The 57671-nt window shown below is 59.2% G+C and carries 51 protein-coding genes and 1 pseudogene (1 of these 52 running past the window's edge); 18 read left to right on the forward strand and 34 right to left on the reverse strand.

What is annotated here, in order from left to right; all coding sequences use genetic code 11:
* Nucleotides 1-109 precede the first annotated feature (109 nt).
* The 9 genes from K6U75_09955 to K6U75_09995 all read right to left on the reverse strand — a co-directional run bounded on the left by K6U75_09955 (nucleotide 110) and on the right by K6U75_09995 (nucleotide 10604).
* Nucleotides 110-787 (reverse strand): glycosyltransferase family 2 protein, encoded by a 678-nt coding sequence (locus K6U75_09955; GenBank protein ID MCL6475360.1) that lies wholly within the window; start codon nucleotides 785-787, stop codon nucleotides 110-112.
* A complete protein-coding gene (locus tag K6U75_09960; protein ID MCL6475361.1) occupies nucleotides 784-1560 on the reverse strand; it encodes a M48 family metalloprotease in 777 nt (258 codons plus the stop codon). Before K6U75_09960 ends, K6U75_09955 begins: the two co-directional genes overlap by 4 nt.
* The gene (locus K6U75_09965) at nucleotides 1557-1925 is read right to left on the reverse strand and encodes a hypothetical protein (GenBank protein MCL6475362.1); all 369 of its coding nucleotides are present in this window, start codon (nucleotides 1923-1925) and stop codon (nucleotides 1557-1559) included. Before K6U75_09965 ends, K6U75_09960 begins: the two co-directional genes overlap by 4 nt.
* Nucleotides 1926-2924, reverse strand: a complete 999-nt coding sequence (locus K6U75_09970) for a GNAT family N-acetyltransferase (protein MCL6475363.1) — start codon at nucleotides 2922-2924, stop codon at nucleotides 1926-1928.
* 174 nt (nucleotides 2925-3098) lie between these two features.
* The gene (locus K6U75_09975) at nucleotides 3099-3377 is read right to left on the reverse strand and encodes a hypothetical protein (protein MCL6475364.1); all 279 of its coding nucleotides are present in this window, start codon (nucleotides 3375-3377) and stop codon (nucleotides 3099-3101) included.
* Nucleotides 3378-3387: 10 nt separating this feature from the next.
* Complete coding sequence (locus K6U75_09980) at nucleotides 3388-4194, reverse strand: sugar phosphate isomerase/epimerase (protein MCL6475365.1); 807 nt, start codon at nucleotides 4192-4194, stop codon at nucleotides 3388-3390.
* Nucleotides 4195-4263: 69 nt separating this feature from the next.
* Nucleotides 4264-6159: a hypothetical protein gene (locus K6U75_09985; protein ID MCL6475366.1), complete on the reverse strand. Its 1896-nt coding sequence runs from the start codon at nucleotides 6157-6159 to the stop codon at nucleotides 4264-4266.
* A gap of 219 nt (nucleotides 6160-6378) precedes the next feature.
* Nucleotides 6379-9492, reverse strand: coding sequence for a hypothetical protein (locus tag K6U75_09990; GenBank protein MCL6475367.1), 3114 nt, complete (start codon nucleotides 9490-9492; stop codon nucleotides 6379-6381).
* A gap of 14 nt (nucleotides 9493-9506) precedes the next feature.
* Nucleotides 9507-10604, reverse strand: a complete 1098-nt coding sequence (locus K6U75_09995; protein ID MCL6475368.1) for a hypothetical protein — start codon at nucleotides 10602-10604, stop codon at nucleotides 9507-9509.
* A gap of 423 nt (nucleotides 10605-11027) precedes the next feature.
* Between K6U75_09995 and K6U75_10000 the strand changes: the two genes are divergently transcribed.
* Nucleotides 11028-11810: a hypothetical protein gene (locus tag K6U75_10000; protein MCL6475369.1), complete on the forward strand. Its 783-nt coding sequence runs from the start codon at nucleotides 11028-11030 to the stop codon at nucleotides 11808-11810.
* Between the two features lie 83 nt (nucleotides 11811-11893).
* Here K6U75_10000 and K6U75_10005 read toward each other — a convergent pair whose 3' ends face one another.
* Entirely contained in the window at nucleotides 11894-13195 is a 1302-nt protein-coding gene (locus K6U75_10005; GenBank protein ID MCL6475370.1) for an alpha-glucosidase/alpha-galactosidase, read from the reverse strand.
* 127 nt (nucleotides 13196-13322) lie between these two features.
* Between K6U75_10005 and K6U75_10010 the strand changes: the two genes are divergently transcribed.
* The 3 genes and pseudogenes from K6U75_10010 (at nucleotide 13323) to K6U75_10020 (ending at nucleotide 14889) form a co-directional block, all read left to right on the forward strand.
* On the forward strand, nucleotides 13323-14312 hold the full coding sequence (locus tag K6U75_10010) for a family 20 glycosylhydrolase (protein MCL6475371.1): 990 nt from the start codon (nucleotides 13323-13325) through the stop codon (nucleotides 14310-14312).
* 57 nt (nucleotides 14313-14369) lie between these two features.
* Entirely contained in the window at nucleotides 14370-14615 is a 246-nt protein-coding gene (locus K6U75_10015) for a UPF0175 family protein (GenBank protein ID MCL6475372.1), read from the forward strand.
* A pseudogene (locus K6U75_10020) lies at nucleotides 14612-14889 on the forward strand (DUF3368 domain-containing protein). Before K6U75_10015 ends, K6U75_10020 begins: the two are co-directional and overlap by 4 nt.
* Before the next feature lie 105 nt (nucleotides 14890-14994).
* On the opposite strand, the gene K6U75_10025 reads toward K6U75_10020, so the two are convergent.
* The 5 genes from K6U75_10025 to K6U75_10045 form a co-directional block, all read right to left on the reverse strand.
* Nucleotides 14995-16602, reverse strand: coding sequence for a DUF4038 domain-containing protein (locus K6U75_10025; GenBank protein MCL6475373.1), 1608 nt, complete (start codon nucleotides 16600-16602; stop codon nucleotides 14995-14997).
* Nucleotides 16603-16848: 246 nt separating this feature from the next.
* Nucleotides 16849-17595 carry a hypothetical protein gene (locus K6U75_10030; protein ID MCL6475374.1) on the reverse strand — a complete coding sequence of 249 codons (747 nt, stop codon included), beginning with the start codon at nucleotides 17593-17595 and terminating at the stop codon, nucleotides 16849-16851.
* 115 nt (nucleotides 17596-17710) lie between these two features.
* The gene (serC, locus tag K6U75_10035) at nucleotides 17711-18805 is read right to left on the reverse strand and encodes a 3-phosphoserine/phosphohydroxythreonine transaminase (GenBank protein ID MCL6475375.1); all 1095 of its coding nucleotides are present in this window, start codon (nucleotides 18803-18805) and stop codon (nucleotides 17711-17713) included.
* A 62-nt stretch (nucleotides 18806-18867) separates the two neighbouring features.
* The gene (locus K6U75_10040; protein ID MCL6475376.1) at nucleotides 18868-19872 is read right to left on the reverse strand and encodes a carbohydrate-binding family 9-like protein; all 1005 of its coding nucleotides are present in this window, start codon (nucleotides 19870-19872) and stop codon (nucleotides 18868-18870) included.
* A 15-nt stretch (nucleotides 19873-19887) separates the two neighbouring features.
* On the reverse strand, nucleotides 19888-21177 hold the full coding sequence (locus K6U75_10045) for an endo-1,4-beta-xylanase (GenBank protein MCL6475377.1): 1290 nt from the start codon (nucleotides 21175-21177) through the stop codon (nucleotides 19888-19890).
* Between the two features lie 114 nt (nucleotides 21178-21291).
* Between K6U75_10045 and K6U75_10050 the strand changes: the two genes are divergently transcribed.
* Nucleotides 21292-22176, forward strand: coding sequence for an ATP-dependent Clp protease proteolytic subunit (locus K6U75_10050; GenBank protein ID MCL6475378.1), 885 nt, complete (start codon nucleotides 21292-21294; stop codon nucleotides 22174-22176).
* A 50-nt stretch (nucleotides 22177-22226) separates the two neighbouring features.
* Here the strand turns inward: K6U75_10050 and K6U75_10055 are convergent, their stop codons facing one another.
* The 10 genes from K6U75_10055 to nusA all read right to left on the reverse strand — a co-directional run bounded on the left by K6U75_10055 (nucleotide 22227) and on the right by nusA (nucleotide 33967).
* Nucleotides 22227-24260, reverse strand: a complete 2034-nt coding sequence (locus tag K6U75_10055; protein MCL6475379.1) for a hypothetical protein — start codon at nucleotides 24258-24260, stop codon at nucleotides 22227-22229.
* 219 nt (nucleotides 24261-24479) lie between these two features.
* Entirely contained in the window at nucleotides 24480-26996 is a 2517-nt protein-coding gene (locus K6U75_10060; protein ID MCL6475380.1) for a tetratricopeptide repeat protein, read from the reverse strand.
* Between the two features lie 65 nt (nucleotides 26997-27061).
* Nucleotides 27062-27982 (reverse strand): bifunctional riboflavin kinase/FAD synthetase, encoded by a 921-nt coding sequence (locus K6U75_10065; GenBank protein MCL6475381.1) that lies wholly within the window; start codon nucleotides 27980-27982, stop codon nucleotides 27062-27064.
* Nucleotides 27979-28917, reverse strand: coding sequence for a tRNA pseudouridine(55) synthase TruB (truB, locus tag K6U75_10070; GenBank protein MCL6475382.1), 939 nt, complete (start codon nucleotides 28915-28917; stop codon nucleotides 27979-27981). Before truB ends, K6U75_10065 begins: the two co-directional genes overlap by 4 nt.
* The gene (locus K6U75_10075) at nucleotides 28878-29873 is read right to left on the reverse strand and encodes a bifunctional oligoribonuclease/PAP phosphatase NrnA (GenBank protein MCL6475383.1); all 996 of its coding nucleotides are present in this window, start codon (nucleotides 29871-29873) and stop codon (nucleotides 28878-28880) included. Before K6U75_10075 ends, truB begins: the two co-directional genes overlap by 40 nt.
* Nucleotides 29870-30214, reverse strand: coding sequence for a 30S ribosome-binding factor RbfA (gene rbfA, locus K6U75_10080; GenBank protein ID MCL6475384.1), 345 nt, complete (start codon nucleotides 30212-30214; stop codon nucleotides 29870-29872). The genes K6U75_10075 and rbfA overlap by 4 nt, the downstream gene beginning before the upstream one ends.
* A 1-nt stretch (nucleotide 30215) precedes the next feature.
* Complete coding sequence (locus K6U75_10085) at nucleotides 30216-30497, reverse strand: DUF503 domain-containing protein (GenBank protein MCL6475385.1); 282 nt, start codon at nucleotides 30495-30497, stop codon at nucleotides 30216-30218.
* A gap of 109 nt (nucleotides 30498-30606) precedes the next feature.
* A complete protein-coding gene (gene infB, locus K6U75_10090) occupies nucleotides 30607-32571 on the reverse strand; it encodes a translation initiation factor IF-2 (GenBank protein MCL6475386.1) in 1965 nt (654 codons plus the stop codon).
* A complete protein-coding gene (locus tag K6U75_10095; GenBank protein MCL6475387.1) occupies nucleotides 32568-32861 on the reverse strand; it encodes a YlxR family protein in 294 nt (97 codons plus the stop codon). Before K6U75_10095 ends, infB begins: the two co-directional genes overlap by 4 nt.
* Nucleotides 32862-32887: 26 nt before the next feature.
* A complete protein-coding gene (gene nusA / locus K6U75_10100; GenBank protein MCL6475388.1) occupies nucleotides 32888-33967 on the reverse strand; it encodes a transcription termination factor NusA in 1080 nt (359 codons plus the stop codon).
* Nucleotides 33968-34213: 246 nt separating this feature from the next.
* Here nusA and K6U75_10105 point away from each other — a divergent pair, with 246 nt between their 5' ends.
* On the forward strand, nucleotides 34214-34408 hold the full coding sequence (locus K6U75_10105; protein ID MCL6475389.1) for a CDGSH iron-sulfur domain-containing protein: 195 nt from the start codon (nucleotides 34214-34216) through the stop codon (nucleotides 34406-34408).
* A gap of 41 nt (nucleotides 34409-34449) precedes the next feature.
* On the opposite strand, the gene K6U75_10110 is transcribed toward K6U75_10105, so the two are convergent.
* Together K6U75_10110 and K6U75_10115 are read right to left on the reverse strand one after the other, a co-directional pair.
* Nucleotides 34450-35484 (reverse strand): hypothetical protein, encoded by a 1035-nt coding sequence (locus K6U75_10110; GenBank protein MCL6475390.1) that lies wholly within the window; start codon nucleotides 35482-35484, stop codon nucleotides 34450-34452.
* A gap of 129 nt (nucleotides 35485-35613) precedes the next feature.
* The gene (locus tag K6U75_10115; GenBank protein MCL6475391.1) at nucleotides 35614-37632 is read right to left on the reverse strand and encodes a S9 family peptidase; all 2019 of its coding nucleotides are present in this window, start codon (nucleotides 37630-37632) and stop codon (nucleotides 35614-35616) included.
* Nucleotides 37633-37939: 307 nt separating this feature from the next.
* On the opposite strand from K6U75_10115, the gene K6U75_10120 reads away from it, so the two are divergent.
* The 4 genes from K6U75_10120 to K6U75_10135 are packed head-to-tail and all read left to right on the forward strand — an operon-like array spanning nucleotide 37940 to nucleotide 40653.
* Nucleotides 37940-38866: a hypothetical protein gene (locus K6U75_10120; GenBank protein MCL6475392.1), complete on the forward strand. Its 927-nt coding sequence runs from the start codon at nucleotides 37940-37942 to the stop codon at nucleotides 38864-38866.
* A gap of 55 nt (nucleotides 38867-38921) precedes the next feature.
* A complete protein-coding gene (locus K6U75_10125) occupies nucleotides 38922-39569 on the forward strand; it encodes a sigma-70 family RNA polymerase sigma factor (protein MCL6475393.1) in 648 nt (215 codons plus the stop codon).
* A gap of 2 nt (nucleotides 39570-39571) precedes the next feature.
* Nucleotides 39572-39973, forward strand: a complete 402-nt coding sequence (locus K6U75_10130; protein ID MCL6475394.1) for a zf-HC2 domain-containing protein — start codon at nucleotides 39572-39574, stop codon at nucleotides 39971-39973.
* 5 nt (nucleotides 39974-39978) lie between these two features.
* Nucleotides 39979-40653 carry a hypothetical protein gene (locus tag K6U75_10135; protein MCL6475395.1) on the forward strand — a complete coding sequence of 225 codons (675 nt, stop codon included), beginning with the start codon at nucleotides 39979-39981 and terminating at the stop codon, nucleotides 40651-40653.
* Nucleotides 40654-40663: 10 nt separating this feature from the next.
* Here the strand turns inward: K6U75_10135 and K6U75_10140 are convergent, their stop codons facing one another.
* The 5 genes from K6U75_10140 to dnaK form a co-directional block, all read right to left on the reverse strand.
* Nucleotides 40664-41494, reverse strand: coding sequence for a helical backbone metal receptor (locus K6U75_10140; GenBank protein ID MCL6475396.1), 831 nt, complete (start codon nucleotides 41492-41494; stop codon nucleotides 40664-40666).
* Between the two features lie 140 nt (nucleotides 41495-41634).
* Nucleotides 41635-42012, reverse strand: coding sequence for a MerR family transcriptional regulator (locus K6U75_10145; GenBank protein MCL6475397.1), 378 nt, complete (start codon nucleotides 42010-42012; stop codon nucleotides 41635-41637).
* Nucleotides 42013-42034: 22 nt separating this feature from the next.
* Nucleotides 42035-43072, reverse strand: coding sequence for a DnaJ domain-containing protein (locus K6U75_10150; protein ID MCL6475398.1), 1038 nt, complete (start codon nucleotides 43070-43072; stop codon nucleotides 42035-42037).
* Nucleotides 43073-43182: 110 nt separating this feature from the next.
* Entirely contained in the window at nucleotides 43183-43638 is a 456-nt protein-coding gene (locus K6U75_10155; protein ID MCL6475399.1) for an Hsp20/alpha crystallin family protein, read from the reverse strand.
* An 83-nt stretch (nucleotides 43639-43721) separates the two neighbouring features.
* Complete coding sequence (gene dnaK / locus K6U75_10160) at nucleotides 43722-45551, reverse strand: molecular chaperone DnaK (protein ID MCL6475400.1); 1830 nt, start codon at nucleotides 45549-45551, stop codon at nucleotides 43722-43724.
* A 209-nt stretch (nucleotides 45552-45760) separates the two neighbouring features.
* Here dnaK and K6U75_10165 point away from each other — a divergent pair, with 209 nt between their 5' ends.
* From K6U75_10165 to K6U75_10180, 4 genes are all read left to right on the forward strand, one after another.
* A complete protein-coding gene (locus tag K6U75_10165) occupies nucleotides 45761-47116 on the forward strand; it encodes an NAD(P)/FAD-dependent oxidoreductase (GenBank protein MCL6475401.1) in 1356 nt (451 codons plus the stop codon).
* 68 nt (nucleotides 47117-47184) lie between these two features.
* The gene (locus K6U75_10170; protein ID MCL6475402.1) at nucleotides 47185-47562 is read left to right on the forward strand and encodes a hypothetical protein; all 378 of its coding nucleotides are present in this window, start codon (nucleotides 47185-47187) and stop codon (nucleotides 47560-47562) included.
* A 58-nt stretch (nucleotides 47563-47620) separates the two neighbouring features.
* Entirely contained in the window at nucleotides 47621-49288 is a 1668-nt protein-coding gene (locus tag K6U75_10175) for a formate--tetrahydrofolate ligase (protein ID MCL6475403.1), read from the forward strand.
* A gap of 56 nt (nucleotides 49289-49344) precedes the next feature.
* Nucleotides 49345-49725 (forward strand): bacteriohemerythrin, encoded by a 381-nt coding sequence (locus K6U75_10180; GenBank protein MCL6475404.1) that lies wholly within the window; start codon nucleotides 49345-49347, stop codon nucleotides 49723-49725.
* Nucleotides 49726-50044: 319 nt separating this feature from the next.
* Here the strand turns inward: K6U75_10180 and K6U75_10185 are convergent, their stop codons facing one another.
* Both K6U75_10185 and K6U75_10190 read right to left on the reverse strand, forming a co-directional pair.
* Complete coding sequence (locus tag K6U75_10185; protein ID MCL6475405.1) at nucleotides 50045-50899, reverse strand: ParB/RepB/Spo0J family partition protein; 855 nt, start codon at nucleotides 50897-50899, stop codon at nucleotides 50045-50047.
* Nucleotides 50877-51653 (reverse strand): AAA family ATPase, encoded by a 777-nt coding sequence (locus K6U75_10190; GenBank protein ID MCL6475406.1) that lies wholly within the window; start codon nucleotides 51651-51653, stop codon nucleotides 50877-50879. Before K6U75_10190 ends, K6U75_10185 begins: the two co-directional genes overlap by 23 nt.
* A gap of 122 nt (nucleotides 51654-51775) precedes the next feature.
* Between K6U75_10190 and K6U75_10195 the strand changes: the two genes are divergently transcribed.
* From K6U75_10195 to K6U75_10210, 4 genes are all read left to right on the forward strand, one after another.
* Nucleotides 51776-53983, forward strand: coding sequence for a polysaccharide biosynthesis tyrosine autokinase (locus K6U75_10195; GenBank protein ID MCL6475407.1), 2208 nt, complete (start codon nucleotides 51776-51778; stop codon nucleotides 53981-53983).
* Nucleotides 53980-55044 (forward strand): glucose-1-phosphate thymidylyltransferase, encoded by a 1065-nt coding sequence (locus tag K6U75_10200; GenBank protein MCL6475408.1) that lies wholly within the window; start codon nucleotides 53980-53982, stop codon nucleotides 55042-55044. Before K6U75_10195 ends, K6U75_10200 begins: the two co-directional genes overlap by 4 nt.
* A complete protein-coding gene (locus K6U75_10205) occupies nucleotides 55041-56240 on the forward strand; it encodes an oligosaccharide flippase family protein (GenBank protein ID MCL6475409.1) in 1200 nt (399 codons plus the stop codon). The genes K6U75_10200 and K6U75_10205 overlap by 4 nt, the downstream gene beginning before the upstream one ends.
* A gap of 63 nt (nucleotides 56241-56303) precedes the next feature.
* A protein-coding gene (locus K6U75_10210) for an efflux RND transporter periplasmic adaptor subunit (GenBank protein MCL6475410.1) crosses the window boundary here: on the forward strand, nucleotides 56304-57671 show its 5' portion. The gene runs 363 nt beyond the window's last position; 1368 of the gene's 1731 nt are visible here — the first part of the coding sequence; the start codon lies at nucleotides 56304-56306; its stop codon lies off the right edge, out of view.

Genomic DNA, 57671 nt, shown 5'->3' on the forward strand with positions numbered 1-57671 from the left:
TGTCTGAGTATATGCCCGCTGTGGGGGGGTAGCGGCTGGTAGCCCTTGACAAACAACATAGACTTCAGCATGACAAACCGTCGTCGTTGTTCCTTTAATTCTGATCCGTCTACTTATTCCTCAGGCGAAAGAGCCGCTTTGCCTGGTTCGGGGCGTGTCCGTCCAGCAAGATGCGGGCAATATCGGCGTACATGCGCAGGCGAGCCACGGTGCCGCGCAGGCGTCCCAGCTTCTCCTCCTTCATCGGATGGGTGACACCCACCAGAGGTACATACTGCACTCGCCACCTCTGGCGAACCGCCCAGCGCGTAATCTGCGTTTCCACCCCGAAACGGGCAAACTGTACGTTTGGCACCTCCAGAAACAGTTCCCGCCGGATGGCGCGCTGACCGCTAACGAAAGGAAACAGCTTCTGGGCAAGGTCGGTTGCGCGTCTACCTCCGCGAAAAATCCCCAGCGTCATGTCGGCATCGTCGCGGTATACAGGTTCCACCAGGCTATCGACGTGTTCTGGGGTGAGTCCGATCAGGTCGGCGTCCAGAAAGACAATCAGCGGCGCGTCCGTGTGGCATGCACCCACGTGCATCGCCCCGCCCTTGCCGAGGTTCTGGGGAAGTTGCAACGCGCGCACCCCATCGAAATGGCGCGCCACTTCGTACGTGCCGTCTACCGAACCATCGCTGACCACCAGGATATCGTCCACCAGCGAAGCCGCACGCACTGCCTCCAGCACCCGGGGCAGACGGGTCTCCTCGTTATAAGCAGGGATAATTGCGGTGACTCTCATTGCCCCGTCGCCGCGCTGGCAGGTTGTCGGTCGGGCAGTTCTGCAATCAGCTTCTTCGCCCTCAGGATACGGTTTTCGGTCAGCGGGTGGGTGCGCAGGTTCGCCAGCAGTCCCTTCATGGGGCTTTTCTCCAGTTTCTGCAGCTTCTCGAAGAAGCGCACCAGCCCTTCGGGGTCGTATCCGGCGGCGTGGGTATAGTGGATACCACGCCGGTCGGCATCGTATTCGTCATCGCGACTGTACTGCAGCATGACCAGCGAGGTCGCAATGCTTGCCACCTTCTGAGTGCTGCCCTTTGTGCCCAGAGAGATGGCGAGGTCTGCCAGGATGCTGCTGGATATCTGCTTTGCCGCATGGCGTGCCACGATATGTGCGACTTCATGCGCGATGACCGATGCCAGCATATCCCTGTCATCCCCGACCTGCTCCATCAAACCGCGAAAGACGTACACCGGACCGCCGGGCAGAGAAACGGCGTTAATCTCTTTGGTATCCAGCACCTTAAAGGTGAACGGAAAATCCGGCGCACGTTTGCCTTCCACCCGCCGCATCCCCTCCAGCACACGCTGCCCAATCTCCTGCACCAGCGCCACGCGCTCGGGGTTGGTGTCCAGCTTGTACTCCTTCTCAATCGCTGCTGAGCCTTCTTTGCCGATCTGGATTTCGTCCTGTTTGCTCAGCAGGTTCGTGCCGCGACAGCTCATCAGCGAGAGCATCCCCGGCACGAGGAGAAGGAGTACCCCTATCCGTATCAGCCACGCGGTGCGTGTCATGGTGTCTTCTCCTGTTTACCTGACCAGAAGCGTGCCAGCTCCTTGCGCGCAGTGTCCAGCATCTGCTGCACTTGCTGCAGGGCATGCTGGGTGTCACCGTTTTGGTGGGCGGCTTCAGCAATCGCTCTGCTACCCAGTTCCATCTCCTTCTTCGCCTCATCCAGCTTACCTGCGCTCATTAGCTGTAAAGCGCGCTGCAGATGACGTTTCGCCTCCGCGATGCCTGCCGACTCCGCCCTGTTCTGCTGGCTGGCAAGCTTCACCTGTATCTGTTCCACCCGCTGGCGGATGTCGTTCAACTGCAGGTGATTATACACCACTCCTGCACACGCTGCTACCGCCAGCAGCAAAGTAACAAACCGCATTTACGACGCCCCCTTTCCGTGCAGACGCGCCTGTAACCGCCACCACAGGCGGGTTTCCCAGTCTACCCGTTTTCGCCACGCCCATGCAAGCGTGCCCTGCGCCCAGCAGGCTCGCCGATGCCACTGTACCTGCGGCTTCCAGCGATACTTGTACGGCTCGTCGCCACGCAGGAAGTCAAACACGACGCAACCCTCCTCTATCGCCCGACGGATGGCGTAGGCGGTCAGCACCGTGCCCATGCTGTAACGGGCAAGCGACGGTTCAAACCCTCCCAGATAGTAATACGCGCGCCGCCCAAAGTGAAACACATACAGCACCGCCCGAATCGCTCCGTCTATGCGGAGGGTGTGCAGCCGCAGCCAGCCGTTTCGTTGCGCGACGGTCGCCCACTCGCGATGGAACTGTCGCACGCACGGGTGGTAAAAGCCACCCGGTAGCCACCGCTGTCGCCAGCGGCGCGTATGCAGGGCGAACAGGGCTTCCATTGCCTCGGGTAGCTCTGTTTCCGACGCTGTGTCAAGGTGCACCTCTCCCAGCTCGCGCGTCATCTGTCGCTGCGCGTAGCCGATGTTGAAGCGCGTCTTTTTACTTAAAGACCCCCAATACGCCTCCCACGTTTCAGGCAACAGCACGTAAGGGCACTTTTCCTGCCACACGACCTGCCAGCCGCGCGCCTCGGCAACGCGCACCATCGCCGAACCCTCCGCCAGCTGGTGCAGGTCGGCACAGCGCTGGCTCTCCAGCCATTCTGCGACCGCTCCGGCAACGGCGTGGTCGTACCCGCAAGCGGCGATGATGCCCAGCCGGTCGGAAATACCTGTGCCTGCCCAGCGCAGTACTTTACCCATCGCCGTCCGGCGGGTGTACAGCGGTGCAATGCCGACCGTTTCTCCGCCGTCCTGCACGCACAGCACCCGCGCTTCTGTTCCCTTGCCAAGGTGCTTCCACCACAGGCTCACCCACTCCCACGTCTGGAAAAGCGAAACCTGTGGGTTCACCGCCTGCATCTCACGCCATGGGCATCGCAGGCTCTCCTGCCAATCCTCACCGGCAACAACGACCCGAATGCCAGCATCCTCCTCTTACCGCCTGATTATATCCCGTTACCAAGCAGGGCGTCAACCGTGCGCCGTTTCGGAGTGTGTGTCGGCACAGGCTGTGCAGGCAACCGTTCACACCCCCGTGCGCAGCAGAAAGTACAGCGACACCATGAACCATACCCCGCCCACAAAGCCGATGGCCAGCCCGGCTATCCCCAGCATCTCCCAGCGCATCAGCAAGCCGAACATGCCTAAAGCGTAGCCCAGCAACGTGCTCACGCCCGACGCTATCACCTGTCGCTGATACCGTTTGCGCTGCGGATGCTCGATGATGAAGCCGCACTTGGGGCAGGGCAGTGTCGGGTCGCCGACCTCTGCCGCGCACTTGGGACACCGCGTTGGTGCAGTCAATGCCTCTCCCTCAGTATTTGCTCAGGAACTGCAGCCCCTGGCGTAAAGACTCTACCACATTTTGCCCGCTTTCGTCTTCCACGGCATACCAGCCGTCGTAGCCGATGGATTTCAGCAGGGCGATATACTCATCCCACGGCACTGCCCCCTGCCCGACGGTGGGTCTTTTCGTTTCGGGATGGTGGTCTTTGGCGTGGGTGTGGACGATGTAGGGCGCGAGCTCGCGCACGCCCTCCAGCACGCCGTACCACAGCAGGTTGGCGGGGTCATAGTTGACCTTCAGTGCGGGGCTGCCGATGTCCTCAATGAACTTGCGCAGCACAGGCGCAGGCTCCATGCCAGTCTCGATACAGAAGATGCCGCCCACCTTCTCGGCGTGCCGCACTATCTGCTCGATGGCGTCGCGGATGATGGGGTAAATGGGGTCGTTTTTGTCCTCTGGAATGACGCCCGGGTGGGTGGTGACGATGGGTGCGCCCATATCGACCGCCAGTTCGATACACCGTTGCGTCTTCGCGATGCGCTCGTCGATGCCTTCCGCTTCATCGAGGCCGCCGAAGCGCGTGGGTCCCGACATCTGCGCGCAGAAACCGCTGATTTGCAGTCCGAAAGATTCCACCCGTTTGCGCCATTCGGTGCGTTGCGCACCGACGCACACATCGGGGTCCAGCACGCAGGGACCGTAGCTCGCCACGTTCCACAGCTGCACACCCTGAAAGCCGATTTCCGCCGCCGTCTGCAGGGCGTTCATCAGCCCCTCTTCCGTCTCCCCTGCCGACAGCGACCACAACGCCACACCAACCTTCAATGAACCCATTTTCTCCACTCCTGTGCGATAAAGTGTGTCGGGGATACAGTTGGGCAAAGGGGCAGGGAGTTCCTTGTTTCAGGGCATCTGGACTTCTCGGCTGCAAATGCGTCCAGTTACAACGGGCGCATAAACGATGTGGTCGCCGACGGGCACCTGTGTTTGGAAACCGTTACGGTAGGACACTCCGTCCAGCAAAAGTTTCCAGCCCTCATCGGGGGGCTTCTCACACGGCCACAGTAGTGCCGTCGAGGATTCCATTGCGTCACGCATCTGTTGGGTCAACCACACCTCGTAGGCGTCTTCACTTCCCATGAGATGACGCAAGTAGAAGCGTGGGTCCCGGTATTCGCGCTGCATCCACTGGTTAAGCAGCAGCCTGCGCAGATAATTCTGCACTTCTTCCGCCCTTTCGAGCAGGTCACTGACCCCACCAATGCCCAGATGCTCCAGTGCCTGCCTGAGAACAGCTTTCAAATCGCGCTTTCCCCAGAGCTCCTGCACGACAGGTACGAGCTGGCGAAACGAGCGAACAATGAAGCGCACATGTGGGGGAGAAATCAGTACGAACGCTCGCACTGCCGCTTCCCATGAGAGTCTTTTACCCTGCAGATGCTGCGCCAGCGACTCCACGTTCTCTTGTTCTTCCTGGACCAGAGCAAGCACTCGCTCAAAGGCACTTTTCAAGGCTATGATTGCATGAAAACGCAATATTTCAGTATGGTAGGAACGCAACTTTTGCAGATAGTTTTCCCAGGCTACTTCCAGTTCCTGTCGTCTTCGGTGGTAGTGCTGACATGCCCAGACTGCTCCTGCAAGCGGGGGCAGAACCGCAGCGATAGACCAGACAATTTGCACATAACTCACCACGTACGATGATAGCGTCAACGCAAACAGTGAGAGTAGCGCCCACCCAACTAACGAGACAAGCATCGCCCACTGCAATAGCTCCTGCCACTTGGGCAGGCGTGCCAGGGCATTTTCGAACTGCTGTCTCGCCGATTGAAGGGCTTCGCTGGAAGGTTCTTTAACCTCTAACTTTGCGATAGTCCAAGCTTCCAAACCCTGTAACAGATGAGCCAAAATAGACCTCATAATCGGAAGGGAACCGACTACCGCCAACAAGCTATTCTGCAGCGTGCTCTGCAGGTGTTGTCGGAAACCGTTGACTAACTCGTCCGCAACGGTCCGCAGTGACTGCTCCCAGAGAGGCAGTTTCTCATTCCGCCACTGCTCGTGCCATGTATCCGCTTCGTTGAGCCAATGATGAGGATCCCGTCCGATAGGTGGGGTGCTATCGATTAAGGAGAGCGTTAATCCGGCGCCCGCTTTGGCAATATTTTGCAGCGGCGAAATCAGCTTGTGCCACCACCCCTCTTCCTGCGGCAACAGGTCGGTCGGAATTGGTGGCGCCTCTTTTACTTCGGTGCTGACCAGCTTGAAGACATCAGACAGAAACCAATGCGCCAGCGTGTCTTCAATCTCTGGCAGGGGGAGTACTACCAGCCCAAACCCTACCGAGCGAGGAGTAGTAGATGAGGGCAAAGGCTCACGAAATAACCAGTGCTCGTTTCCGTAGTCCGCATGTTGAAGCGCAGAAAGCAAGAGATAGGGTAAGCTCACAGACAGGTCGTCCATAGACAGCATCGAGCCATCGGAGCGCATTCGTCCGATGAGCCAGCGCGAGGCCACCGTTACCCAACGGGTGCTTTCCACGCTTTTCAGTGTCGAGTAGATGGGTGAAGAGTCGCTGAACTGCTGATGTATAACCATGACATGCAGTCGGACGGGCACTGGCTCCCGCAAATATGCTGAACCTTCGTCCAGCAGATGGACGACTTCGTCTATACTGGACAAGTGTTCGTCATCGAACAACAGCAATGCCTGAACAAAAAGATAGCCACCATCGGGCCCCACACTGGCTCCTTCATCCAAAGCGGCTTCAAGGTTGCTCTGCAGGCGTATGCGGTACATCCATTCGGTCAGGGGGTTGACGAAGTTCTCACCTGGGGCGTTGGGGACGTGTACTGCTTGCAAGCTACCTTTCTGGTAGGCTCCTAAGGCAGTTACGTGCCGGGCGGGCAGGCGGAAAGAACGAAGCAAACGATTCGTCCTTTCCACCGTCTGGCACGGTAAGTCACCCGCTCCAAGCACTATGGTCGGATATACCACCATGAACGCGTCTTCCCAGCCTTACCAGTCAGACTTGCGCAAGAAGTCGATATAGGATTGTATAGCTTTTCGTTGCTCGCTGATGTGGTCCCGAACACGCTTGCTTTCGGTAGCATTCTGCAGGTCCAAGAGTCGCGACTCGTACTCTTCCATCTGCTGCAAGATTGACTGCCGTCCCAGCAACTGATGCAGCTGTTGCTGCGCCCGCTTCAGCTCTTCCACCTTGCCTTTGTCATGCAGGATCTTGCGATAGGCGACTTTCCAGTCACTGCCCAGCACTTCGCTCTCCTGCTCTATATGCTTGACCAACCGCTTTTGCCATTCAGAAGGCAGTTTTTCCTGAAGCGCAATCTGCCACTCGCTCTTATACTTGGGTATCAAGTGGTCCTGCCACCTCTGGACGTTGTAGTAGAACGTGTTCCCCCTCAGCGCGATGTAGCCATAAGCCAGTGCCCAGCTCCACAGCACCTTGTGTTCTTCCTCCTGTTCTACCGGTTCCAGCAAAGGCAGGCGGTCAAAGAATCGTTTGTCGACATGAAGACGTGCTCGCACGCCATCTTTTGTGATGCGTCGCTCGTAACAGGTGCGCATGGAACGAGTGCTGCGGAGATAATATGCACGGGCCCCATAGGTGCGGGTCATCAGGGTAAGCGCAAAGGGATACCCGTCTTCGCGATACTCCACGCGCGTGTAGCCGCGTTTTTCCGCAATCTCGCGAACTTGCTGCCGATATTGGTCAAGCTCATCTCCATCGGCGCTGCCGTTGCTAGCGTAGGGTATGCTGGCGACCAAAATACTTTCGTATCGCTGTTCGCCGGGGGGCTGGCTGGTGCTCCAGTAGGGCTGACAGGCGTCAAACAGTATCTGTAACTTCCTGTCAACGTATTCCTTTAGCGGAACGCCGTTTTGCTGTCGTTCCTCCTGGGACTGAAACTTGATTAACTCCAGGACGTTAGCGTGCTTTCGCAAGACGGGGCTGAGCACCTCAACCGCTGCAGACAGCCATAGTTGTGCTTCTGTGTCAACGTCAATCTCCGTGCTGGACAAATTGCCAAAGGCCGGGTAGTGCTTATAGTTCTGGCGCAGGCGATAGTGCTCTTCCCGTATCTTATCAAAAGATATCTGTGACTTAATGGATTCGTAGAATCTCGGGAAGTCCTTAGACAGTATCACGAACCACTCCAGGTCGTAGCCATAGTAGCGTGCTCCGTTGGTGTTGCACAAATTCTGCAGGCGCAGACGGGTATTCTGCTGATGTTGCTGCCAGTGGCTGACCAAATCTGCCCATTCGCTGAGCTGTCCGTGTAACTTCAGTTCCTGAAGAGCACTGAGCGCAATCTCGGCTGCGAGCGCTTTCAGACGGTGCTGTGCATACTTCCGCAGAGTGTCACACGCTTGCTGCACCTCCTGTTGCAGCTGGTCATTACCCATCCACAGTTCCCAAACTCTCGGTTTTGCCTGTTTGAGTTGACTGCACGCTTGCTCGAACTCTTGCTCGCAGGTTTTCGCCTGTGCACGCTCCTGCTCGGCGGTCTGCTGAAGGTCGCGTTGCAATTCGTTCAGGTAGTTTCCCAGATCCACAAAGAACTGACGAGCACGGTCGTGACCGCTAGCTGTCAGAACCTGTTCCGCACGGTTACCAGCTTCCTTAAGCGCTTTGTCGAATAACGTCCGGGCGCGTTCTTCTAACCGTTGCTTTAGCGAAGGTATCCAATCATTGCCGATGCTATCGAACAGCCTGCGCAACTCCCGCTCTGCATAGTCCGCTTTTTGCGACAATTTCGTCTGTCCTGCTCCCTCAGCCTCCTGAAGGATTTCCGCCACTTCTTTGGTTTTGAAAGATAAGGGGATGCCGTGATCATCCTGAAGGAGGTAATCCGTTACCAGCTCGTTCGTCTCTGTCTGCACCAGATGGTTTGTCTGCACAAAGGTCTTGATTTGCTGCTGCATGTCGGACCCATGGGATTGAGCGTTCTGAGCCTCCTGATCCATCAGCTCCAGCGCTGAGCGTGCTGCACAGTAGCGGGTCAGCTCCTCAATAGGCACAGCGAAATTGGTAACGCCCAGCGAGTTCAATAGACGGGGTTGACCCGTTTCCGCACACGGCATCGTCTCAATCACGGCCAGTGAGTTGCGTTTGGCACTGCGGGCATGCGCCCCTAACGGAGAGCCTATGTCCAGCATGATGCTGCGCGCAGTCATCTCGAAGACGTAACGTTTGTTGGAGATGGTGTTGCCGCCGCTGTTGACCCCCTCTACCAGAAACACCTCATCAAACAGGGGCTGCCGAAGTGTGTAGGAACCAATAGTGCGATATGTGAACTCCCACTGGTTGTCTTCTTCAAAGGTCTTGTGGTTGCAAAGGTACTCCAGCTCCATCAGGCTGGCGTAGCCGTTGGCTTCAATCACCTCCCACATGGATGGGCTGATACCAGCTTCATGACGGAACACAGTTGGTAGATAGAAAATACCGACGATTTCTCCGTCCAGTCCATAGCGATCAAAGATGTAACGAATAACTGCTGCGGTGTCCATAAAAATACCGGACCCCGTACCGCCACACAGTGAAGAGATAACATATACGCGCGGAATGGACTGAGTAATCTCGACGTGTTGCGAGGCACCCTTCATCATAGCCTGCACACGTTCGCGCACCTGCATGATGTGGTGAATGGCTGGTTCCAGGTAGTTCGTAAAAAGGTTATCAAACGAGGCGTGGAACGCGAAACGCCCTGCGGGGCGGATCCCTGCCGCTCCGCTCGCATCTCGCAACAATACCACGTCATTGCTTCCATCCCAAAACTGTTCGAAGTATGGATGCAGCTTGGGATTGCGTCTCAGTTCGTCAAGGAGCTGCTCCGGGTAGCGCACCGAGATCGGAGCGCGCTCGTGCTGTTCCGCTTTTGCCAGCTCGCCGTCCTGAATGTATTGTGCTTCGTCGGTGTCGATGAACAGAAACCGTATCAGGTTATCGACCTGATATCGCTCGTGCAAGATGCGTTTGACGCGCCGTGCGGTCTCTACCCCGCTACCTCCCAGTCCCACCACGAGTGTGGGACGAAACTGTCCTCCCTCGCAGTACTGCACTGCCGAGAAAGACTTCTGTACAGCTTGCTGCAAGACATGATTGCTCATGGCGTAACCTCCTTTTACGTTAATTGAGTAAAACGCCAATAAGTCCATATCTGAATAATCAACAGGACTGCAGATGCCAATATAAGGGTCCTTTTGAGCCTGGTCGAAATCTTGTGGCGAGGCACACGAGTAGAGCCGTCTTTTATACAGGAGGTGTAGTAGATCTTATAACCTCCAGGCAATGACAAAGTGTCATCTTCCTTGACCGTGTCGGGGATATGTTCGCCGTGTTCTCCAGCAACATGCAGTAATCGCTGCCCGGGTTGTGCGACCAGTTGAATCTTCGCGTTCGGTATGTCGTAGGAGACGGGGGCTAGTTTATTAGGCTTGATTTCCACTTTCTGCTCCCCATTCGGCGCGACGATGCGCAGCTCGTGACGATACAACGTTACCTTTTTGCCGGGCACAAGCAAAGCCACCAGCAGGAGTAACGCAGAGAGATACAGCCATCTCCATGAGACCGTAGTCACATCCACCCACATGTTGTATGGTTCCGATTCAATCCAGCGTCCATTGCGTAACGTCTGCGCACTAACAAAAAGCTGGTACTTGCCCGGACGAGGAAACTCAATCCGAACAGAAAATTCACTGGAGGGTTTCTCCGGTACAACTATACTCGCAGCAGGCTCTGACCAGCAGCGAATGCGCACGTCATCTCGCGTTGGAGTATATGTCCTTTTCTCCGAACCAACAAGCAACATGCCTGACAGTTTGCTATGAGAGGTTACACTTGAGTTCGGTTTCGGCGAAACAATCTGCACATAGGGAACCTGTTCTACCGAGAAGGTAACTGTTTCGCTCCACTTCTCGACACGTGTCCCCCGCGCGATGTCCTGCTGCTCCAAACGAGTTGTCAGGCGGAAACGCCCGGGTTGTTTAATCGTATACTTGTTGGTAAAGATGCCATCGTTAGCAGCAGAATCAGACTCTATCCCGTCATCACGCAAGGAAACGCGTTCCACCAACCGTCCGTCTTCAGTGAGCAGAACGGCGGTTGCGAAGTAGCGAACTGTAGAAGAGGAAGGAGCCGCTCGAACCTCGATGCGGATGGTGGGAGCCGACTGCCCCCATGCATATAAATCCCCATGCCCGGGCGAAATAAACTCGGGCACAGGAGGAGACTGCTGCGCCAGCACGAAACATGTGCACCACAACCATAACATGCCAGTCAAGACTGTGCAGGATACACCTTGCCTGAACATGCTACACCCTCGCAGGTTATCTCATTTACTTTTACAGACACTCTATTTTATAAAATGTTTCAACAAAAGTCAACCTCATCCTGCCAAAAACCGGAAAAATTGCTTGCGCAGGGGCAGATAATGACCTTTACCTCTATGCTCTCAGAACGGCAAAAAACCTGAAACATTGCCCCCCGCCTGTGCATCCAAAAAGTGAAAGAGAATCCGCAGAGCGTTTCCGCGAGGATGTTCGCGACCAGCAGGCTTTCCCGTAGAACAGATGCTCGCCCAGGAGGGTGAGCGAGAGGAACATGTGCTTTCGCGTACTTAGAAAGCATGGAGGTTCAATGTACCATGAGTTACCCTTCCACCTTCCGGTTTTTTTCGCACGTGGAAGTGGATGGTCTGGATGAAGTGCCGTTCGAGGATAGCGAGATCCTGCGTCTGCCCAACCCGCAGCGTCTGAAGCAGCTGGAAGACCTGCGGATAGAGTTTCTGAACCGCTGGCAGGCTGGAGATGACATAGAAGAGGTGCTCACGCGTATCTTTGCCGTGCCAACAGATGCCTTTCTGCCGGCGTTTCCACCGCGCTATATCGTGGGCTATAACGTGCAGTGCCCGGTGCAGGCAAGGATATTTCGCCGGGTGATGCACGACCTGGACCGCTATATCGCCGTGCTGTCGCGCTTTGCCCTGCGCGTGCGGGTGCTGTCGGTGGCACAGCCGCTGCCGGAACATCCCGACGGCTATCCCGACATGCCAGGCGTGCTGCGCACCATCCGTTATCTGGGCGATGGACGCTGGCTCCAAGCGGTGCGCGACTTCGAGCGGGAAAGGCGCGACACCCTGTGCTGGCGATACCTGCCCTGCTCACTGGTCACGGACGGTGCAGTGCCCGAGTCCATGGCGGATGCGCTGGAACTGCTGTTGTACAAGGCGCAAATCGTGCGTATCCTCGCCAGTGACCCTGTGGGCGAAATGCATGAGGCTGTGGCAGAAGGCGCGGATGAATATGTCCATGCGCTGAGCAGGCTGGTACAGGCGGTGCGGCGTCGGAGGCGTCAGGAGCGCTTCAAAAAGTTTGCTCTGTCGCCTTGTCGCTATCCTGCGACGAGACGGCAGTGGACCACCTCTTAACGGAACCTCGGGCATAGAGCATAGGGCCGCTCTCAAGCTCTCTGATGATTGCGGCAGGGTGCGAACCCTGCCGCTTTTTTTCCTCATGCCTTGCCAATCGGTATCATCTCGCCGTGTGCTTCCAGCAGGTCGTCCACCAGCGACCAGATTTCGTCCAGCGTCAACTCCGCCGCGGTATGGGGGTCGAGCATGGCAGCGTGGTAGATATGCTCACGCTTACCAGTCAATGCGGCTTCCACCGTCAGATACTGCACGTTCACGTTGGTGGAGATGATAGCCGCCAGCTGAGGCGGCAGGTCGCCGATACGAATCGGCTGCACGCCGTTTTTATCCACCAGACAGGGAACCTCCACGCAACAACCCGGCAGCAGGTTGGTAATCAGTCCGTCGTTGCGCACGTTGCCGTACACCACGCGCGGGATGCCCGTCTCCATGCTGTGGATAATCAGCGAGCCGTACTCCATACTGCGATGCACCTCTATCGGCTCGTCGCTTTCGAACTCCACGCGCATCCGCTCCCAGCGGGCGATGACCTCTTCGCACCGACGGATGTATTCGTCCAGCGGGATATTGAACCGCTCGATGAGGTCGGGACGGTCACGGCGGATGAAGTAGGGCACATACTCCGCATAGTGCTCGCTGGACTCGGTGACAAAGTAACCCAGCCGCATCATCATCTCGTAGCGCACGCGATTGTAGTGCGGCACACGCCCCTCGAGATATATCTGCCGCAGCGCGGGATACAGGTCCTCGCCGTTGCGCTCGAAACGCAGGAAGAAGGCATGGTGGTTGATGCCAGCGCAAACGTAGTTGACCTCCTCCAACGGGATTTTGAGGTCTTCCACCGCCAGCGACCACGCCGTGCCCTGCACGCTGTGGCACAGCCCCACCACTTTCACCTTCGACGCGCGGTACCACGCCCAGACGTTCATCGCCATCGGGTTGGTGTAGTTGATGAACAGCGCGTGGGGACACAACTCCTCCATGTCCCGCGCAATGCTCAGCAGCACGGGGATGGTACGCAGCGCGCGCATGATGCCTCCCACGCCCAGCGTGTCGGCAATCGTCTGACGCAAGCCGTACTTCTTGGGTATCTCGAAGTCAATCACGGTGGACGGTTTGTAGCCGCCAACCTGAATGGTATTGATGACGTAATCCGCGCCGTCCAGCGCCTCGCGCCGGTCCAGGGTAGCGGTGATGGTAGGATGCGCGTTGACCGCCTTTGCCACCTTTTCCGCCACCCGCTTCGCGGTGTGCAGGCGGTCGGGGTCGATATCCATCAGCGCAATGTGCGACTCTGCCAGCTCGGGGAAGCTCAGGATGTCGCCCAGCAGGTTCTTGGTGAACACGACGCTCCCTGCGCCAATGATGGTAATCTTCGGCATAGAATGCTCCTTTCCGTTATTTTTGCTTTGGTTTCGGCAGGGCACGGCTCGCTTCCTGCCACGCGAAAGACAGGAATACCTCTTCCATTCGCGAATCTATCCGTAGAATCTGCGAGGAGGCGTACCGATGGCAGCCCCGAAAAACGCGAAATGGCAAGCCGTGCACATCATGGCGCCCAGCCCGGAGGACGTACCGTTGCTCAACAGCGCAATCGACAAAACGCTCGCCGCGCTGGGCATCAATGTGCTGATTCTGGAGGTCAACTACGGCTACGAATACCGCTCTCATCCTGAACTGCGGATGAACGGCGCGCTCAGCAAGGGCGACATCCGCGACATTCTGGCGACATGCCGCAAGCACCGTATCCGCCTCATCCCGCAGTTCAACTGCCTCGGGCATCAGTCATGGGCGAAGACCACCTTCCCCCTGCTGGTAAAATATCCTGAGTTCGACGAAACTCCCCAAATCCCACTGGATAACCCTGACATCTACTGCCGCAGCTGGTGTCCGTTGCATCCGAAGGTGAACGAGGTGGTCTTCGCGCTAATGGACGAACTCATCGAGGCGTTCGAAGCCGATGCCTTCCACGTGGGCATGGACGAGGTGTTCCTTATCGCCAGTGACCAGTGTCCGCGCTGTCGCGGCAAGAACCCCGCCGACCTGTTCGCCAAAGCGGTCAAGGACTATCACCAGCACCTCGTCAAGAAGCGCAAACTGACCATGTTGATGTGGGGAGATAGATTACTGGACGACTCGGTGATGAAGTACGGCAAGTGGGAAGCCAGCCAGAACGGCACCGCGCCCGCCGTGGACATGATTCCCAAAGATATCATCATCTGCGACTGGCACTACGAGCTGCGCGACGAGTACCCTTCCGTGCCTTTCTTCCAGCAGAAGGGCTTTCGCGTGTTGCCTTCCAGCTGGCGCAACGTGCAGGCGGCACTGGCTTTGCGCGACTATGCCCGCAAGAACGCCACCGATAAGATGATCGGGCACCTGTGTACGACTTGGTCCAGCGGCGGCGACATCGCCCGCGCTTTGCTGGATGACCCCAAAGCTTCCGACAGCGCCAAACAGGCGGTGCAGGCACTGAAGGCGGTGGTGCAGGCAGGTTGACATGCCGATGGTGAAGATAGTAAGCTAACAAGCGGTGCGATAGGGAGGGGGATGAGAATGAGCCTTCTCATACCAGACGAAGTCTTGCAGGCAGCACGCATGACGGAAGGAGAGATGCGACAGGAACTGGCTGTGCTGCTCTTCCAGCGGGAGAAGCTTACGCTTGGACAGGCAGCTGACCTCGCACAAATGAACATCCTTCAGTTCCAGCAACTGCTTGCAGCCAGGCAAGTGCCACTGCACGATGACATTACGGACTTTGAACAGGACTTGCAGACACTTCGGGAGATGAGGAAGTCGTGACTGTTGTTAGCAACACCTCGCCAATTATGAACCTGGCGAGGGTAGGACACTTACAGCTCCTTCAGCAGCTTTACCAATGGATGAGCGCATCGGTCGCAGAGTTGCACAACGGCTTGGGCTTCGGTTTGTTGGTGTACTAGGGATACTGGTCCAAGCCAAGCAGAAGCTGCTCATTGCCGAAGTAAAGCCCATACTAGATGACCTCGTAGTGCGAGCGGGTTTCTGGATAGCACCTTCACTCCGCGATAGAGTGCTCGATGAAGTCGGAGAATAAGAAGATTGCGTCCTGCCATTGAAGTGATGGGCTACGAGGACAGTTCATCCTCATAGCCCACGATGTCCCAATGGTTTTCTGATCAGGTTTCTATTACCTCTTCCATTACGTTCCGCTTTTCAGTATCAGCAGCCAGTCCTGAAACTTCGGCAAGACGGGTGTCGTCCAGTCGCCCTGCTCGTCGCCTCGCGCTTCGCCAAGCGACATCTCCTGCCCCGTTGCGGGGTCGAACAGGAAGGCGCGGTAGGACATGCCCGGCTCCAGCGATTTAACCGTGACCCGCCACTGATATGCAGGAACGTAGATGAATCGCAACTCGCCCGGGATGCCCGCGGCAAAGGGCAGGAAGTAGTTCTGTTCGTTCCAGTGCGGCTCAACCCATTCGGGATGCGGCTCGATGCGCCACCACTCGTAGCGCTCCAGCAGCCGCTTCGCCATACCCAGCTGCGCGGAGCCCGGCAGCTGATATGCCTCTTCCCACGGAGTATCTCCCCACGCCATGCCGTGCGGCGAGGGTCCATATGGCTTTTCACGCGTGTTCACCTGCCAGATGCCGTTCGCGCCGTAGGTGAAGCCCTTCGCACCGTTCAGCCAGCACGCCCAGAACATCAGCCGCTGCACCTCCTGCCGGCTCGCCTCGCCGATGCCCTCGTAACACACCTCGCCTTCCACAACAGGCATGACCGGCTCGCGATGGTACGACCGAACCACCTGCTGAATGGTGTTGGGCAGGCTGGTGCGGTCGCCGTGCCCTGTCTGCAGCATATCGAAGTCCAATACCGAATCGGAGAGGCTATCGCGGGCGGAGACAGACGGGTGCGCGGTTACCGGATGCCCATAGGGGTCTACCTCCCGCACGTATCGCGCCACCTCTTCCCACATGCCTCGGGTCTTTTGGGCGTAGTCCTCGTGCCATTCGCGCGGGCGGGAATGGTCGTCATAGAAAGGCATCAGTATCTCGCCCGCCAGACACCATACCACCGGATACGCTCCCCAGCGTGCAATAATATAGCGCCAGTGTTGCTTCATCTTCTCCACGCCCAGCCAGTGGATGTAGTATCCCCAGCAGCCCACAATGCACGGCACCAGCCCGCTCCTCACCAGCCACCAGATGCGCAAATCCGCCATGTCGAAGTATTGGGGATTGATGCGCTGCCAGCCCTCTTCCCACGGGAAACCCGCTTCGTTCGCGCTGCGCTCATCGAACGCTGCCATGTCGGGATACAGCCCCGCCACAATCTGTATGACGCTGAACCCCTTCTGCGCGCGGTCAGCGGTCAGCGTGGCGAAGTCACCCGGAAACCGCAGCCGCTTGCACAGCCCCATCCACCACGTATCACCCAGCCACAGGAAGGGCGTGCCGTCGCGGTGTTGCAAGTAACGACCGTCGGCAGACACCTGCAACCCACCGCGCCGGAACAGAGGGTTGCTTCCTTCGTAAGGGACAGCGGTCAGTGTGCCTTCTATACCATGCAGAGTGGCATTGGCGGTGTCGGTGCAAATCGTGCGCCAGCGGTACTCTCCCGCCTGCGAGGGCGCAAAGCGCACCCGCCATTCCTGCTCGCCCGCCCAAAAAGCGGGCACTCTCTGTTCGCTGCCATCCGGTGCGGTGAAAACAACGTCCAGTTGCACCTCGTTGAATGGGTCGGAATAGGGACGCGAAGACACGAGTCCCCATTCTAGGGGGCAGTTGACCTGTGCGAAATAGTGCATGGTTGACCTCCTGCCTGCTGTCTTCGAACTCCCTCCGCCAGATAATGCACCTGACGGATTTGCCCGGCATGATGAACCTCATCTTCGACAGCAGACAGGAAAATCTCCTCTGCAGAAAGCCCCTTGCCGTGACAGCAGGTCATCCTGTCCAAGAGCAGGAGGTTGTTCAGGCGTGCTTCTGCATAAAGTGATGCCGGAACAGCCACTTGGTGGTCTGTTCCGGCGCGCATCAGGAATCGCTATGAGTTATCGGCTGGCATGTATCACGATATTTCCACCGGCCAGTTCGCTCCAATCGGCAAACACCAGCGTGCCATCCTGCTCATATACCCACAGCGCAAAGAAATCCGCTCGGCCAGGCTCACCCCAGTCCCACACCATTGCGTAAAAACGGTATAGACCGGAGCCGTTGAGAGTCGCCCAGCCGCTGAAGTAACCCTCGTTCAAACTCGGAGCATACACCCAGTCGATAGCGAAGGATTTTACGTTCATGCCCAGTCCATGACGCTGGTATTCCAGGCTACCTCGCACACTGCCGTTGCGTTGCACCTGGGCGACGAAGCCGAAAGTACGACGGTGTCCATCCGCCTCGATCCAACCGCCGCCGGTGATGAAGCCGCGCGCATCGGGCTGGTAAACCGATACCAGTAACACCTGTGTCTGGCTGAGCAGGTTGCCACTGGAGTCATAGCTGAATACCCACACGGTAAAGGTGTCGGCAAAAGGTGGCGTCCATACGGTGCTGGCTGTTCCATCCTCACCGACGGGCAACATCGTACTGCGGAACACGACGTTACCGTGCGAGTCAAGCACGTGAAACTGTGCCCAATTCGCTCCAGGTTCAACGGCGGCACTTACCTGCAGCTCCTGTCCCACTGGCACCGGTTCAGATACGCCAGCATCGCCACCTACGACCACTCCGGCAGAGAACGCGGCAGGCATGAGAGCCATCATTGCGAGCATCGGAAATACGTGATGGAGAACCCTTCTCATTTTGCACTCACCTCCGACAGAGAGTATTCCCTACTCTCGCCGGTGCCCAGCTCGCATTCCTGCCGGATTCACGCCCCGCAGGATGCTGCCGTTTTGGCAGCACATCAACCGGCGGTCAAGCGTGCTTTTGGCGAAAATGTTCCATAAACTCCACCAGTGTGCGCACGCCCTCGAGGGGCATCGCATTGTAGATACTGGCGCGGATGCCGCCCACCGATCGATGCCCTTTCAACTCGTGCAAGCCCGCCTCCTTTGCCTCTTTGACGAATTGCGCCTCCAGCTCTTGGCTGGGCAATCGCCAGGTGACGTTCATCAGCGAGCGACTGTCGGGCTGCGCGTGACCGCGATAAAAGCCCTCGCTGCGGTCTATCGCCTCGTAAAGCAGCTGTGCCTTCTGCCGGTTGATGGCGTGCATCTGCTCCAGCCCGCCGATGTTCTCCAGCAGCCAGCGCGTCACCAGCATCACCATGTACACGGCAAACACCGGCGGCGTGTTATACAGCGAACGGTGTTCCGCGTGCACCTTGTAATTGAGCATGGTGGGCAAGTCGTCGGGAACCTGTTCCAGCATATCCTGCCGGATGATGACGATAGTGACGCCTGCCGGTCCCACGTTCTTCTGCGCGCCCGCGTAGATCAGTCCGTAGCGCCTGACGTCTATCGGGCGCGAGAGAAAGTCCGACGAGGCATCGCACACCAGCGGCACCTCACCCGTCGCCGGCTCGGTGGGGAACTGGATGCCCTGTATCGTTTCGTTGGAGGTGAAATGCACGTAGGCGGCGCTGGGGTCTATCTCGTATTCGCCGCGTTTGGGCACGCGGCTGTAATTGTCTGCTTTGCCATCCCAGACGATTCGCACCGCTCCTTCGCGCTGCGCCTCTGCCAGCGCACGTTTCGCCCACGAACCGGTCACGATGTAGTCTGCGGAACGACCGGGGCCGCGCAGAAAGCTCATGGGAACCTGCGAAAACTGCAGGCTGGCTCCTCCCTGCAAAAAGAGCACGTGATACTCTTCCGGCAGGTTCAGCAGCGCGCGGATGTTCGCTTCTGCCTGCGTAATCATCTCCTCGAAGGTTTTGCTGCGGTGACTGATTTCCAGCACCGACGCACCCACTCCGGGCAACGCCAGCAGATTCTGCTGCACCTCCTGCAATACCGGTAGCGGCAGTGTCGCCGGACCCGGTGAAAAGTTAAACACCCGTTCCATCATCGGCACACCTTGTTGCTGTAGTCACCTAAATATTACCAAATCGCCGACACCAGCTGCATCGGCTACTCCACCCATGTTCTGGAATCGTGCTGGATATGCAGCGTATACTGCTTTCCATCCCCTGTTCGGCAGCGCATTGTGGCGAGATAGCCTTCCGATGTGAGTGTCAGTGCAATCGGTTCGCAGCCGGGCAGGTTTCGGGGCGTCCATCCCAGCTCCCGCAGGTCATTCGCCCAGCGTCGATGCTTCTCGTAGAACTCTTTCTGGGCATAATACAGGCGGGTCAGCTCCATTCGGGCAGGGAAGGTCTCATCGGGACGGAAGCGTGCCCTGCCAGGTTTCGCCGTGCTGAATTGCACATAGCCCCACGTCTCAGGACGATGCATATCGATCACCCCTTGCGGTGACCACACCCAGTTGTCCTCCGGCGTGTTGGGCACTTTTCGATATCGCCCGTTCTCGATAACCACCTTCCATTCCACCCGCGAGAAGTTGACGCGCCACTGGTCGCCCTCACGTGGTGGGCAGGGACACCCCGCGTACTCCGCCAGTGCCTTCCACGGAATGGCAATTTCCACACTCCAGCCCCGGTCCACATCATACGGGTTGTTCAACGTACCGTCCACATGCACCGCCGTTTTCAGTCCGGCAATGTCCCAGTCGATCAGGGCAGTGCCCCCGTCCTTGTATGGCGTCTCGAGGCGCAGGTCAAACACGGTATTCAGGGCGTTCAGTTCCAGCTCGTAGTAGTTGTGGTTGTCTCCATCGGGGTCGATGAACACTTCGAAGTCGTTGTCGTGGTAGATGATGGAGTCGCGTTTGGTGAGTGTTGCCCATACATGCGGCTCTTCCATGTCCGCGCCCACATAGAAATACTCGTCGTCCCACAGCATCTTCGCCCGCGTGCGGAAACGGGGTCGCGGACGGACGTCACCCTCGATATCCACAAACTCCTCCGTCCATGCCGTATCCGCCCATGCCGGGTCGTCCAGCCTCCCGTCGATTGCCAGCGGTTTCCTAACGCGGTAGCAGATATAGTGACGCGGGTATACCAGCGGTTTGCTCATAGCAACCACCTCGCCTCACTGACGCTCATGCGAAAGAGTAAGTTGCCAGCGGTTCTGCCCGCCCTTTTGCAGGTGCAGGTCGTAAGTATATTGCCGTCCCCGATAGGTGGCTTCTACCTGGTATTGTCCAAAAAAGCCCCGCAGGCGGAGAGTACCATCCTTTGCTGTCTTGCCGGATACCTGTGTCTTCCATTCTTCAGTAATGAGGTACCTCACTCGCTCCCAGGCGGGTTTTGGATTTCCCTGCTCGTCCAGCAAGCCGGCGTTCTCTTTCCATGCTTCGCTGCCAACCAGCCCGAAGTAGACAATCCCTGCCACCCTGGGATGTCCGAAAGCCACGCGGTAAAACTCCTCGACGGCTTCCGCCTGATGCTGTGGGTTCCACATACCCCTGCGATGTTTTCCCTGTATCTGCTGATTCGGGCTGGAGTCATAGCACAGTTCCGTAAAGTACACCGGCAGCCGAAGTTCAGTGCCAAAGGTCTCGCACGCCTGCCACACCTCTTCGGGCGACGGCCAGTAGGTTGCCTGCATATCATGCGCCTGAATGCCCACCGCGTGCAGCGGTATCTTCTTCTCCTGCAACGTCTCCAGCAGGCGCACGAACCGGTCCTGCATCTTCTTGTCGACAAAAAGGTCGTACTCGTTCACCAGCAGGGGGGCGTTCGGGTTAGCTTCGTGCGCCCAGCGCAGTGCGTCGGCAACATAGCGGTATACCACATCGAGCGGCTCGTCATCATAGCGGTTGGGTTTGTTCCAGTTGCCCCATGCGCGGCAATGCACCGGCTCGTTCACCACATCCCATATCATGCCCACATCGCGGTAGTCCCGTACCTCGCGCTGTACCCGTGCTTTCAACAGCTCGTACTGGCGCGATGGCGTGTATCGGAAAAGCCACAAGGGCAGTCCCGTCTTCGGGTATTCGCCGTACTGCCGTGTCCACACCAGCATGTGCCCGTAGAAGCGGCGGATGCCGTTGGGAATGCACCACTCGTGGATGAATCGGCGTCGCTCCTCTACCAGCGGCTTGCCCTCATCCGGTTCATATTGCCCCCAGTTGAACTCGAGCAGCTCCACAAAGTTGAACACACCCTTCACATACTGCAGGGTGCGCTCATGACGATAGTGGCGCGGTCGCAAAGGCACTCCGAACAGAAAATCGTGGCTTCGCAGAGATACCCGAACGGGAACGCCTGCGGCAGGAGAACCGTTGGGCAGAAGGAACTCCAGAATCGCCTCTCCCTTGCGATTCTTCTCTATTCCCTCTGCCGCCAGCGCCATTGCGTCGAACACCGGGTGCTCCACAAAACGTGTCCTCCTCTGCCGTTTCCAAAAGTATACGCGGATTGCTGTATACCTGTCAATAAGCAGGATTCCCTCCACGCGAACCGAATAGCATGCGCACGGGAGGTGCAGGTTATGGAAGGCTTTTTCGCGGCAGTGGTGAACCAGATATTCTGGCTTTTCCTCATTTACTCTTTCCTTGCGCCTATCATCAAGCAGCGGATGCTGGAGGCGGCGCGTCTGCAGGCGATTGCGGCTTTCGAAAAGACGCGCGGCTCCCGCGTGATTGCGCTGATCCATCGGCAGGAAGCGCTGGCGCTGTTTGGCATCCCGGTGTTCCGCTACATCAATATCGAAGACGCCGAGGACTTGCTGCGCGTGGTACGCATGACGCGACCGGACCGCCCTATTGACCTCATCCTGCACACCCCTGGCGGACTGGTGCTGGCAAGCGAGCAGATTGCGCGCGCCCTGTGCAACCACCCGGCAAAGGTAACGGTGTTCGTACCCCATTATGCGATGTCAGGTGGCACGTTGATTGCTCTCGCCGCTGATGAAATTGTCATGGACCCGCATGCCGTGCTGGGACCCGTAGACCCGCAGCTCGGAGACTATCCTGCTGCATCCATCCTGCGCGCGGTCGAGATGAAACGTCCGGAGCGTGTGGAAGACCGCACGCTGATCCTGGCAGACGTGGCGCGCAAAGCCATCTGGCAGGTGCGTCGCCTTCTGGAGGAGATACTCTCCGCCAAAATGCCTCAGGACAAAGCGAGGGAACTGGCTGCACTGCTCAGCGAGGGCACCTGGACGCATGACTATCCCATTTGTGCGGAGGAAGCGAAGGCGCTGGGACTGCCGGTCAGCACCGATTTCCCCGAAGAGGTTCATCGCCTGATGGCGCTATATCCACAGCCTGTGCAACGCAAATCCGGTGTGGACTATGTGCCTGTGCCCTACGAGCCCGATACGCGCCCGCAGCCCGCACCGCGCCGTCGCACCCGAGGTAGTCGTATCGTGTGAAATGAAACTCCCCTCTCCCGAAGTTTCGGGAGAGGGGCCGGTGGTGAGGGCTACTCATCCCCAATCGCGCCGAAGTTCTGCACCAGGATGCCGAAGTCGAACAGGGTGACCTCCTCATCCCCGTCCAGATCGGCGTTCGCGTTCCAGTTGCTGTCGCCGGGCATCGAACCGAAGGCTGCCACCAGCTCCCCAAAGTCGAAGAGCGTTACCTCATTATCTCCATCGATATCGCCGTTGGTGAGGGTGACGTCCTGTCCTGTCAGCTCCTCAGCGACACCCAAGGTGACGCCCGTCAGGTTCACCCGCAGCCAGTGGCTGGCTTTGAAGGAGACCTCATAGGTGCCCGGTTCCACATACAGGTAGTAATTTCCGTTGCGGTCGGTGAAGATGGTGCGGGTCTCTTCAATGCCACCCTCCTTGCGCAGGCGCACCGAGACAGGCACCAGCGACGGATCGCCGCCATAGTCGCCCAGTGTGAGAGTGCCGCGAACAACCGCGAGCTTGCCATACAACGTGAACGCGCAGTTCCAGCGGTCCTTCGGGTCCTGCCCTGCTTTGGGTTGAATAGCGGTGGGGGCGAACACCTCGAAGCCCGGATCAGGGAATCGAGCCGACCGCCACATGAAGTCCTGTTCCACCTCCGAGGGCTGCAGGTCCGCACCGGTCAGCCACGCCAGCGCACTGAAGCCGGTGGTGTTGCCAGCACCAACGCCCTCCGAGTAGATGGTCAGGTAGTAGTCGCCCTCTGGCAGGAAGATGTCCAGATTGGAATAGCGGTGTAACCAGTTCTCACCGCCGGGGATGCGTGGGTCATCCATGCCTGCGGTGTAGGGTCCCAGCACGCCCTGAGCCACCTGGTCGCCGTCCACCGGGCGGTTCAAACCGGTGCGCCGCCAGATGATGTAGCGCACGTTCGCGCCCTGGTAGCCTTCCACGATAAACCAGCTGGCATCCACCTGGCTGATTCGCGCCCCGCCCGCCGGGATGCTGAACGGAATGGCAGACCACCGCTGCGGCAACGCCGCTGAGTAGTTGCCGGAGATATAACCGAGGTACACCTCTTGATTGTTGTTAAGAACGGTCTTTGGCGCGCCAGTGTCCCAGACCACCTTCTTGGACGAAGCGTACTCGGCGGTCACGATGTGGTTTTCACCCAGCGTCAGCGACAGCTCGCGGTCGCCGGAGTAGTCGGTGTCGTCGATCTCCCAGCGGTCAAACTCGTTGCCGTCGGGCGCGAAGCGCGCCGCCGTGACCGTCACCGACGAGTTCGCGGGGTACACTCGCGCGAACGGAGTCACGCCGTTGCCCGTGTTCACCAGGTCGGCGGGTGCGGTCACTTCCACTCCGTCGTACGGGTTGTCACCGAGAACAATCAGTGTGCGGGCGGGTGCGGTGAACGGGGTGAGCCTCCAGCTAAGCACATCGTTGTTCTGGTATGGGAAGAGGGTGCGTCCACTAAAACCAACCCACGCCGCGCCACTGCTGTCCAAAATGCCGGCTGCCGCGAGGTCTAACGCGACCGCAATAAGCGTCTTGTCATCCAGAGTCACCGTCAGCCAGCCTCCCGCGTAGTCCACGCGCAGGGTATGCACCGCCTCGTCGTTGATGTTGATTGTTCTGGCAAAAGGTTGAGTCTCGACAACCGCCGTGCCGTTCAACCAGACGGACACCATGTTGGGGAAATTGCCCTGAGGCAGGGTGTATAGCGTGGAGAGGCTCACGGTGAGGGTGCCCGCGGCTCCTCGCTCGCCCACGTTCAGTGTTGGCGAGACGTTCTGCACGTGGAACGCCATCCCGATGCCCAGACCGTCCTCCGGGGAAGGTCCGTGCATCTGGAACTGGAAAGTGGTGGAAAAACCGTGGGTCAGGTTCTGCTTGGTGGTGTACCAGGCAGCTCCCTGTTGGTTCATCCGGTTCTCAGTGAGGCGAAGCCGGTTTGCTGTGACCTGAGCGGTGCCCACCAGATTCAGTCCCGCGGAGGAGCTGAAGTTGGGGTAGTTCACCTGCGCAAAGGCGGGGACGACGGCAAATGCCACAAATGCCCAGCACAGCAAGCCGATGACGAACCGTAAAGTGCGTGACATCGTGGTACGTCCTCCTTTCCAGGTCTACGGATTCTACAGGTATACCGCTGCTATACAAAGTATATGACAAACACCAGAAAAGAGCAAGGGGGCTGGGACCTTTTGCAAGCAGTGGGGGGAAAACGAGGTCTACCTAACCCCCTCCTCCCTTCCCTGCGAGGGAAGAGGGAGTGCGACGCGCCTCTCCATGCAGGAGAGGGGCAGGGGGTGAGGGTAAAATCATCCTCCGGACGAAGACTCTCCCAGCCGCTGCAGGCTCTCCTTGGCGATAGTGTTGTTCGCGTCCCGCTTCAGCACCTCGCGGTACTGCTCGATGGCTTTCTGCTTCTGCCCCGCCTGCTCGTACATGCCTGCCAGGCGAAGGCGTGTGGGGATGTCCTGCGGAAAACCTGCCAGAATGCGCTCGTAGATGCCTGCCGCCTTCAGCGGTTCGTTGCGCTTCTCGTGAATCTGCGCGATGCTTCGCAATGCCTGCACATCCGTACCATCGATTTGCAAGACCTGCTCGTAGCTTCTCAGCGCGTCCTCTTCCTGCCCGGCTTCCTGCTGCAGCTGCGCCAGCGCGAGCCATACCCCTTTCTGCTTCGCGTGCTTCTGCGCCAGGGACGCCAGCATCGCCACTCCCTCCGCCGCTTTACCCCTGTCGCGATAGAAAGAGACCAGCGCACGGATAGCCGCCTCGTTGGATGCATCCCGCTCCATATAGGGCGTGACCAGTGCGGGGAACTGCTCCTCTTGTTTCAGCTGGGTCAGTGCGCGCAGCAGCCCGCTATATGCGCTGGGTTCGGTGGGGGTGATGGACAGAATCTCTGCGTAGACCTGTCTCGCCTCCTGCCACTTCTGCTGTTCCTCGTAGGTGCGCGCCAGCAGGGTGCGCAGGTAGGTATCTTTAGGCAGCTCCTTCATCCCTTGCTGGTAAACGGCTATCGCCTCCTCCGTGCGCTGGTGTTTCTTGTACAGGGAGGCGAGCATCCCGTAAAGGCGCGGCTCTTTGGGCTGGCGGGCGATGAGCTTGCGGTATTCCTTCACGGCCTCTTCGGTTTTGCCCTGATTCTCCAGCAGGCGCGGGATGTTTACGAGGTAGAACATATCGTTGGGGTTGAGTTTCTCGACCTCCCGCAGAGCCTGCAGGGCATCGTCCAGTTTGTTCTGCCGCTCCAGCGCGATGGACAGTCTCCACCATGCAACCACGTTCTTGGGATTGTTCTGCACCACGCGCCGCAGCTCTTGAGCGAGCCCGGCGAAGTCGCCATCCGCTTCATAAAGGTCTGCAATGGAGAAGATGACCTGCGAGTTGTTGGGTTCGATGTTCAGTATCCGTCGGTAGTAAGTCAGCGCCTGCCCCTTACGCTTCAGCCGGTTGCACGCCAGCGCGGCCCCATTCAGCGCGCCCAGATGTTTGGGGTCTATCCGCAGGATGCGTTCGTATCGCTTGAGCGCCTCTTCCGGCTGGTTCGCCTGCGCCAGCACGTCCGCCACCTGCATCAGCACTCCCACGTTGTTGGGGAACTTGCGCTCCGCCTGCTCCAGAACGCTGAGCGCCTGCGGCATCTTGTCCCGTTGTATCCACACCCGCGCGCTGCGCAACAGGGGCTCGGGGTTGTTCGGCTCTTGCTTTTGCCACTGTTCGTACTCTTTGAGTGCGTCGTCCCAGCGGCCCTGCGTCTCGGCGATGTAACCCAGACCCATCAGGGCGTTCTTGTCCTGCGGCTGCATCTGGCGCAGCTTCTCGTATTCCCGCTTCGCGTTGTCCAGCTGGTTCTGGTTCAGCAGGCACAGCGCGAGATTCGCCTGCGCTGCGACGTTCTTCGGTTGATACTGCAGCACCTTGCGAAAGGCAATCTCCGCCTCGCGATACTGTTGCAGGTTGAAATGCGTCTGCCCGATGGCGAACCACACCCCGGCGTCGTTGGGATGTGCTTTTGCCAGCTTTTCCAGCAGCTGCAGAGATTCTCGGTGCTGATTCATCCGCCCCAGCACCATCGCCAGCCGCAGGGTCAGGTCTTCATTCTGGGGTTGAATCGCCAGTGCACGGCGGTAGGCGTCGCGGGCTGGAGGCAGGTCGCCTGCTAAATCGTATGCCATACCCAGTCCCGCCCATGTAGCCGGGTTTCGGGGTTCCTGTTCGCTGAGCTTTTTCAGGACGGGTATCGCCTTGCGTGGCTGTCGCATCTGCAGGTATACATACGCGAGGTTGAACTGTGTGTTAGTGGCTTTGGGGTTCAGCTGGCTGCTGCGCAACAGGCTCTTTTCCGCTTCCGCCCAGCGCCGCTGGGAGAGGTAGATAACGCCCAGCACGAAGTGCCCTTCTGCGCTGTTCGGAGCCAGCTGCACTCCCTTTTGAGCCATCTGCGTGGCTTCGCGCCACTGTTTTTGCTGGGCCAGCACTGTGGCGAGCCGAAAATACCCTTCGGGCACTTTGGGCATCGCCTTCACGAACAGGCGGAACTGCGCTTCGGCGGCTTTCCAGTCGCCCTGCGCGATGTAGATTTCACCCAGGTTGAAGCGCGCCATCGGCGTGTTGGGCTGCAGCTGGAGCAGTTCCTGATAGGCTGCGATGGCTTCCTTCGCCTTGCCTGCCCTCTGCAGCGACAGCGCCTTCTCGAACAGAGCGATAATCTTCTTATCCTTCTCCGAAAGCTGCGGGGGCGCGGCGGGCGGTTTCTGTGCCTGCCCCCATGCCAGCGAAGCCAGGAAGATGTATACTGAAATCAGGATAACCGGTCGTTTGCTCATGCTTTCTGCTCCTCCATGCTGGAGTCTTTGGGAAGGTCCGGCGGGAGCCGTGTGCCTCGCGCCGTCTAAACCATCAGCTCCGCCACCTGCTTTACGTCTCTGTCCATCTGCTCTTTCAACGCCTGCAGGGATTCGAATTTGCGCTCGTCGCGCAGCCGGTGGAAGAAGGCGAGATGCACTTCCTCCCCATAGAGACTGCCGGAGAAACCCAGCAGGTACGCTTCGACGGTACGGTTCTTACCGTCTACGGTCGGACGTACGCCCACGCTGATTGCCGCGGTGTACACGTTGCCCGTGCGCACGTGCAACAGTCGTCCTGCGTATATGCCATCTCGCGGTACCACCTGTGGCGCAAGCGGCTGCAGGTTCACGGTTGGGTAACCCAGTTTCCTGCCCAGCCGTTGTCCGCGAACCACCACGCCCTCCAGCACGTACGCCCTGCCCAGCATGGCAGATGCCTCGCGCACCTCGCCTTCCAGCAGCGATTGTCGGATGCGGCTGCTGCTGATGCGCTCATCGCGATAGAGCACGTCGGGCACCGCTTCCACCTCGAAGCCGAAACGGCATTGTACCTCTCGCAGGTAATCCACATTGCCCATCCGCCGATACCCGAAGCGAAAATCTCTGCCCACCACAATGTGACGGGCGTTCAGCCGCTCGTGCAACACGAAGCGCACGAACTCGTCGGGCTGCAACATGGCGAGATGGCGGTCGAAGCGCATCAGCAGAACGTGCTGCACGCCGTTCTCCTGCAGCAGGCGCAGACGGCTGGTCAGGGTGGTCAGGTAGGGTGGCGATTTTTCGGGTCGAATGGCTTCCTGCGGGTGGCGGTCAAAGGTCACTGCGACGGCGGGAATGCTCAGCTGATGCGCTCGCTGCACCGCTGCGGAGATAATTGCCCTGTGTCCCTGGTGAACTCCATCGAAGACACCGATGGTCACCACGCTGGCACGCAGGCTCATCGGGCGGGGAGCAAGACTGCTCACCCCAAATCCTCCTCTACGCTGCGAGGGTGGTAGAGAACGCGCTCACCGAACACCTTGTAGGGCCACACCTCGTCGCGGCGCACCGTGGCGATGGCGAAGAGCTCGCCCGCCGCGTCCAGCACGGCAATATACGGCGGTTTCTCTGCTGGCAGCGGCACGGGTGGGAAGGGCTTTGGCTTGACGAAACTGCCCAGCCGAAACAGGCGCAACACCCGGGGATGTGGTCTCCAGACAGGAAGGATACCCTCCACTGCCTGCGCCATTGGGATGAGGTGTTTATCCCCACCTTCGGCTTCCAGCTGTTGCAGGGTGACCGCATCCTCCGCGCGGAACGCGCCGATTGCCGTTCGCACCAGCGATTTCATGTATCCACCCACATCCAGCGCATCGCCGATATCCGCGCAGAGCGTACGGATATATGTTCCGGTGGAGCATTCCACCTCTATCTCCGCTTCTGGATGTTCGCCGGGCGAGAAGTTCAGCAGTTGCAGGCGATAGACGGACACCTTGCGAGCCTCTCGGGGAACCACCTTGCCCTCTCGTGCAAGCTCGTACAGGCGTCTGCCCTCGTGATGCACCGCGGAGTGCATTGGAGGTATTTGCTCTATCTCTCCGGTGAAGCGGGGTAGCGTAGCCTCCACCATCTCACGGGTGACACCGCTGGCATCCGTGCTGGCAATCACCTCGCCCTCCGCATCTTGCGTGGTGGTCTGTATGCCCAGCACCATCGTAGCCCGGTAGGTTTTGGGCAGCCACTGCAGAAACTCGTTCAGCCGGGTGGCTTTGCCCAGGCAGATGAGCAGCACTCCCTCCGCGCCGGGGTCCAGGGTGCCGCTGTGTCCCGCCCGTCGCACATTCAGGATGCGGCGCACGGCGTCCACCGCCTCCCGCGAGGTCATGCCCGCTGGCTTGTAGAGGTTGAGCAGTGCATCCATTCCCGCAGAGCCTCAATCACTTTCCTCTTCGCCTCGTCGATACCACCGTTCACCCAGAAGCCTGCCGCCATGCGGTGACCGCCACCCCCGAACTTCTCCGCCAGCTTCGACATATCGATACGCTCGTCGCGGCTGCGAACGCTTACACGCACCCGACCGGGTTTTACCTCTCGCAATAACGCAAGCACCACGCTGTCGCGTACCGCCCGCAGCTGTGTAATGATGCCTTCGGTGTCTTCATCGGTAGCCTCCAGCTCGGTGAAATCCTCGTAGCTGAGGTAAGACCACACCAGCTTGCCTTCTTCCTCCTGCCGGATGTGTTCCAGGGCGCGTCCCAGCAGTCTCACACTCGGAAAAGAGCGTCGCTCGAAAACCTCTTCCGCAATCTGCGCGGGCGATGCTCCCGCTTCCATCAGAGTTGCGCTCAGGCGGAAGGTGGCTGGCGAGACGTTCATATAGCGGTAAAGACCGGTATCGGTGATGATACCGGTGAGCAGGCAGGTGGCAACGGCTGGCGTGATGGGCACATCCATCACGTTCAGCAGGCGGTAGACGATTTCGGCGGTGGCGGCGGCTCTGGACTGCTGGATGCGGATGTCTCCAAACGCGCCTTCGGTCACGTGGTGGTCGATGTCCACGATAATCCGCGCCGAGAACACCGCATCCCTGGCTTTACCGATGCGCTCGGGCATGCCGGTATCACACACTACTGCCACGTCGAAGCCTCTCTGCTCGGTAGCGGTGAGAACCTTCTCGGAGCCGGGCAGGAAGCGGTATATCTCCGGCACGCCGTCACTGCTCAGCGTGATCACCCGCTTGCCCAGGCCCTCCAGCACGGATTGCAGGGCAAGCGCGCAACCCAGCGTGTCGCCGTCGGGATTGAGATGGCAGGCGAGAACCACGCTCTTCGCCTCCTGAAGTACCTGAGCAACCTGTTGCAGGTGGCGTCGAATCATCCCTGTTCCAGTTGACGCAGCAGTTCGTGCACGCGCATTCCCGCTTCGATGCCCTCATCCGGCTCGAAATGGATTTCCGGCACGACGCGCAGGTGCGCACGACGCCCGAACTCGCCGCGAATACGTCCCGCAAGGTTCCTGAGCACATCGAGGGCTTTGTCGCGTGCCTCGGTACCACCCAGCGCACTGACGTATACCTTCGCATGGCTCAGGTCACGTGAAACCCTCGCCTGCGTGATGGTAACCCCCTCGAGGCGTGGGTCTTTCAACTCGTTTCGCACGATGTCGCTGATCTCGGTCACCAGCAGGCTTTCTATCTTGGATACTCTGTTGCTACTCATTTCACCACAACTCCATATTGACTTCGACCACCTCGATGCGTGGGTCGGCGTATAAAAAGTCCAGAGCCTTGTTCAACACGCTGTTGACGTGTTGCCGGTCATTGCCCACGCAGGAGAAGCCGAGTGTTGCTTGCTGCCACTCGTCCAGATGATCCACCTCGGCAGCAGAGAGGTTGAACCTGTTGCGCAGGGTGTCCAGCGTACTGCGCACCACATGCCGTTTCTCTTTGAGAGAGGTCGCTTCGTAGAGGTGCAGCTCTACCGTCAATACACCCACGACCATCATGGCACCTGTATACCTGTCCAGTTTCAGTCTTCTGGAGGACGAGGCTCCCGCCGAGCCGAACGGTGCGAGCCGTACTGCACGAGTATCGGTCAGGCGTCTCTATCCGCTACGAGACCGCCGTTGCACTCCGCTGGGTAATCGTATGACCCGCGCGAGACACTTCCCGTTTCTCAAAGCACTCGATGAGGTCACCTTCCGCGAAGTCCGAGAAGCCGTCCACCATGATACCGCACTCGTAACCCTGCGCAATCTCACGCACATCGTCTTTGAGGTGGCGCAGGGAGACGATTTTGCCGGTGTGCAGCAGGTCTTTCTTGCGCCACACACGCGCCTCGGCGTTGCGTACGACCTTGCCCTCGGTCACGTAGCACCCGGCGACCGTGCCGCGTGGCAGGTTGAACACGGCACGCACCTCCGCTTTGCCCAGCGGGAACTCCTCGATCACCGGCTGTAGCATGCCCAGCATCGCCGCCTTGATGTCTTCGACCAGCTCGTAGATGATGCGGTAGGTGCGCACTTCCACGCGCTCCTGCTCCGCGACACGTTGCGCTTCGGGCTCCACGCGCACGTTGAAACCGATAACCAGCGCGTTGGATGCCGACGCCAGCATGATGTCGGACTCGGTGATGTTACCCACCGCCGCGTGCAGCACCCGCAGGCGCACCTCCGGATGCTCCAGCCGCTCTAGCGACGTACGCACAGCCTCCACCGAACCGTGCACATCCGCCTTCAGCACCACCAGCAGCTCCTTGATTTCGCCTTCCTTAATCAGCCTGCTGAGGTCTTTCATGGTGACGCGAGCGCGCTGGCTGGCAAGCTTCTCCTGACGGTGGCGCTGCTCGCGCTCCATCGCAATCTGTCGGGCAGTGCGTTCATCCTTCACCACTTCCATCTTCTCGCCTGCGTTCGGCACCGAGGACAAGCCGATGACCTCCACCGGCATGGCGGGCGTGGCTTTAGGCACGCGGTTGCCCCGGTCATCTATCAACGCCTTAATCTTTCCATGCGCCTCACCCGCCACCACTGCATCGCCCTGCTTGAACGTTCCCTGCTGAACGATGATGGTAGCGACGGGACCTCTGCCCTTGTCCAGTTTGGATTCGATAACCACCCCCTCGGCGGGAGCGTTCGGGTCGGCTTTCAGCTCCTGAACTTCGGCAACCAGCAGGATGGCTTCCAGCAAATCGCCCAGCCCAATGCGCTGTTTTGCGGATACCGGCACGAAGATGGTATCGCCACCCCACTCTTCCGGAACCACGCCCAGCTCCGCCAGCTGTTGTTTGACACGGTCGGGATTGGCTTCGGGTTTGTCTATCTTGTTGATGGCCACGATAATGGGAACGTTCGCCGCTTTGGCGTGGTTCAATGCCTCTATGGTCTGGGGCATCACGCCATCGTCGGCGGCAACCACCAGCACCGCGATGTCGGTGACCTGTGCGCCGCGCGCACGCATGGCGGTAAAGGCTTCATGCCCCGGAGTATCCAGAAAAGTGATTTTCGCCTTCTCGCCGGCGTGTTCTACCTCCACCTGATACGCGCCGATGTGCTGGGTGATGCCACCGTATTCGCCTTCCGCGACGTTGGTACGCCGGATGGCGTCCAGCAGGGTGGTCTTTCCGTGGTCGACGTGCCCCAAAATGGTTACTACCGGCGGGCGGGGTTGCGGACCACCCGTCGACGCGGTACGGGGACGTGCGCTTTCGGGTACTTCCGGCTCCTTCGCCTCCGTCCAGCGGACGCTGTAGCCCAGTTCATAGGCGACTCGCTCGATCTGGTCGGCGGAGAGCTGCTGATTCAGCCCCGCCAGCACCCCGACCTTCATCAGTTTTTGCTGTATCTGCGTGGACTGTACCCCCAATGCCTGAGCCAGTTCGCGCACGGTCATCGTCGGGGGCAACTCGACTTCGGGGTGCCCTTTGTCCAGCACGGCGCGCACCGCTTGCGCCGTGGAGATGTCAATGAGGCTGTCAGCGTTCTTTACCTCCACGCCCAAGTCGGTGAGCGTGCTGAGCAGCTCCGCAACGCTCATCTGCAGGTCTTTCGCTAAATCGCCAACGCGAATCCGGTTCACGAGCGAGTCACCTCCTCTTCTTCCGCCTGTGCAGCCAGCTGCAGCAGCTCCTGTGCCGTGTGCGCCGGCAGGGCTACTTTGAGCGAACGCTCCAGCTTGTTCGCTTTCAACGCTTTCTCCACGCAGGATACGCTCCGGCAGACGTACGCGCCGCGTCCCGCCTTCTTACCGGTCAGGTCTACTTCCACCGTGCCTTCTGGAGTGCGCACGACGCGCATCAAACCTCTCTTCGGTGCGGCGGTTCGACACGCCACGCACGTTCGTATCGGTGTATGTTTACGTGCAGGCATCGCGGACTCCAGAACTGTTTTTTCTCTCAAGACGCGCTTTCCTTTTCCTCTTTGCCTGTCGCCAGAGCGTCTTGAGCGGTTTGAGATTCGCTTCGAATGTCTATTTTCCAGCCGGTCAATCGCGCTGCCAACCGTACGTTTTGCCCCGCTTTGCCGATAGCCAGCGAGAGCTGGTCGTCAGGCACGATGACCAGTGCGCTTTTTTCGCTCTCGTTCAGCTGCACTTTCGAAACCTTTGCGGGGCTCAACGCCTCCGCAATAAACTGTGCTGGTTCGGGATACCAGCGGATGATATCTATCTTCTCGTCGTACAGTTCGTTCACCACCGCCTGCACCCGCGTTCCGCGAAGACCCACACAACTGCCTACCGGGTCGATGTTCGGCTCCTTCGCCCACACGGCGATTTTGGAGCGTGCGCCCGGCTCTCGCGCAACCGCTTTAATCACCACGCTTCCCTCGCGCACCTCGGGTACCTCCAGTTCGAACAGGCGACGGATGAGGCTGGGATGACTGCGCGAGACGATGATGCGCGGCGCCTTGGTGGTGCGCTCCACACGTAGCAGGTACACACGCAGGCGGTCATGCGGGCGATACGGCTCGTTCGGCACCTGCTCCTCTGGCGGCAGGATAGCCTCTACCCTGTCGAGATCAATGATGACGTTCGGACCCTCTCTGCGCTGTACGAAGCCGGACAGTATCTCTCCGACGCGCTCCTGGAACTCCTGATATATCTGTTCCCGCTCCGCCTCGCGGATGCGTTGCACAATCACTTGCTTGGCGGTCTGTGCCGCGATGCGTCCGAAGTCGTCCAAGTCGACCGGCACCGACACGGTGTCCCCTATCTCCGCCTCCGGTTTGAACTTCCTCGCCTCTTCCAGAGAAATCTGGGTATGCGGGTTTTCGACCTCTTCCACCACTGTGCGCTCGCAGAACAATCGCACCCCCGCCTTGCTGGAATCGAGGCGCAGACGCACATCGCCGACCGCTCCGCAGTGCTTCTTGTAGGCGTTGGTCAAAGCGGTCTCCAGCGCCTCCCACAGCACCGCCAGAGGGATGTCCCGCTCCCGTTCTAGCGCACGCAGTATTTCAATGAACTCGCTGTTCATGGCTGCCCTCTATCCGATTATCTTCCGTCAGGGTAAGAAAAAGAGTGGGCGAGCCTGCCCACTCTCTTTCGAGATGATTGCTACCCCCTTATGCCGCCCTACCTGCTCATCATACCCTTCAACCGACTATAAGTATATCACATCCATACTCCTTGATGCAACCACCGGGAAACGTCGCTGGGCAGGAGGTAGGCGTTGCCACCACAGAGAAGAAAAGTATAAAATCCTCTGCAGGGAGAAAGGCGGATGGCAAAACATACCACAGAAGAAACGGAAGGACGAGTGCGGACCACCGTTGAGCTCGAGCCCGGCGAGCGTGTGGCATTATGCCGGTGCTTCAAGTCCAGCAAGTTTCCCTTCTGCGACGGCACGCACCGGCAATATCAGGGAGTGGGTCCTGTGATTGTGCAGGCACCGGCAGAGAAGGCACAGCAGGGATAGTCCACCGGAGCCGCGGGAAGCACTCACCGCGGCTCCGTGAGTCAGCTATACTGCAGGGCAATGCGGTGGAACGCCCGTCGGATGGCTTCGCCTTTGGGCTGAAGAGAGGGATGCGGCTGGAGCCTGGGCGGGGTGCCCCAGATATAGCCATTCAACACGTAGCCCTTCTCCGCCCATTCCAGCATTACTTCTTCCTCCACCACGCCTTCCACATTGATGGGCGTGGCGATGATTTGCTGTTCCGGTCGCCGCACGCTTTCCAGCCATTGCAGGGTCTCTGGTTTGGAGTATTCCGCCAGCAAGCCATCGCTCTCGTTCACCATCGGATGATTCACCCACAGCGGGTCGGCAGGCTTCCAGTACGGTGGGTTGAAGGCGATTCGGGTGGCGGGGCTTGTCTCTTTCACCGTTTTGCGGATGCGGGCGAAGAACCGCGCCAGTACCTCACGCTTGTAGGTCAGGCTCTCCTCTGGCGTAATCTGCGAGCTATCTTCAGGCATCTCCCTGCCAATAATCTCCCGAAACGGTTGTTTCACAAACCAGGCGGGTTGCATGTGGAAACCGCTGTCCAGATCGCCGTAACAGAACCAGTCGAACAGTATCCAGTCTACGGGGAACTGCTCCAGAAACTCTTCCACGCGCGCACAGAACAGGTCTGCCCAGGGCGACTCCGGTGCAAGGAAGCCGTGCCACCAGTTCCTGCGGCTTTCCGGTATCACCCAGTCATGGCGGTACGCGCTCATCGCCACATCTGCACCGACGCAGAAGTAGCTCCAGAAGGGCAATCCCGCTTCCTGTGCCAGCTCATACAGCCTGGGCAGCAGTTCCCTTCCCGGACCCGGCGGCACCGGCCCCAAACGGGTGGGATAGAAAGCGTAACCGCCGTACGTATACGCCTGCAGGAAGATGGCGTTGTTGCCCATCTCCAGATGCCAGTCCAGATACTCTCTGGGGTCTATAAACGCCCAGTCCTGCGGCGTGCTCGGGCCGGTAAAGGGGTGAGGCGCATCATGTACCGACCAGTTCAGGTCGAACATGAGCAGTAAGGTTGGTTTCTTCTTCGGTTGTTCGGGCATGGTGTTATGGTCTCCTTTTGGTTCACGAAGGGCGAAACGACTGGTAAGCCGAGCCCCCAGCCAACCTCCCCGCAGGCGGGGAGGCGTTTCACGGCTTGGCGGGAGCCTCGCCCTCCAGCTGGCGGTCACCTATTCGCTACTGAGATGTTTCTTCCACCAGTCCAGAATCTGTTGCAGACGGTGCACGCGCAAATCGGGCGGACCGGAGCGCGACAGCCCGTGACTGCTCTCCAGCGGATAGCGCACCAGCACCGCTTCCTTCTTCTGCACTTTGAGCGCGGCGAACAGCTGTTCTGCCTGCTCTATCGGGCAGCGCAGGTCTCCCTCACTGTGGATAATCAGCAGTGGCGTATGGATGTTACCCGCGTACTTCAGCGGCGAGTGCTCCCACAGATGCTCTGGCTCTGCCCATGCGTTGCCCCGGAAGTAGTCGCCGCCGGGTAGCAGGGGAAAGTCGCATGTTCCCGCCATGCTATGCAGGTTCACCACGCTGCGGTCGGTGATGGCAGCGCGGAAGCGGTCGGTGTGTGACACCACCCAGTTGGTCATATAGCCGCCATAGGAACCGCCCATCACGCCCATACGCGTCTCGTCAATGTAGCCGCGTGTCAGCTGGGCATCTACCGCCGCCATCAGGTCGGTGTAGTCAGGTCCGCCCCATGCGCCCTTGATGGCAGCGGTATGCGCTTCTCCATAGCCTTTGCTTCCGCGTGGGTTGGTGTACAGCACCACGTAACCCTGCGCCGCCAGCAGCTGGAACTCGTGGAAGAAAACCCAGCCGTACTGCGCGTGCGGTCCACCGTGGATTTCCAGTATCAGCGGATATTTCTGCGCGGGGTCAAAATCAAGAGGATGCAGTATCCAGCCGTGCACTTCATTGCCATCGGGCGAGAGGCAGGCGAACTCTTCAGGGGTCTGTATCTGCACCTCCGCCAGCCAGTCGGCATTGAATCTGGTTATCGCTTCAGCGTTCTGGATTGCCCCATCCCCCAGCGTGCCGGCGAACACCTCGTGCGGTTGGGTGGCTGTGCCCTCGCACCACGCGATGCGCCTGCCGTCTGCGCTGAGGGAGAAGCCGGTGATGTCCGCACGCTCCCCTCGCAAGAAAACGGGTTCTCCGCCCTCGGCGGAGATGCTGTAGAGCACTGTGCTGCCTCTGTCGCTGGCGAGGAACAGCAGCTGCTTGCCGTCAGGCGTCCAGACGGGACGGCTTCCCCCGCCCACGTCGCGCATGTCGCTGAGAGTGAGGTTTCCGAGCGAGCGGTCAAAGCCTTCCATGATGTCTCGTGCGGTGCCGCTAATCAGGTCGGCAACCCACAGGTGGTCGTTGGTCACGCCCCAGATGTCGTCCACCTTCGTATGACCGACGTAGGCGATGCGCGTGCCATCGGGAGAGAAGGCAATATCGCCCTTGGGACCTTTCGGCGTGTCCACACGCTGCAGGTCCCCTCCTTCCGCGGGAACCAGCCAGATGTCCACCAGATTGGGGTTCAGGTCGGGGTCTTCACTGCGGTTGCACACGAAGGCAATCTTGCTGCTGTCGGGAGACCAGCTCAGGCTACCGCAGGAGGTCACCTCGCTGGTCAGCGGTTTTGCCTCGCCGGTTTTCGCGTCAGCCACCCAGACCTGATAGTACTCGCCGTCAAAATAGCCTGCGCCGTCCAGCCTGTAGAACGGGCGTGTGATGATGCGGGGCGGGGTGGAGAACCCCTTCTCCTTGCGTTCCTTTGCCGCCTGCTCGCGCCACGGTTCGGGCGTCAGGCGAAAGGTGAATGCGACCTTCGTGCCGTCCGGCGACCAGACAATCTCGCCGATGCTACCTTCTTCCAGCGAAGTCAGTGCGCGCGCCTCGCCGCCGTCCACCGGTATCAGGAATATCTGTGCCTTCGGCTTCTGGCGGTTGCTGACGAAGGCAATGGTTTTGCCATCCGGCGACCAGCGCGGCTGGCTGTCGGCGACCTCGCCACTGGTGAACTGGCGCACCTCGCGCGTGCGCAGGTCGCACAGATACAGATGGCTGAAATACTTGTTCTTCTCGCGGTCAGCGTACTTCACCACGCATACGACGCGCTGGCCGTCGGGCGAAATCTGCGCATCGCTGACCAGCCGAAGCCGAAACAGGTCATCGATGTTTATCGCTCTGGGCATTACGGGCCTCCTCCTGATTGCTGATGGACTACTCCACCGTTTTCGCAGATGTCCGTCTTAGAGAATCAGGCTCTTCCGAGCCGTCAAGTATGAACGGCGCATCCATCGGAAAGGCGATACTGTATTCTTCGTTGCGACGAGCGTAAAACCTTTCCGGACAGTGTGTGGCCGGAGGCAGCTGGAAATACGGTACAATAAGTGGTGGCGAACAGAGTCACGGCAGTAACCGCCGTTTCTCACGGAGCGCAACTTTTTGAAGGTGTTTGGTGTCTAATAAGAAATGAAGGAAACGAGGAGGTCGTTCCAAATGCGCTGGAGAACAATTGCGGCTATCGTAGCGTTATCTGTTTGTGCGGCGATCCCGCTGTGGGCGCAGCAGGAGCCGGGCGAGCCTCAGCCGCCGCCGGAGCCACCTTTAGAGGTACCTTTGGAGCCTGTCATGCCACCCCCACCGCCTGCGGAGTTACAGCCGCCCGTTGAGCTGCCTCGTCAGCAAATACGCCAGCAGGGTCAGCAGGCTGGCAGTAACGTGCGTCGGGTGCTGGAGAGCATTGCAGAGCGGTTCAAACTGCAAGTCGTGGTGGACCCGCTGTTGCAGGCGCGTGTGACACCGCCTGCTGAAGCGAACAGCGCTCAGGCAGCTCTGGACGCAGTCGTCAAGCAAATCCCCGGTTCGGCATGGCGCAAGGTGTATCTGCGGGCAGATATGGAACTGCCAGCCTCTGAAACGCTGGTCAACTGGGTACGCACCCTCGTGAATCTGGAGGCGCAAGGGTTGATGATTGCGGATGCCAGCGGCAACCGCATTACCTCGTTCGTGCGCAACGTGACCGTTTCGCCGGATTTTGAGCAACAGCTGGGTCAGATGGTTCCAGCGTTCAAGACGCGACCGGTGTATGTGGTGTTCTACCAGCAACCGATGCTGGCGCAGACCGGACAGCGCACGGGGCAGGGGCGCGGGCGCGCGGAGGATTTCCTGGCGCTGGAGCAACAGCGGATGCAGATGTTCCTGCAGATGTCGCCGGAGGAGCGCCAGAGGGCGATACGGATGGGCATCCAGATGTTCATGAATATGGACCCTTCGGTGCGCATGCAGATGATGCAGGAAGGGATGCGCATGTTCATGAACATGTCGCCCGAAGAGCGCAGGATGCTGATGGAACAGGGAATGCAGATGTTCCAGCAGATGTTTCAGGGACCACCTCCCGGTCCGCCACCGGCACCCGGACGATAAAAATCGGGAAGGCGCGCCTGCGCCTTCCCCGACAGTGCGTGAGGAAGGGTGACAAATGGTTCTGGCGATTGGCACGCCCTCGGAGGCAACACAGGAACTGGCATTTAACATGGTAGCACCGCTGGACGAGGACCTCTTACTGGTTCGTCGCTGCGGCGACGGGGATGCCGCAGCCTTCGAGAAGCTCTATCACAAGTACGTACGGCTGGTATACAGCGTGGTGTACCGGATGGTGCCCGGTGAGGAGGCCCACGACCTGACGCAAGAGGTATTCATCCGCGCGTTCAAGAACATCCGCTCTTTCCGTGGAGACAGCAGCTTCCGTGCCTGGCTGTTGCGTATCGCGCACAACCTGTGTTGTAATCGCCTGCGCGACATGAAGCGAGAGAAAGCCGATTCGCTGGAAGAGATGGCGGAGCGAGAGAACGGCAGCTACGAGCCGGTTTCCGACGATGACCTGCAGGCACACGTGGAGCGCGAGGAACTTCAACGCAAAGTGCGGGAGGTGCTGGCACGCCTGCCGGAAGATTACCGAACCATGCTGGTACTTCGCGACTTCGAGCAACTGAGTTACGAAGAGATCAGCCACATTACGGGATTGACCATCGCCAATGTCAAATCGCGCTTGCACCGCGCGCGTTTGGCTTTTAAGCGTCTGTTTGAGCCTTATTATCAGGCGTACTATCAGGGGGTAGGTGAGTAACCATGCGTTGCGACGAAGTACAGGAACGACTGAGCGCGCTGATTGACGAACAGCTGAGCCCGCAGGAGTACGAGCAGCTACAGCATCATCTGCACACTTGCGAGGCTTGCTTCCGGGAGTATCAGGAGCTGCGCCGGTTTGTAGAGTTCTGCCGACAGCTGGAAGCGCCAGAACCGAAAATCGACCTGTGGCGTGAGTTCCAGCCGATGCTCGCCGAGATCGTCGCCGAACAGAAGATACCGTTCGCGCAGCGGTTGCGCCGCCAGTGGAACCGTCTGGTGTCGCAGCTTTGCTACGGCATCATCCTGTTCCTGCAGGTGGTGACGTATCAGTTGACCATCACGCTGTCGCGTTACATCGTGGAACCTGAGCGTGCGGCATACGGTCGCCCGGCACAGGGGTGATGGCGGTGAGTATCGAAAGCGTGATACAGTGGTTGCAGACACCTTACGCGACTGTACTGCTCACCTTTATCGGGCTGGCGTTTCTGGTGGCAGAATTTCTGACCCGTCCGGTGTGGTCGTGGGTGGGCACGGTGGGAATGCTGTTTCTGGGGATGGTGTTTGTGGCTCACCTCTGGAGCGGCTCACACTGGTGGGGTATGGTGGTGTTTGCGCTGGGCGCGGCACTGGTCATTGTAGAGACACACGTCCTGCCCGGACGGGGAATATTCGCGTTGCTCGGCTTCCTGTGCATCTTCGCAGGTATGCGTGAAGCGATTATGATCGAGTCGCACCCCCTCTTTGCGCTGGTGGTCTCATCGATACTGACCCTGATGAGCATGGTGGTCTTCTTCGTTTATCTGCCCAAGAGCCATCTATGGCGCGAGATGCAGCAACGGATGCAGATGTCCATGCCTGCCAGCTGGGAGGCTCAGCGCAAGCTCCTGGGCGCAGAAGGCGTTACGCTCACAGACCTGACGCCGGGCGGCACCGCGCGGATTGGCGATGTGAACCTGCATGTGTTGACCGAGCAGGAGTTCTTACCCGCCAACACCCCTGTGCGCGTGGCGGATGTGCGTCCCGACGGTGTGGTGGTGGAGCCGTTAAACAAGCCCACGCGCTCGGAAGTGGAACACGGTTAACCTCCTGCGCCTATCGGTGGTGCCTCGCCCAGAAGTGGAAGTGCCCCTGTAGCCACGTTGCCGTCTCCATCATGGACGGCCCCTCATGGATAATGTTTTGCCCTTTTTGCACGGTGCCTGCCACCACGTAGGGCGCAGGATTCCACCGATGCCAGCCGCGTTCCTCGATGAGAGCCGCGATGTCCACCGGGTAATCGGGTTCCGTGTGGAAAAGCAGCACATCGGGTCTCGCTATCTCTACCTGCGCCAGATCCGGTGAAAAGTAGGCGCGGCGGTCTCGCCCGAAGATATTGTCTCCTCCGGCGGCTTCCACCAGATCGTGGATGAAGCTGAGCGCGCCCACCGTGCGCATGTGCTTGCCAAACCACAGTTCGATGTACACGCGCGGGCGGCGTAGTGGGGCGGACAGGTAGAGCGTTTGAAACTGCTGTTCCCACCGTTGGCGCAGGCGGCGGGCAGACTCCACCTCGTTCAACAGCCCACCCAGGAGGTTCAGGTTCTCCATGACTCCACTGACACTGCTTGGCAGCGGCAGGGCGTATACCGGATAGCCCTCTTGCGCCAGACGGATACCCAGCGTACGCTGGATACCGCTAGTGAGCAATATCAGGTCGGGATTTATCTGTTGAAGCAGTTGTTTGTCGACGCGCAGGTAATCGCCTGCTATGGGCAGGTTGTTCTGGGGGATATAGCGGGAACAGTATGCGGAGATGGCAGCCACGCGATGCCCATAACCCATCTCGAAAATGGTCTCGGTCAGGGAAGATGCCAGACAAACAATGCGCTGCGGACGTTCCGCCAGCTCGATATCCACACCCAGGGTTTCACAGAAGACTCGCATGAATCGCCTCCCTCCACGGTTTGCCGTTCACAGTGTAGCAGTACTTGCGACGGTTGTAAACAGGCTGGTGCAGTACCGCGAGGGAGCGAGGCGGGGTGCCCTGTGTGATACAGGCAAGGCGTCAATGGGGGGATGAAGGCTTACAGCTCGCGCACCACACGGGCGGGCAGAGTCTGTCGCTCGGACAGAATCTGCTCGACGCGCTCCTGCACCATCTGTTCCATCTGGGCATGAAGCGTTTCCAGCTCCTGCTGGAGTCGCTCTACCTTGTCCAGCAGGTCGAGAATAATTTCCACCCCGGCAAGATTCACCCCTAAGTCGCGCGTGAGGCGCTGAATCTGGCGCAGACGCTCGATGTCCGCCTGCGAATACAGGCGGTTTTTCTGGTTCACACGCTTGGGACGTATCAAGCCCATGCGCTCGTACATGCGCAGCGTCTGCGGATGCATATCACACAACCTCGCTGCCACGCTAATCAGATAGACCGGTTCGTGCTTGTCGCGAATGCTGTCTGCCATACAACATCCCCCCTTGATACCATTACACACGAGTCGTTGTTGCCGTGCCGTGCAGTTGTGCCAGCTGCTGCAGCAGCTCGCGCTCGCGAGTGGTCAACGTGCGAGGCACGGTAATACGCGCCCGAGCGTACAGGTCGCCATAGCCGCCGCCTTTCAAGCGAGGCATTCCCTGACCGGCGAGCCGAAACACCTGCCCGCTTTGCGTGCCAGCAGGCACCTTCATGGTCACACTGCCCTTGAGAGTGGGCACGCGCACCTCGCCTCCGAGCGCGGCGGTGGTATACGGAATGTCCACATCCACATACACGTCGTCGCCTTTACGCTCGAAGGTAGGATGCGGGCGCATGCGTACAATCAGGAACAGGTCGCCGCGCTGCCCACCACGTCCGGTCAGTCCCTCGCCCGCGAGGCGAATTTTCGAGCCGTCCTGCACTCCTGCAGGGATGCGCACCTCCAGCCTTTTGCTGCGAGGTAGCGTTCCTCGTCCGTGACAGTTGGAACACACCTGTCCCATGGTGAAGTAGCCGCTGCGTGTGCGTGCTGCTCCCGTACCGCCGCACTGTGGGCAGGTGTCTTGCAGGGTCACGGACAGCGGTTTGGTTGCTCCGGTATACGCCTCCTCCAGCGAGACCTCTATCGGATATTCCACATCCAGCGAGGCACCGAATACTGTGTCGAAATCTGCCTCGGCGGTACGGCTGCGCCCGAACGCATCGCCAAACAGCGTGGCGAACAGGTCACCCAGCCCGCCGAAGCCGAAGTTGCGCAAATCCTGCCATCCGCCACCGCTGGAGAACCCACCAGGCTGTTGTTGCTGCTGTTCGCTGTAGTATTTCCACATCTCGCCGTACTGGTCGTACTTGGCGCGCTTCTCCGGGTCGGAGAGCACCTCGTATGCCTCGCTGATCTCTTTGAACTTCTCCTCCGCGCTCTTATCACCTGGGTTGACATCCGGGTGGTATTTGCGCGCCAGTCGGCGATACGCCTGCTTGATCTCCTTTTCGGTGGCGTTGCGCGGTACACCGAGTATCGCGTAGTAGTCCTTGTATTTGAAGTTCATCGTTGCCTTGCCACCTTCTTACCGATGGTATTGCTCATATTGCTTGAAAAAGGGGCAGGGCAGCCTGCCTGCGCCCTGCCCCTCCCGTTGCACAGGCGAAGGTAGGGGAATTATCCCGCCTTCACCTGCACCTTCTTCGGACGCACCTGCTCCGCTTTGGGCAGGGTGATGGTCAGCACGCCGTCCTTGTAATGCGCCGTCACCTTCTCGGCGTCGATCGGCGTGCCGAGCGTGAACGAGCGCTGGAACGTGCCATACGCCCGCTCGATGCGCACGTAGTCCTTACGGCGCTCCTCGTCCTGGAACTTGCGCTCGCCTTTCACGCACAGCGTGTCGCCCGTCAACTCGATCTCCACCTCTTCGGGCTTCACGCCGGGCAGCTCCATGTTAATCGTGATTTCGTTGTCGTCCTCGCGCACGTCCACCGCAGGCGCCCACACACGAGGCAGCGTGGGCTCGGTGCGGCGCGCCGCAGCGTTGCCGAAGAACTGGTTCATCAACTGGTTCATCTCACGCTCGAAGCGAGTCAGCATGTCCACCGGATCCTCCCATCGCACCAATGCCATCGTTGGTCACCTCCTTCTCCGTTGAAGTGATTTTTGGTGCTATCTGGACTGCCCGCGGGGATGCCGCGGGCAGTGGTGTCCGATTACTCGGACTTGAACTCGGCGTCGATGACCTCGCCGTCGCCGGATGAGCCGGAGCTGCTGCTACCGGTCTGTGCGCCGGTTCCAGCATAGGTCTGCGACGCCTGTTCATACAGCCTCTGCGACAGGCGGTACGACTCCTGCTGCAAGGCTTCCATCCGCTGCCGGATGAGGCTGATGTCGTTCTTGTTGATGGCGTCGCGCAGGTCGGAGATTGCCTGCTCGATGCGCAGTTTCTCGTCCGACGGCACGCGGTCGCCCAGGTCGCGCAACATGCGCTCGGTCTGATACGCCAGCGAGTCCGCCTGGTTGCGTACTTCGGCTTCCTCGCGGCGACGGCGGTCTTCTTCCGCGTGCGCCTGCGCCTCTTTGACCATACGGTCAATCTCCTCGCGCGTCAGGTTGCTGGAGCCGGTGATGGTAATCGCCTGCTGCTTGCCGGTGCCCAGGTCCTTCGCCGAGACGTGCAGGATACCGTTGGCGTCGATGTCAAAGGTCACCTCGATCTTGGGCACCCCGCGCGGCGCAGGCGGTATACCGGTCAGGTGGAACCGCCCCAGCGTCTTGTTGTCACGCGCCATCTCGCGCTCGCCCTGCAGCACGTGGATTTCCACCTCCGTCTGCCCGTCGGCAGCGGTGGTGAAGATTTCGCTCTTGCGCGTCGGGATGGTGGTGTTGCGCTCGATGAGCTTGGTGAACACGCCGCCCAGAGTCTCGATACCCAGCGACAGCGGCGTCACGTCCAGCAACACCACATCTTTGACTTCACCGCCGAGCACGCCCGCCTGAATCGCCGCACCGATGGCGACGACCTCATCGGGGTTCACTCCCTTATTCGGCTCCTTGCCCGACAGCTTGCGCACCAGCTCCTGCACACAGGGCATGCGCGTCGCGCCACCGACGAGGATCACCTCGTCGATATCCTTCACGTCCAGCTTGGCGTCCGACAACGCCTGATAGAACGGACCCTTCAGCCGCTCCACCAGATCGGCGGTGAGTTCCTCGAACTTGGCACGGGTAATCTTGTAAAGCAAGTGCTTTGGACCCTCGGCGTCGGCGGTGATGAAGGGCAGGTTAATCTCGGTCTCCACCATGCTGGAGAGCTCGATCTTCGCCTTCTCCGCCGCTTCGCGCAACCGCTGCATCGCCTGCGGGTCCTTGCGCAGGTCGATACCCGTCTCTTTCCTGAACTCATCCGCCACCCAGTTGACGATGCGCATGTCGAAGTCATCGCCACCCAGGTGCGTATCGCCCGAGGTGGCTTTCACTTCGAACACGCCATCGCCCACCTCCAGAATGGACACATCGAAGGTACCGCCACCCAGGTCAAAGACCAGAATCGTCTCGTTGGACTTCTTGTCCAGTCCGTACGCCAGGGACGCGGCGGTTGGCTCGTTGATGATGCGCAGCACCTTCAGCCCGGCGATTTCACCCGCGTTCTTGGTCGCCGTGCGCTGAGCGTCGTTGAAGTACGCTGGCACGGTGATGACCGCAGCATCCACCTTCTCGCCGAGGTACGCCTCCGCATCCGCCTTCAGCTTCTGCAGGATCATCGCCGAAATCTCTTCCGGCGTGTACTCCTTATCGTCGATGCGGATGCGCTCGCGCGTACCCATCTTGCGTTTGATCGAGATGATGGTGCGGTCGGGGTTGATAATCGCCTGCCGTTTAGCGGCTGCGCCTACCAGTCGCTCACCGGTCTTGGTGAACGCCACCACCGACGGCGTCAGTCGACTGCCTTCGGCGTTCGGGATAACGACTGGCTCGCCGCCTTCCATGACCGCCACGACCGAGTTGGTGGTTCCCAGGTCTATCCCTACTGTCTTTCCCATATCTATCCTCCGTGTGGATGATTGCGTTTGTCGTGCGTTTTCATTATCGGCTGTTTTTCCGTGCATGATTATACCACTTGAGTGTATCTTTGTCAAGTGATTTGAGAGGATTTTTTGAGGAAATTTTTCATGCATCCATCCGCGAAGCGAGGAATCCTTGAGAGTGGTTTCCGAGTCCAACTCTTTAGACCGCAGGAGGTAGGTGAACGATGTCCAAACGTTTTGTGGTCATTGGTGGTGGTTCGGTAGGCGTGTTTGCCGCGCGGGAGGCGGCACGGTGGGGTGCGGAGGTAACGCTCATCAGTGAAGGTGAAATCGGCGGACGCGCCACGTGGGATAGTCTGGTTCCCAGCAAGGTGCTGCTGGCTGCGGCAGACACCATTTTGGATGCACGCCATGCGGCGTATCGTGGCGTGCAGGTTGCCGTCTCCGACGTGCGGGTTGGCGACCTGATGGAGCGTATCCGACAGCGTACGCACGAGTGGGGCGCGGCGCAGAAAGCGTTGCTGGAACAGGCGGGTGTGCGGATAGTGTACGGGGTCGCCTCTTTCGCCGATGCGCACACCCTGAAAGTGCAGACCCCGCAGGGAGGTGAACAGCAACTCGGCTTCGATGTTGCCCTCATAGCCTCTGGTTCCGTGCCCATCTTTCCCCCCAGCATGAAGCCCGATGGCAAACGTATCCTTGCTCCACGCTTCATGAGCAGCCTGTCCTCGTTGCCCGAACGGCTCATCATGGTAGGCGGAGGCGTTACGGGCAGTGAGTTTGCCTACCTGTTCCGCGTGTTGGGCTCGGAGGTGACGGTGCTAACCGACATGCCGCGCTTGCTGCCCCGCGCCGACGAGGAGGTTTCGCAATCGCTGGAGCGCGCCTTCGAGCAGATGGGCATTCGCGTCATGCTCTCTTCCCCGGTAGAAAGTGTGACGGCGACGCCCAGCTGGGTTCACGTGCAGCTGCACGACGGCAGGACGTTTGACGCCACCCACGCTTTCATCGCCATCGGCAGGCGTGCAGACCTGTCGCGCCTGAATCTGGAGGCGGTGGGCTTACAACCCACACCGCAGGGCGTCCCTGTGAACGAGTACCTGCAGTCCCCAGTGCCCCATATCTATGTCGCCGGTGACGCGGCTGGCGCGCCATTCACCGTGAACCGGGGGTGGGCTCAGGCACGGGTGGCGGTGCGTCATGCGCTGGGGGTGCCGGTAGAACCGTTCCGCCCGGAGCTGGTGGTGGAAGCGGTGTATACGCAGCCGCAGGTGGCGCAGGTTGGGCTGACGGAGGCACAGGCGCGGGAGCAGGGGCTCAGGGTCAAGGTGCTTCGTGCCCATCACGCCGACAACCTGAAGGCGCAGCTGCTGGGCGAGCGGGAAGGGTTCGTCAAACTGGTGGTAGAGGAAACCACCGACCGACTGCTGGGAGGCTCGGCAGTGGGCGCACATGCAGCAGACGTACTTGCGTCTCTGGCGGTGGCGATGGCACTGGGTGGAACGTGGGAGACTCTGGCTTCGGTCTATCCTGCCCATCCCACGCTGGTGGAACTGCTCACCGAGGCAGCAAGGGGGTAGAAGCGGTTGTTTTCAGGCTCCTCGAATCTGCGTCCGAAACTGCCGAAAATCCTTTTCGGGAGGAGACGATGAGAGAGCAACCCGAGGAGCCTGTGTCGCGCAGGGAACTGAGACGGCAGGTGTTTCGCTGGATACGCATCCATCAGGTTTACCTGCTACCCAACGGGCGTCGCTGGCGCACGAAAACGCTGTATCGCCGCCGAACCTCACAGGAGCAGCAACCAGTGGAGGTGCAGTACTTTTGTGCCCTGCACCAGCATATTCGCCTGGCACTGTTGCAGACTCCGGTCGACCATTCGTTACCGGGTGTGGTTCGGACGCCGCATCCGGAGCGCCCCGGACGGTTCCTCATCCTGTTTTGCCCCGAGTGCTGTGGCGCAGGATACCATCGTCTCCATTTCCCCATGCCGGCTCCCTCCAACGATTTGCACATCCCGCCCGGGTAGGAAACTTCCTGCTTTGCAGTGAAGCTACTAAGAGCATCTTCCGCAACAGGAGGTTCACATGCCGTTACCCATTCGCGACGTGGCGAATCTGTTGGGATTGCTCGATGAGGAGCTGATACTTTACGGAGAATACAAAGCAAAGATCCGCCTGAGTGCCATAGAGCGACTGTCAACGCGTCCGCAAGGAAAGCTCGTTGTGGTCACCGCCATTACTCCTACACCTGCTGGTGAAGGCAAAACAGTCACCACGCTGGGACTGGGCGATGCTCTGCGTTTTATTGGGGAGCAGGCTGCCGTGTGCATCCGTGAGCCCTCATTAGGACCGGTCTTCGGGGTGAAGGGAGGCGGTGCTGGTGGAGGGCGCGCACAGGCGTACCCGGCGGATGACATCAACCTGCATTTCACCGGCGATATACACGCGGTCACCGCAGCGCATAACCTGCTGGCGGCGATGGTGGATGCGCATATTTACCACGGCAACGCGGCAGGTTTCGATGCACATGGTGTGTGGTGGAATCGCGTGCTGGACGTGCCAGACCGTTCCCTGCGGCGGGTAATTACCGGTCTCGGAGGCAAGTCCAACGGGATACCGCATGAGACCGGTTTTGAAATCACTGCCGCCTCTGAAATCATGGCAGTTCTCTCTCTCAGCACAGACCTCAGCAACCTGCGTCGCCGGTTGGGGCAGGTAGTGGTGGGTGTGACACGCGACGGGGAGCCCATCACTGCAGAAGCCATTGGCGCCGCTGGCGCGATGACATTGTTGTTGAAAGATGCGCTGATGCCTAATCTGGTGCAAACGCTGGAGGGTACCCCCCTTCTGGTACACACCGGTCCTTTCGGCAACACGGCGACGGGTTGCAATTCAGTACTGGCTGATCGAATAGCTTTATACACATCGGATTATGCGGTGACAGAGGCAGGATTCGGTTCTGATTTGGGCTTTGAGAAGTTCTGCCATATTGTGTCACCCGTGCTGGGCAAATCACCCGACGCTGCGGTACTGGTAGCTACCGTGCGCGGTCTGAAAGTGCACAGCGGTCACTTCAAAGTGGTTTCTGGCAAGCCTTTACCGGTAGAGCTGGAGCACGAAGACCTGGACGCACTGGAAAAAGGCGCAGAAAACCTGCAAGCACACATCCGTATTGTGCACCGGTTGGGCGTTCCGGTGATAGTTGCGATTAACCGATTCCCAACCGATACAGATGCGGAAATAGAGCTGTTACGCAGGCTGGCGATTGCTGCGGGTGCAGAGGGCGCGGCGGTATCCGAATGTTTTGCGCGTGGTGCAGAGGGAGGTATCGCGCTGGCAGAGGCAGTGCGGGATGTTTGTAAACAGTGCAACAGCCGGTTCCAACCTCTCTATTCCGTCGATGACTCTTTGCAGCAAAAGATAGAGACCATCGCCACGCAGGTGTACGGCGCGCAGGCGGTGCACTATGAGTCCGGAGTACGCCCACAGCTAAAGCAGTTCGAGAAGTGGGGGTTCCGCCATCTGCCCATCTGCTTTGCGAAGACGCAGTTCTCTTTATCTCACGAACCGGGCTTGAAAGGGGCTCCGAGTGGCTTCACCCTGCCGGTTTCGGAGGTGCAGCTGGCGGCGGGGGCAGGGTTTGTGCGCGTGCTGTGCGGGGACATCACGACCATGCCGGGATTACCGGCTGAGCCGGCTGCAAAACGTATGGATGTGGACCCCACCGGACAGGTGATGGGTGTGTCGTGGTAGTCTGTTCGCCTGGGCAAGCCGATAATAAGAGCAGAATCCCTTCAGAGGTGAACAACATGTCGTTCATGAGTTGGCAAACAGACTACCAGATTGGTGTGGCGGAGATAGATAACCAGCACCGGCGTCTGGTAGAAATGGTGAACTCTCTCCATGAAGCAATGAAGTCCGGTACAGGCAAAACGCTCGTCCCCAAAATACTGAATGATTTGGTGGAGTATACGGTGTCTCACTTCAGCACGGAAGAGCGTTTTATGCAGGAGACCCGTTATCCTGAGTATCCTCTGCACAAACGCCAGCACGAGGAGCTGACACGACAGGTTCTGCAGATTAGGGCACAGATAGACAGCGGCAGCCCTGTGAACACAATAGGGGTCATGAACTTCCTGAAGAACTGGCTGGTCAACCACATCCTTGGTTCCGACAAGAAGCTGGGTTAGTATATCATCAGTCAGCGCAAAGCGGCGTAGCCTCTCAGGGCACTGCCCTGCTCTGGCAGTGCCCTGCTTCAATCGAAATTGCCGTCACTGTAAACGTCATCTTTACCACGAGGACGGGTGAATACTCGCTGCTGGTGCGACTGCATAAAGGGGGCATGTTGTTTATCTTGGTCTTTCTCAGATGCTTGCGAGACTATCGACATATTATTGCGTTACAAAGTAACACTGGTAAGCACGTGTGATTCCGGGCTTTTCCGGAGATACGCAATTGAAAGACCAACTTGCACCTTGACCGACCGGCAAGAGCAACGTTTTCTCGCTACCTCGTGATGGTATCGACAATACGGGAGAGGTCCTCCATATCATAGAAATGGATTTCGATGGTACCCCTGCCGTTGTGGCAATGTATTTGCACGCGCGTAGCGAGGGTATTGCGCAGAGTGTCTTCCAGCGCGATGATATGAGGGTCGGGCGCAGATGTTTCACGTGAAACACCTGGTGGAGTGCCCGATTCCTTTTCCCGACCGGCAGCACGCGCCGCGCGTTCAGTCTCCCGCACGGTCCATCCCAATCGCAAGACACGGTGGTAAATGTCCAGCCTTGTCCCTTCCGGCGCCATGAGTAAAGCGCGCGCGTGTCCCTCCGTAATCTTTCCCTGCCGAAGGCCCTCTATAATCTCGGCATCCAGTGTTAGCAAACGCAAAGTGTTCGCCACCGCAACGCGGCTCTTGCCCACCTTTCGAGCCACCTGTTCCTGTGTAAGGCCGAATCGCTCCATCAACATGCGATACGCCATGGCCTCTTCAACCACGTTAATGTCCTCGCGTTGCACGTTTTCTACAATAGCCAGCTCCAGACGCTCCTCTTCGCTTACCTCGCGAACAATCGCTGGAATCGCACTCAGACCCGCGAGCCGTGCCGCACGCCACCGTCTTTCTCCAGCTATCAGCTGGTACTTACCCTCAGGGAGCGGCTGAACAATAACCGGCTGAAGCACACCGTGTTCACGAATGGACGCTGCCAGTTCTTCGATGCTTGTACCGTCCATATCACGTCGTGGCTGGTCCGGGTTCGGCACAATCAAAGCCACCGGAATCTCCGTTGATCCCTCGCCGGCGCTCTCCACATCTGCAATCAGTGCAGACAAACCCTTACCCAGTCCTCTGCGCATCATCCCCCATCACCTCCATGGCAAACTGCCGGTAAGCCTCCGCACCCCTCGACTTCGGGTCATAAACCACCACCGGTAAGCCAAAACTGGGCGCCTCGCTCAACCGTACATTGCGCGGAATCACTACGGGCGAAACAATGTCCCCAAAATAACCCCGCACTTCCTCCTCCACCTGCTGAGCCAACCGCAAACGAGGGTCCTTCATCGTTAACAACACATGAGCGATGCGTAAGTCCGGATTCAGACGCCGACGCACGAGTTCGATCGTGCGCATCAGCTGCGACATCCCCTCCAAGGCATAATACTCGCACTGAATGGGTACTATCGCCTCTTCACATGCCGTCAAACAGTTTATCGTCAGCAGACCCAGCGACGGAGGAGTGTCTACAAAGATATAGTCATACCTGTTCTTCAACGGTTCCAGCGCGTGCTTCAGTACTTGCTCCCGACTGATGCGCGTCATCAGCTCGATCTCTGCGCCTGCAAGGTCTATTGTGGAGGGCACGATGTCCAGCCCGTCTATAGATGTGCGCATCACCACTTCATCGACAGGCAAATCGTCTACCAGCACGTGATAGATGCTGCTGGGCAACTTGTTCTTTTCAATGCCGACCCCACTGGTCGCATTGCCCTGAGGGTCCACATCAACCAGCAAAACCCGGCGATTCGCCAGGGCGATAGCAGCTGCCACGTTGACCGCCGTGGTGGTCTTGCCCACTCCACCCTTTTGATTCACAATCACGTACAGCGTGCCCATACGCGCATCGTCTCCTCTGGTCTTTGGGCTTCCACATCACAAATGCTGATTCCTTCTCTCATTGACTTTTCCCTCACCTGTTGCTACACTGAAAGCAGTTGCTCAGGAGGTTCCACAGAGCTGTGTCCGGTGAACGCGCCCTGTTATCGCGAATGTTAGACATCCTGTGGAGAAGGCGCAGATACGCGCTGACATGTTTCGCGCTGGTTGTGCTGGGTACCGCTGCCATCACTTTCACGGCACGTCCTGTCTATCGCGCGAAGGCGGTGGTGCAGGTCGAACAGCCTTCGGGCTTTGTACTGCGGACGGACGTCTTCGGTGCGGGTTTTGCTCGCGTGGTGCCTCAAGAGCAGGCGGAACTCATGGACACCTATTCTTATAAGATGCTTGTAGATTCCGTAGTCACTATATCGCACCGTAGCGGCATCCTACTGTCCCAATACAAAAATACAGAACACGTCAAGTCTCTTTTTGAAGGCATACTGTGCCAGACTCCGAATCCTGTGGACACGGAGGGATGTATTCTATCGCGCGCTGCTCAGATAGAGGGGCGCAAGCCCGGTGAACCCAAAGACGAAGATGAATTCGAGCAGGAGCTCAGCGCACGTTTGATAGAGGATACCGGTCTCATCGAACTGTTCGCCGAATCCACCTCACCGCGCCGCGCACAGGATGCCGTGAACGCAGCGGCACTGGTTATCGTCTGGCAAAACGAGCACGTGCGCAAGGAGGAGGCGCGGAACACCGTCCGCTTTATCCGTAACCAGCTGGAAGCGCCAGGAGGGGTAAAGGAACAATTAAATCAAGCCGACGAGAAACTGGCGTCTTTCAAGAGGAAAAAGCAGTTTCTGGACGCAGGGGAACAGATGCGCGCGCTGATGCTGCAGATGGTAGAGATGAGCAACCGACGCTGGCAGGGCAACCTGCGCCTGACCGACCTGCGTACGCGCCTGGCTGCCACGAGACAGAGGCTGGGGCAGGAACCTTCTACGGTCATTTCACCCACCATCTACGAAAACCCAACGGTGCAGGAAATCAAGAAGCAGCTCGTAACAGCGGAAGCGGACCTGCTGTCGCTGCAGGCACAGTTCACCGAAGAGCATCCTCGGGTGCAGTCCGCCATCGCTCGCGTGGAAGCACTGCGAGAGCGGCTCCGGCAAGAAGCGGCGCGCATCGAAAGCGTGCAGCGTTTGCCTAACCCTGTGTATCAAGAGTTATACAAAAGCGTTGCCTTGCTGTCCGCCGATATTGTGGGGCAAGAGGCACAGATAAGTGCACTCGAACAGGCGATGGAGAATATCCGGAAGCAGATGCTGGCAGTGCCAGAACTGGAAAAGCAACTGACCCAGCTGCTACGTCAACGACAGGCTCTGGAGAAACGTTACCTGTTCCTCGTAGAGCGATTGCAGGAGGCAGAACTCACGCAGGCGGTGAAGCTCGGCAACGCCCGCATCGTGGATCTGGCGCAGCTGCCGGGCAAGCGTGTCAAACCCCGACGAATCATGAACATCCTGATGGGCATGCTACTCGGTGCTTTGCTGGCAGTGGGCTTCTCTCTGTTGCTGGAGCAACTGGACCGTCGCCTTACCTCCGCGCAAGCGGCTTCAGAATGGCTGAACGCACCTCTGCTGGCTACCATTCCTGCGTTGCGTGACGGGGCAAACACCCCTGTGCTGACGGAGCCTGTTGCCGTTGAAGCGTTCCGTAACCTGCGCGCCAACATCCGGCTCGCGAGCCTCCCTCGTTCTGTGCCCGTGCTGATGGTCACCTCCGCGTCCGATGGCGAGGGCAAGACCTTTGTCTCCAGGCATCTGGCGGAAAGCATGGCGCGCTCGGGGCGGCGTGTTCTTCTGGTAGATGCCGACCTGCGTCAGCCGATGCAGCACCATCTTGAGGACGTGGCACCATCACCAGGACTCACCGAATTCCTTCTCGGCGAGAAGACACTGGATGAATGTGTTCGTGCCACGCGTATGAATAACCTCTGGCTGTTGCCGTCGGGGAGTGTTTCCTCTGGTTCACCCGAATTGCTGGAGAGTGCCAGCCTGCAGGATATGATAGCGCAGCTGCGAAGCGAATATGACACTCTTATCCTCGATGCACCACCAGCAGGACTGTTCGCCGACGCGCGAATGCTGGCTCTGCACTGCGATGCCATCCTGCTGGTCGTTCAGCCGGGCACCACTCTGCGCGACGAAGCTCTGCGTGCGGTAGAAACTGTCCGTGCTGTGCCGGAGGCAAGGCTGCTGGGCATTGTTGCCAACAAGGTGCCCGTCTCCATCAACAGCCGGCAGTCCCACCATCCTTCAATAAGGAGGCGCAACTCGTGAAAGGACTGATACTGAGCGGCGGCAAAGGAACCCGCCTGCGCCCGATTACCTACACCGGCGCGAAGCAACTTATCCCGATTGCGAACAAGCCGGTGCTTTTCTACGGCATCGAAGCCATCCGCGACGCGGGTATCACCGACGTGGGCATCATCGTGGGCGACACCCGCGAAGAGATTATGCAGGCGGTGGGTGACGGTAGCCGGTGGGGTATCCACGTGACCTACATCCATCAGCCCGAGCCATTGGGGCTGGCGCATGCGGTCAAAATCGCTCAGGGATTTCTGGGCGAGGAGCCGTTCGTGATGTATCTGGGCGATAACCTCGTCAAAGAGGGCATCACCCCCTTTGTGCGCGAGTTCGAACAGATGCGCCCGAATGCACAGATCCTGCTGGCGCACGTGCCCAACCCGCAGGATTTCGGCGTGGCGGTGCTGGACGGTAAGCGCGTGGTGCGTCTCATCGAGAAACCCAGACATCCCCCCACTGACCTCGCGCTGGTAGGAGTATACATGTTTGACCACCACATCTTCGAGGCAGTGAACGCCATCCAGCCCTCCGCGCGTGGGGAACTGGAGATTACCGACGCCATCCAGTATCTCATCGACCACGGCTATCAGGTACGCTCGCACATCATCAGCGGCTGGTGGAAAGATACCGGCAACCTCGATGCCATTCTGGAAGCCAATCGCATCCTGCTGGAGGATATCGAACGCGATGTCCGCGCGGAAGTGGACAGCCGTTCACGCCTGCACGGGCGGGTGTGCCTCGGAGAGGGTACGCGCATCATCAACAGCGTCATTCGCGGACCTGTCATCGTCGGAGCCAATTGCCTGATTGAGAACGCGTATATCGGTCCGTTCACCTCCATCGCCGATGGCGTGCAGGTGGTCTCCAGCGAAGTGGAGCACAGTGTGATTCTGGAGGGTTGCCGCATCCTGAACATCGGCTCGCGCATGGAGGACAGCCTGCTAGGGCGCAATGTGACCGTCTGCCGCGATGAGGGCAAACCGCGCGCCGTGCGGCTGATGCTGGGAGATAACAGTCAGGTTAATCTGCTGTGAAAAACTGGTGGTATAACACCCGGTGGCTGCTCGGTTCGCAGTTCGCAGCCCGCGCGCTGGGATTGCTGAACAACGTGCTGCTGGCGAGACTGCTTGCCCCCGTCTCCTACGGTGACTTCACGCAGGCGATGGCGATTGCCGGTTCGCTGGCTCCTTTTGCCGATACAGGTATCTCCGCCATTATCACGCGCCATATTGCACGCCGTCCCCGCTCATCGGCGGTTTTGGGTGCGGCTATCGGATTGCGGATACGGCAGAGCCTCCTGCTGTGGGGTATCATGGTGCTGGGTTCATGGTGGATATACGGCGCATCTCATCTCGGGCTGGCCTTGATGCTGGCAGGTGCATACTGGGCGCTGGCGTGCATCCAGCAACTGCTGGCAGGAGTGGCTCGGGCGCGGCTACAGGCGCATATCGAGACGCGAGCCGTCGCTCTGGAAAGGGTTAGCACCGTATTGCTGGCGGCGGCCGGCGCGCTGTGGTTTGGCTTAACGGGTGCGCTGGCTGGAGTGCTGGGGGGCGGTATCTTCGCGCTAATCACTTACCTGCGTTGTTTGCCCCTTCCTCGGGCGCGGTTGCGCTGGCGCATCTGGAAAAGACTGGTTGCACTGGGCGCGCCGCTGGCAATAGCCGATGTATGTCACGGGTTCATCATGCGGGTGGACATCCTGGCTGTTGCGATGCGCTATGGTTCGCAGAGCGCAGGCTGGTATGGCAGTGCCAGCGTGCTGTTGTGGGCAAGTAACCTCGTCGCTGGCTCGATGGCGCTGGCGCTGGTTCCTGCTGCCGCCGCGCAACGCGGTGAAGGTGCCGGGCTGGGGCTGAGAGTACTTGGCTCGATGCTGGCTACGGCGATGGCTTTGGCAACCGCGCTTGGTGTCGGGGCGTCGCTGTGGATACCTCTGCTGTACGGCGAGGCTTATGAACCTGCCGTGCCGGTGCTGCACGTGCTGGCGTGGTGCCTGTTTCCTGCCTCGGTAGTGGCCTGGGGCAACGCTGTGTTGCTGGTGCGTCACCGAACGGCATGGGTGGGGTTGGTGGCGATAGCGGGCACACTCTGCATGCTCGCGTGTCTGTGGTGGTGGGTGCCGCGCTACGGCTTGCTGGGGGCTGGATACGCGCAACTGGCGACCCAGTGCATCATGGCTTCCTCGCTGATGCTGCTCGTTTCGCAGGAGAAACGGCAATCCGGGTGAAACTTCATGCGGGCAGAACGGTCATAAATAGAGGATTCCAGACGTTCATCAAGGGAGGACGGTGTGAGCACTTTTTTCCGTCGTCGGTGGAAACTGTTCCTGTTCGGCTGTTTGCCGGTGCTGATTCTGCTGGGGGCTGCCAGCTGGTGGGGGTATCGCTGGCTGAATAAACCGAAACCTCCGCCGCGTCTGGTGGAAGTCAGCCGTGGTGATGTCGAGATTATCGTGGCGGAGTCGGGTGTGCTGGAACCGCTGCGCAAGGTAGAGGTCAAAAGCAAAATCGCAGGGCGTATCCTCAGCCTGGACGTGGAGGCAGGGGACGTGGTACGCGATGGGCAGCTCATCGCCCGCGTTGACCCCGTGGAGGTAGAAGCCAGCCTGCGCCAAACGGAAGCACAGCTGCGCGCGGCGCTCGCCCGATTGGAACAGGCAAAGCTGTTAAGCGGGTACCAGCCTGTGGACACCGCCGCGCAGATCGAGCAGGCGCGAAACGCCGTGCGCACCGCCGAGATACGCTATGAGCAGGCGTTGCGTGACGCGCAGACCCAGCCTGAGGTCACACAGGCAGCGCTGGAGCAGGCGGAAGCCAGCTATCAGGCGGCGCTGGACAACCTGAACCTGCTGCTGAAAGTGACTCATCCCCAGCTGCGCACCGACGCACAGGCAGCCGTCAACGAGATGCGAGCGCAGCGCGACGACGCCAAACGCCAGCTGGAGCGGCAGAAACAGCTGCTGGCAAAGGGCTTTGTGTCGCAGCGGGAGGTGGACCTGGCAACCACCCAGCTCACCGCGGCAGAATCACGCCTGCAGCAGGCGGAACAGCGTCTGCAAACTCTGGAGGAGCAGCTGCGTCTGCAAAGAGCGGATGCAGAGGCGCGGGTGAAACAGGCGAAGGCAGCTCTGGAACAGGTGCGCGCACAGGCGAAACGCGACGAGCTGCGCCAAAAAGAGGTGGAGGCGGCGCGCGCCGCACTGGAAGATGCCCGCACGAGGCTGAGGCTGGCAGAGGCAAATCGTGTGCAGTTGCCGATGCGCCAGAAAGAGGTGCAACAGGCGCAGGCGACAGTGGAACAGCTGCAAAGCGCGCTAAAGGAGGCACGTACGCGCCTGGCGGATACCATCATCCGTGCCCCGATGAGCGGCGTGGTCACCCAGCGCTACATCGAATCGGGCGAGCTGGTCACTTCGGGCGTGGCGACCTTCTCTTCCGGAATGCCGCTGGTGCAGATTGCCGACCTGTCGCGGATGCGCATCAAACTGCAGGTCAACGAGGTGGACATCGGCAAGGTGAAGCTGGGGCAGAAGGTGGAGATACGGCTGGATGCCCTGCGCGATGAGGTGTTCGAGGGCAAGGTGCGCAAGGTGGCTCCCGCTTCGGCAGTGTCGCAGCAGGGTGTGCCGGGCGGGGCGGTTATCAAGTTTCCTGTGGAG

The organism is Bacillota bacterium (genome assembly GCA_023511455.1).
Lineage (GTDB): Bacteria > Armatimonadota > HRBIN16 > HRBIN16 > HRBIN16 > HRBIN16.

Coding starts and splice junctions, on each gene's coding strand:
- K6U75_09955 (MCL6475360.1), bottom strand. CDS start 787: ATGAGAGTCACCGCAATTATCCCTGCTTATAACGAGGAGACCCGTCTG.
- K6U75_09960 (MCL6475361.1), bottom strand. CDS start 1,560: ATGACACGCACCGCGTGGCTGATACGGATAGGGGTACTCCTTCTCCTC.
- K6U75_09965 (MCL6475362.1), bottom strand. CDS start 1,925: ATGCGGTTTGTTACTTTGCTGCTGGCGGTAGCAGCGTGTGCAGGAGTG.
- K6U75_09980 (MCL6475365.1), bottom strand. CDS start 4,194: ATGGGTTCATTGAAGGTTGGTGTGGCGTTGTGGTCGCTGTCGGCAGGG.
- K6U75_09985 (MCL6475366.1), bottom strand. CDS start 6,159: ATGTACCGCATACGCCTGCAGAGCAACCTTGAAGCCGCTTTGGATGAA.
- K6U75_09990 (MCL6475367.1), bottom strand. CDS start 9,492: ATGAGCAATCATGTCTTGCAGCAAGCTGTACAGAAGTCTTTCTCGGCA.
- K6U75_10000 (MCL6475369.1), top strand. CDS start 11,028: ATGAGTTACCCTTCCACCTTCCGGTTTTTTTCGCACGTGGAAGTGGAT.
- K6U75_10005 (MCL6475370.1), bottom strand. CDS start 13,195: ATGCCGAAGATTACCATCATTGGCGCAGGGAGCGTCGTGTTCACCAAG.
- K6U75_10010 (MCL6475371.1), top strand. CDS start 13,323: ATGGCAGCCCCGAAAAACGCGAAATGGCAAGCCGTGCACATCATGGCG.
- K6U75_10015 (MCL6475372.1), top strand. CDS start 14,370: ATGAGCCTTCTCATACCAGACGAAGTCTTGCAGGCAGCACGCATGACG.
- K6U75_10025 (MCL6475373.1), bottom strand. CDS start 16,602: ATGCACTATTTCGCACAGGTCAACTGCCCCCTAGAATGGGGACTCGTG.
- K6U75_10030 (MCL6475374.1), bottom strand. CDS start 17,595: ATGAGAAGGGTTCTCCATCACGTATTTCCGATGCTCGCAATGATGGCT.
- serC (MCL6475375.1), bottom strand. CDS start 18,805: ATGATGGAACGGGTGTTTAACTTTTCACCGGGTCCGGCGACACTGCCG.
- K6U75_10040 (MCL6475376.1), bottom strand. CDS start 19,872: ATGAGCAAACCGCTGGTATACCCGCGTCACTATATCTGCTACCGCGTT.
- K6U75_10050 (MCL6475378.1), top strand. CDS start 21,292: ATGGAAGGCTTTTTCGCGGCAGTGGTGAACCAGATATTCTGGCTTTTC.
- K6U75_10055 (MCL6475379.1), bottom strand. CDS start 24,260: ATGTCACGCACTTTACGGTTCGTCATCGGCTTGCTGTGCTGGGCATTT.
- K6U75_10060 (MCL6475380.1), bottom strand. CDS start 26,996: ATGAGCAAACGACCGGTTATCCTGATTTCAGTATACATCTTCCTGGCT.
- truB (MCL6475382.1), bottom strand. CDS start 28,917: ATGGATGCACTGCTCAACCTCTACAAGCCAGCGGGCATGACCTCGCGG.
- K6U75_10075 (MCL6475383.1), bottom strand. CDS start 29,873: ATGATTCGACGCCACCTGCAACAGGTTGCTCAGGTACTTCAGGAGGCG.
- rbfA (MCL6475384.1), bottom strand. CDS start 30,214: ATGAGTAGCAACAGAGTATCCAAGATAGAAAGCCTGCTGGTGACCGAG.
- K6U75_10085 (MCL6475385.1), bottom strand. CDS start 30,497: ATGGTCGTGGGTGTATTGACGGTAGAGCTGCACCTCTACGAAGCGACC.
- K6U75_10095 (MCL6475387.1), bottom strand. CDS start 32,861: ATGCCTGCACGTAAACATACACCGATACGAACGTGCGTGGCGTGTCGA.
- nusA (MCL6475388.1), bottom strand. CDS start 33,967: ATGAACAGCGAGTTCATTGAAATACTGCGTGCGCTAGAACGGGAGCGG.
- K6U75_10105 (MCL6475389.1), top strand. CDS start 34,214: ATGGCAAAACATACCACAGAAGAAACGGAAGGACGAGTGCGGACCACC.
- K6U75_10110 (MCL6475390.1), bottom strand. CDS start 35,484: ATGCCCGAACAACCGAAGAAGAAACCAACCTTACTGCTCATGTTCGAC.
- K6U75_10115 (MCL6475391.1), bottom strand. CDS start 37,632: ATGCCCAGAGCGATAAACATCGATGACCTGTTTCGGCTTCGGCTGGTC.
- K6U75_10120 (MCL6475392.1), top strand. CDS start 37,940: ATGCGCTGGAGAACAATTGCGGCTATCGTAGCGTTATCTGTTTGTGCG.
- K6U75_10125 (MCL6475393.1), top strand. CDS start 38,922: ATGGTTCTGGCGATTGGCACGCCCTCGGAGGCAACACAGGAACTGGCA.
- K6U75_10130 (MCL6475394.1), top strand. CDS start 39,572: ATGCGTTGCGACGAAGTACAGGAACGACTGAGCGCGCTGATTGACGAA.
- K6U75_10140 (MCL6475396.1), bottom strand. CDS start 41,494: ATGCGAGTCTTCTGTGAAACCCTGGGTGTGGATATCGAGCTGGCGGAA.
- K6U75_10145 (MCL6475397.1), bottom strand. CDS start 42,012: ATGGCAGACAGCATTCGCGACAAGCACGAACCGGTCTATCTGATTAGC.
- K6U75_10150 (MCL6475398.1), bottom strand. CDS start 43,072: ATGAACTTCAAATACAAGGACTACTACGCGATACTCGGTGTACCGCGC.
- K6U75_10155 (MCL6475399.1), bottom strand. CDS start 43,638: ATGGCATTGGTGCGATGGGAGGATCCGGTGGACATGCTGACTCGCTTC.
- dnaK (MCL6475400.1), bottom strand. CDS start 45,551: ATGGGAAAGACAGTAGGGATAGACCTGGGAACCACCAACTCGGTCGTG.
- K6U75_10165 (MCL6475401.1), top strand. CDS start 45,761: ATGTCCAAACGTTTTGTGGTCATTGGTGGTGGTTCGGTAGGCGTGTTT.
- K6U75_10170 (MCL6475402.1), top strand. CDS start 47,185: ATGAGAGAGCAACCCGAGGAGCCTGTGTCGCGCAGGGAACTGAGACGG.
- K6U75_10175 (MCL6475403.1), top strand. CDS start 47,621: ATGCCGTTACCCATTCGCGACGTGGCGAATCTGTTGGGATTGCTCGAT.
- K6U75_10180 (MCL6475404.1), top strand. CDS start 49,345: ATGTCGTTCATGAGTTGGCAAACAGACTACCAGATTGGTGTGGCGGAG.
- K6U75_10185 (MCL6475405.1), bottom strand. CDS start 50,899: ATGATGCGCAGAGGACTGGGTAAGGGTTTGTCTGCACTGATTGCAGAT.
- K6U75_10190 (MCL6475406.1), bottom strand. CDS start 51,653: ATGGGCACGCTGTACGTGATTGTGAATCAAAAGGGTGGAGTGGGCAAG.